At 72.1% G+C, this 47777-nt stretch carries 37 protein-coding genes (1 of these 37 only partly in view); 29 read left to right on the top strand and 8 right to left on the bottom strand.

Going from position 1 to position 47777, the window contains the following annotated elements:
- From IE244_RS37215 to IE244_RS37205, 3 genes are all read left to right on the top strand, one after another.
- Window positions 1–2745, top strand: a 2745-nt coding sequence (locus tag IE244_RS37215) for a serine hydrolase domain-containing protein (RefSeq protein WP_191877998.1), incomplete at its 5' end; no start/stop codon positions are given.
- A complete protein-coding gene (locus tag IE244_RS37210) occupies window positions 2745–4010 on the top strand; it encodes an MFS transporter (RefSeq protein ID WP_191877997.1) in 1266 nt (421 codons plus the stop codon). The genes IE244_RS37215 and IE244_RS37210, both read left to right, overlap by 1 nt.
- 404 nt (window positions 4011–4414) lie before the next feature.
- The gene (locus IE244_RS37205; protein WP_191877996.1) at window positions 4415–6322 is read left to right on the top strand and encodes an AfsR/SARP family transcriptional regulator; all 1908 of its coding nucleotides are present in this window, start codon (window positions 4415–4417) and stop codon (window positions 6320–6322) included.
- Here the strand turns inward: IE244_RS37205 and IE244_RS37200 are convergent.
- On the bottom strand, window positions 6284–6598 hold the full coding sequence (locus tag IE244_RS37200; protein WP_191877995.1) for a hypothetical protein: 315 nt from the start codon (window positions 6596–6598) through the stop codon (window positions 6284–6286). The two genes, IE244_RS37205 and IE244_RS37200, sit on opposite strands and share 39 nt — an antisense overlap.
- 262 nt (window positions 6599–6860) lie before the next feature.
- On the opposite strand from IE244_RS37200, the gene IE244_RS37195 reads away from it, so the two are divergent.
- The 18 genes from IE244_RS37195 to IE244_RS37110 all read left to right on the top strand — a co-directional run bounded on the left by IE244_RS37195 (window position 6861) and on the right by IE244_RS37110 (window position 31320).
- Window positions 6861–8123: a sensor histidine kinase gene (locus IE244_RS37195; protein ID WP_229854672.1), complete on the top strand. Its 1263-nt coding sequence runs from the start codon at window positions 6861–6863 to the stop codon at window positions 8121–8123.
- Complete coding sequence (locus IE244_RS37190) at window positions 8114–8758, top strand: response regulator transcription factor (protein WP_031171250.1); 645 nt, start codon at window positions 8114–8116, stop codon at window positions 8756–8758. Before IE244_RS37195 ends, IE244_RS37190 begins: the two co-directional genes overlap by 10 nt.
- A gap of 6 nt (window positions 8759–8764) precedes the next feature.
- Window positions 8765–9520: a DUF4097 family beta strand repeat-containing protein gene (locus tag IE244_RS37185; protein WP_191877994.1), complete on the top strand. Its 756-nt coding sequence runs from the start codon at window positions 8765–8767 to the stop codon at window positions 9518–9520.
- Window positions 9521–9825: 305 nt separating this feature from the next.
- Window positions 9826–14541: a non-ribosomal peptide synthetase gene (locus IE244_RS37180; RefSeq protein WP_191877993.1), complete on the top strand. Its 4716-nt coding sequence runs from the start codon at window positions 9826–9828 to the stop codon at window positions 14539–14541.
- Window positions 14542–14615: 74 nt separating this feature from the next.
- Complete coding sequence (locus tag IE244_RS37175; RefSeq protein WP_191877992.1) at window positions 14616–16169, top strand: amino acid adenylation domain-containing protein; 1554 nt, start codon at window positions 14616–14618, stop codon at window positions 16167–16169.
- Window positions 16170–16258: 89 nt separating this feature from the next.
- The gene (locus IE244_RS37170; RefSeq protein ID WP_191877991.1) at window positions 16259–17470 is read left to right on the top strand and encodes a cytochrome P450 family protein; all 1212 of its coding nucleotides are present in this window, start codon (window positions 16259–16261) and stop codon (window positions 17468–17470) included.
- Window positions 17471–17678: 208 nt separating this feature from the next.
- Window positions 17679–18506: a thioesterase II family protein gene (locus tag IE244_RS37165; protein ID WP_191877990.1), complete on the top strand. Its 828-nt coding sequence runs from the start codon at window positions 17679–17681 to the stop codon at window positions 18504–18506.
- Window positions 18503–19927, top strand: coding sequence for a condensation domain-containing protein (locus tag IE244_RS37160; protein WP_191877989.1), 1425 nt, complete (start codon window positions 18503–18505; stop codon window positions 19925–19927). Before IE244_RS37165 ends, IE244_RS37160 begins: the two co-directional genes overlap by 4 nt.
- A gap of 33 nt (window positions 19928–19960) precedes the next feature.
- Entirely contained in the window at window positions 19961–21745 is a 1785-nt protein-coding gene (locus tag IE244_RS37155; protein ID WP_191877988.1) for a fatty acyl-AMP ligase, read from the top strand.
- Complete coding sequence (locus tag IE244_RS37150; RefSeq protein WP_191877987.1) at window positions 21742–23514, top strand: acyl-CoA dehydrogenase family protein; 1773 nt, start codon at window positions 21742–21744, stop codon at window positions 23512–23514. The genes IE244_RS37155 and IE244_RS37150 overlap by 4 nt, the downstream gene beginning before the upstream one ends.
- Window positions 23511–25250: an acyl-CoA dehydrogenase family protein gene (locus IE244_RS37145; RefSeq protein WP_191877986.1), complete on the top strand. Its 1740-nt coding sequence runs from the start codon at window positions 23511–23513 to the stop codon at window positions 25248–25250. Before IE244_RS37150 ends, IE244_RS37145 begins: the two co-directional genes overlap by 4 nt.
- Before the next feature lie 48 nt (window positions 25251–25298).
- Entirely contained in the window at window positions 25299–25583 is a 285-nt protein-coding gene (locus IE244_RS37140) for an acyl carrier protein (protein ID WP_031171271.1), read from the top strand.
- A 56-nt stretch (window positions 25584–25639) separates the two neighbouring features.
- Complete coding sequence (locus IE244_RS37135; RefSeq protein ID WP_191877985.1) at window positions 25640–26641, top strand: beta-ketoacyl-ACP synthase III; 1002 nt, start codon at window positions 25640–25642, stop codon at window positions 26639–26641.
- Window positions 26642–26975: 334 nt separating this feature from the next.
- Complete coding sequence (locus tag IE244_RS37130) at window positions 26976–27722, top strand: DUF4097 family beta strand repeat-containing protein (protein WP_191877984.1); 747 nt, start codon at window positions 26976–26978, stop codon at window positions 27720–27722.
- A gap of 57 nt (window positions 27723–27779) precedes the next feature.
- The gene (locus tag IE244_RS37125; protein WP_191877983.1) at window positions 27780–28088 is read left to right on the top strand and encodes a hypothetical protein; all 309 of its coding nucleotides are present in this window, start codon (window positions 27780–27782) and stop codon (window positions 28086–28088) included.
- 100 nt (window positions 28089–28188) lie between these two features.
- On the top strand, window positions 28189–29706 hold the full coding sequence (locus IE244_RS37120; protein ID WP_191877982.1) for an aromatic amino acid ammonia-lyase: 1518 nt from the start codon (window positions 28189–28191) through the stop codon (window positions 29704–29706).
- Window positions 29703–30632 carry a MurR/RpiR family transcriptional regulator gene (locus IE244_RS37115; RefSeq protein WP_229854669.1) on the top strand — a complete coding sequence of 310 codons (930 nt, stop codon included), beginning with the start codon at window positions 29703–29705 and terminating at the stop codon, window positions 30630–30632. The genes IE244_RS37120 and IE244_RS37115 overlap by 4 nt, the downstream gene beginning before the upstream one ends.
- Before the next feature lie 103 nt (window positions 30633–30735).
- A complete protein-coding gene (locus tag IE244_RS37110) occupies window positions 30736–31320 on the top strand; it encodes a hypothetical protein (RefSeq protein ID WP_191877981.1) in 585 nt (194 codons plus the stop codon).
- Window positions 31321–31330: 10 nt separating this feature from the next.
- On the opposite strand, the gene IE244_RS37105 is transcribed toward IE244_RS37110, so the two are convergent.
- The 5 genes from IE244_RS37105 to IE244_RS37085 all read right to left on the bottom strand — a co-directional run bounded on the left by IE244_RS37105 (window position 31331) and on the right by IE244_RS37085 (window position 35011).
- The gene (locus IE244_RS37105) at window positions 31331–31705 is read right to left on the bottom strand and encodes a roadblock/LC7 domain-containing protein (RefSeq protein ID WP_191877980.1); all 375 of its coding nucleotides are present in this window, start codon (window positions 31703–31705) and stop codon (window positions 31331–31333) included.
- A 28-nt stretch (window positions 31706–31733) separates the two neighbouring features.
- On the bottom strand, window positions 31734–32225 hold the full coding sequence (locus IE244_RS37100; RefSeq protein WP_191877979.1) for a roadblock/LC7 domain-containing protein: 492 nt from the start codon (window positions 32223–32225) through the stop codon (window positions 31734–31736).
- A 31-nt stretch (window positions 32226–32256) separates the two neighbouring features.
- Window positions 32257–33069, bottom strand: a complete 813-nt coding sequence (locus IE244_RS37095; RefSeq protein ID WP_191877978.1) for a transcriptional regulator — start codon at window positions 33067–33069, stop codon at window positions 32257–32259.
- Window positions 33066–33449, bottom strand: a complete 384-nt coding sequence (locus IE244_RS37090; protein WP_031171288.1) for a hypothetical protein — start codon at window positions 33447–33449, stop codon at window positions 33066–33068. Before IE244_RS37090 ends, IE244_RS37095 begins: the two co-directional genes overlap by 4 nt.
- A 179-nt stretch (window positions 33450–33628) precedes the next feature.
- Window positions 33629–35011, bottom strand: coding sequence for a type III PLP-dependent enzyme domain-containing protein (locus IE244_RS37085; RefSeq protein WP_191877977.1), 1383 nt, complete (start codon window positions 35009–35011; stop codon window positions 33629–33631).
- A gap of 158 nt (window positions 35012–35169) precedes the next feature.
- Here IE244_RS37085 and hutU point away from each other — a divergent pair, with 158 nt between their 5' ends.
- The 4 genes from hutU to hutI all read left to right on the top strand — a co-directional run bounded on the left by hutU (window position 35170) and on the right by hutI (window position 40767).
- Window positions 35170–36834 (top strand): urocanate hydratase, encoded by a 1665-nt coding sequence (gene hutU, locus IE244_RS37080; RefSeq protein ID WP_031171293.1) that lies wholly within the window; start codon window positions 35170–35172, stop codon window positions 36832–36834.
- 191 nt (window positions 36835–37025) lie between these two features.
- A complete protein-coding gene (locus IE244_RS37075) occupies window positions 37026–38228 on the top strand; it encodes an allantoate amidohydrolase (protein WP_191877976.1) in 1203 nt (400 codons plus the stop codon).
- A complete protein-coding gene (locus tag IE244_RS37070; protein WP_191877975.1) occupies window positions 38225–39562 on the top strand; it encodes a formimidoylglutamate deiminase in 1338 nt (445 codons plus the stop codon). The genes IE244_RS37075 and IE244_RS37070 overlap by 4 nt, the downstream gene beginning before the upstream one ends.
- A 29-nt stretch (window positions 39563–39591) precedes the next feature.
- A complete protein-coding gene (hutI, locus tag IE244_RS37065; RefSeq protein WP_191877974.1) occupies window positions 39592–40767 on the top strand; it encodes an imidazolonepropionase in 1176 nt (391 codons plus the stop codon).
- Window positions 40768–40883: 116 nt separating this feature from the next.
- On the opposite strand, the gene IE244_RS37060 is transcribed toward hutI, so the two are convergent.
- Together IE244_RS37060 and IE244_RS37055 are read right to left on the bottom strand one after the other, a co-directional pair.
- Window positions 40884–42443: a ricin-type beta-trefoil lectin domain protein gene (locus tag IE244_RS37060; protein WP_191877973.1), complete on the bottom strand. Its 1560-nt coding sequence runs from the start codon at window positions 42441–42443 to the stop codon at window positions 40884–40886.
- 306 nt (window positions 42444–42749) lie between these two features.
- Window positions 42750–43646: an RNA polymerase sigma factor SigF gene (locus IE244_RS37055; protein WP_191878006.1), complete on the bottom strand. Its 897-nt coding sequence runs from the start codon at window positions 43644–43646 to the stop codon at window positions 42750–42752.
- A 246-nt stretch (window positions 43647–43892) separates the two neighbouring features.
- Between IE244_RS37055 and IE244_RS37050 the strand changes: the two genes are divergently transcribed.
- From IE244_RS37050 to IE244_RS43295, 4 genes are all read left to right on the top strand, one after another.
- Window positions 43893–44270 carry an STAS domain-containing protein gene (locus tag IE244_RS37050; protein WP_191877972.1) on the top strand — a complete coding sequence of 126 codons (378 nt, stop codon included), beginning with the start codon at window positions 43893–43895 and terminating at the stop codon, window positions 44268–44270.
- Between the two features lie 288 nt (window positions 44271–44558).
- Window positions 44559–45119 carry an ATP-binding protein gene (locus IE244_RS37045; protein WP_191877971.1) on the top strand — a complete coding sequence of 187 codons (561 nt, stop codon included), beginning with the start codon at window positions 44559–44561 and terminating at the stop codon, window positions 45117–45119.
- Window positions 45120–45527: 408 nt separating this feature from the next.
- Window positions 45528–46211, top strand: coding sequence for an LPXTG cell wall anchor domain-containing protein (locus IE244_RS37040; protein WP_191877970.1), 684 nt, complete (start codon window positions 45528–45530; stop codon window positions 46209–46211).
- 33 nt (window positions 46212–46244) lie between these two features.
- A protein-coding gene (locus IE244_RS43295) for a hypothetical protein (RefSeq protein ID WP_373305823.1) crosses the window boundary here: on the top strand, window positions 46245–47777 show its 5' portion. The gene runs 3 nt beyond the window's last position; only the first 1533 of its 1536 coding nucleotides appear in the window; its start codon is at window positions 46245–46247; its stop codon lies off the right edge, out of view.

The raw sequence follows: 47777 nt of genomic DNA, 5'->3' as shown, positions 1-47777 counted from the left end.
CCGCTGACCAACAGTGGCAAGGTCGACCACCGTGCGCTGCCCGCTCCCGAGGCGGAGATGTTCTCGGCGAGCCACTACGTGGCCCCGCGCACCCCGCTGGAGGAGCGGCTCGCCGCGATCTGGTCCGAGGTCCTGGGCGTGGAACGGGTCGGTGTCGAGGACAGCTTCTTCGACCTCGGCGGCGACTCCATCCGCGCGGTACGACTGCTGTCCGTTGCTCAGGAGGCCGGGGTTCCGCTGTCCATGTGGCTGGTGCTCCAGGCCCGGAGCCTCGGTGAACTGGCGCAGATGATCGAGTCGGACGAGGACCGCTTCCCGGTCGAGGAAGGGATGCCGCTGCTGCCGGGTCACCTCAAGTGGCTGGGCACCGACTCTTCGGGAGGCCGGACGGTCCGGCTGCCGTTGAGTGGGGCGGCTGATGCCGACGCTCTCGAACGGGCGCTGCGGGAAGTGGTGCAGCACCATGAGGCTCTCCGTCTCAGGTACAGCGGCCAGGGTCCCGGCGCGCGGGCCCAGTTGGCGGAGCTGCCGGACGAGGCGCTGGTTCGCGTACTCGACCTGGGTGGGGTGTCCGCCGACGACCGGCCGGCTGCGATGACCGAGGTGTTGGCCCAGGCGCGTGCCGCCCTCGACGCCGGGCAGGGCTCGGTGATCCGGGGAACACTGGTCCGGTTCGAGGAGGGGACGCCGGGCGAGCTGTGGCTCACGGCCCTCGACTCGGCACTCGACCCGCACTCGTGGTCCATCGTGCTCGGCGACCTGAACGTCGCCTACCGGCAGAGCGCCGAAGGGCGGCCGGTGACCCTGCCGGCGGTGGTCACACCCCTGCACGCATGGGCGCGGGAGATGGCGGAGCAGGCGTTCTCCGACGAGGTGCTGGATCAGGCCGGTGTGTGGCTGAACCGGCCCGATGCGACGGCCCTGCCCGTCGACCACGCGGGGGAGCACAACACGAACGTCACCGGCGGCAGCGTCACCGCGACCCTGTCGGCCGAACTGACCGGTGTGCTGCTGGACGACGCGCACCCCGAGCATCTGCTGCTGGGCACGCTGGCGCGGACACTGGCCCGCTGGGCCGGAGCGGAGCGCGTGGACATCGACGTCACCGTCGACCCGCGCCACGACCCGGACCGCGGTGAGGCCCTGGCCCGTACGGTCGGTCCGCTGACCGACAGCTTCCCGGTGTCGCTGCGTGTTCCGGGCGGCGGCGACGCCACGGCCGCTCTGCGGTCGGTGGCACGGCAGCTGCGCACCCTTCCGGAGCCGAGTCATGGATACGGGCTGCTCCGCCATCTGGCGCCCGACGCCGATGTGGCGGAGGAACTGGCCACGCTGCCCGCGCCGGAGGTCGGTTTCACCTTCGCTCCGCGGCAGGCGCCGGGCGGTGACGCGACGCTGGCGTTCGTCCCGGACCGGGTCGCACCGGTCGGTGCCGATGACGCGATGCGCGCGCATCTGCTGGAGGTCGAGGCATACCTCGTCGGGGACCAGCTCTATCTCCGGTGGACCCACAGCACGGCCGTGCACGATCCGCGGACCGTCCAGCGACTGGCCGACGAGCAGGTGGACGAGCTGAGCGCGGTGCTGCGGCAGGGTGCCGGTGCTGTCGGCAGGGGCGCCCGGCGCTCCGGGCCGGCGGCCTTCCAGGCGACCGTCGCCGAGGTGGAGAAGGTGATGGCCGAGCACGAGATCCCGGGCGTCAGCCTCGCTCTGCTCCAGGACGGGGCGGCCGCCGAGGTGAGGAGCTTCGGCCGGGTCGGTGCCGTGGATTCCGAGCCGGTCACCCCGGACACCGTGTTCGCCGCCGGTTCGATCAGCAAGCACGTGACGACGTTCACGGTCCTGCGGCTGGTGTCGGAGGGCAGGCTCGACCTCGACCGGGATCTCAACGAGTACCTGACGTCGTGGCAGGTTCCTTCCGAACCCGGGCACCCGGTCACGGCGAGGATGCTCCTGGCGAACCTCGGAGGGTTCGCCCAGCATCCGCCTCTCGCCGACGGGTATCACCGGTTCGATCCGGTGCCGACGCTGCTGGACGTGCTGAACGGGCGTCCTCCGGCCAAGACCCCGCCGGTCGCGATGGAGGAGACTCCCGGCAAGGTGTTCCGGAAGAGCCTGACCGGCTTCTCCGTGCTCCAGCAGGTCATGGTCGACCTGACGGGGGAGTCGTACCCCGATCTCACCCGCCGCTTGGTCTTCGAGCCGCTGGGCATGAACGACAGCAGCTTCGACCCGCGGTTCCCGGACACCGCCGGTCGCAGGTTCGCGCGTGGCCACGACGAGGTGGGCAGGCAGATGTCCGACGGCTACTACGTCAACCCGGAGGCAGCCGGCGGCGGTCTGTGGACGACGGCCGCCGACCTCGCCGGGTTCGCCGCCGAAGTGCGCCGTGGCTACCTGGGGCGGGAGGCGGGCCTGGTCGACACCGAGCTGGTGCGGCAGATGCTCACACCCCAGTCCGATCGTGCCTACGGCTGGAGCACCATCATCGACACCACCGGTGGCGACATGGAGTTCGGCCACGGCGGACAGGCGGCCGGCTACCAGGCGATGACCTGGATGCGCGCGCACTCCGGGCTCGGCCTGGTGATGCTGAGCAACTCGGTGAGCGGCCGTGAACTGGTCAAGCACCTCATCGCCACCGTGCTGTCCGGGCGGACCCGGATGGCCGGGGTCTGGCAGCGGGCCATGGACGAGGCCGCGCGGCGGGAGCAGGGCAACGCCGACGGATCGGGCCGGGACTGATGACGGAGCCCACGGCCGTGACCGAGCAGTCGGTCACGGCCGGCGGCAGCGTGCCGCCCCTGCGCAAGAACGCCGACTTCATCCGGCTGTGGGTGAGCTCCGGGATCTCGCGGCTCGGTACCTCGTTCACGATGGTGGCCTATCCGCTGCTGGCCCTGTGGCACACCGGCTCGGCGAGCGACACCGGACTGGTGACGTTCGCCGCCGCGCTGCCGAGCTTCCTGGTCCAGCTGCCGGCCGGTGCGCTGGTCGACCGTGTGGACCGCAGAAGGCTGATGCTCTGGTGTGACGTCGTCGGCCTCCTCGCGGTCGGCGGCGTCGCCGCGGCCGAGGCCGGGGGCTGGTTCTGGCTGCCGGGCCTGATGGTCGCGGCGTTCGTCCAGGCCGCGCTCGTGCTGGTGGGCCAGCTGGCCGAGCGCGCCATGGTCCGGCATGTGGTGGCCCCGGGACAACTGCCCGAGGCCATGGCGCAGAACGAGGTGCGCGGAGCCGCGATCGGACTGCTCGGCCAGCCGGGCAGCGGTCTGCTGTTCACGCTGGCGAGATGGCTGCCCTTCGCCGTCAACGCCGTCGCGAACGCCGTCGCCGTGCTGCTGCTCCTCCTGCTCAGACGGGGCTTCAAGCCACCGCACCCCGCCCCGCGGCAGCCTCTTCACGTCGACATCACGGAGGGCCTTCGCTGGCTGTGGCAGCGCAGGTACGCCAGACGTGTCACCGGTGTGTTCGCGGGGAGCAACCTGGTGTTCCAGGTGCTCCTGCTGGCCGTGATGGTGACGATCCGCAAGGGCGGGCACTCTCCCACCGTCGTCGGCGTCGTGCTCGGCGCGGGCGGGGTGGGCGGGGTGCTGGGCGCGCTCCACGCGCCCTGGGCCACCCGCAGGCTGACTTTCCACCGCTCGATGGTGGTCGGTTTCGCGCTGTGGACGATGCTCATACCGCTGGCCGTGGCCACGAGTGATCCGGTGGCCCTTGCCTGCATCTTGGCCGGAATTTCCTATGTGGCGAGCCTGTTCAACGTCATTGGTGCGGTGTACCAAATGCGGATCACTCCGGATGAGCTGCAGGGACGGGTCAGCGGTGCGAGCAGCTTTCTCTTGTCCGGCGCGAATGCGGTGGGGGCGGTGGCCGGCGGGTACGTGATCGAGTGCTTCGGTGTCACCGCGACCAGTATCGTCGTCGGTGCTTTCGTCCTGTTCCTGACTGTATTGGTGGCCGTAACGCTGACTCCCGCCGAGGGTGCGGCGGATGAAGCAGGTCGCACATAGCAAGGTGAGCGGCCGTTTTTGGTCGTCTTCCGTCCGAGGCCCTGTCCGATTTCCAGCGCATAGGCTCACAGAACCCACATGGATGCCATCTGCATGGAGTGGTAGCATGAAGCTGACCTGGTTAATCCCGGATAACGGGTGCGTCAGGGCAAGGGAAGGAAACGGGGAGGAAAGAGAAGGGAAAGGATTGGAGAGCACCGCTTAAATTATCGGCACGCTCCGACTCGACCCTGCCCTCACCCCCTGCATTGCGCTGCAGAAGCGCTTGGGCTCGGGGGCTCCTTCTCGCGTGGTATTTTCGCTTTGGTATCGATCACGGTGGCTTGTCCCTTTTGGGACGCAGTGTGGCCAGCACTGCGCTTTTACGTGAGATACGCGATATCTACAGCATAGACGGGGGAAGTATGGATTTCCAGCTGCTTGGTTCCGTTGGAGTCAAGAGGGGCGGAAAGCCAATAGAATTATCCGGAGCCAAGGAGAACACCTTGCTGGCGGCTCTGCTGCTGGCTCGGGGAAAAGTGGTCTCGGACGAGCGTCTCATCTCACTTCTGTGGGGATGGAACCCGCCCAAGACCGTGAATGCGCAGATCTACACCTATATATCTCGGCTGCGCAAGAGGCTGGGCGCGGAGGTGGAGTTCATCCGCCGCCAGCCTGGCTACCTGCTGGACGTCCGCGATGCCCGCGTCGACGTGGCCGAGTTCGACCGCCTGGGGCGCTGCGGCGGGACCGCCTTGGAAGAGGGGCGCCACATGGAGGCGGCCCAGACCCTGCGCGAGGCCCTCGCACTGTGGAGCGGCGGCGCGCTGGCCAATGTCACACCCCAGCTGGCGCAGGCGTACGTGCCGCAGCTGGAGGAGGCCTGGGCCACCGTACTGGAGCAGCGCATAGAGGCTGACCTGGCCCTCGGCATGCACCAGGAACTCATCGCGGAACTCACCGGCCTCGTCGCCGCATACCCGGTACGGGAACGGCTGCGGGCCCATCTCATGACCGCGCTGTACCGGTGCGGTCGGCAGGCCGATGCGCTGCACGTCTACTACGAGGGCCGCCAGGTGCTCTCCGACGAGCTGGGGATCGATCCCTCGTCGACGCTCACGGACGCGTACCAGGCGGTGCTCAACGGCGACCTCGACGCGTCGCCGCAACGCGAGGCCGACGTACAGCCGGTCGTCCGCACGGGGGCGCCGGTCAGTCTCCCGCCGGCCCTTCCGGACTTCGTCGGCAGGAAGGAACTGCTGAAAAACCTCTGCGGTCTTCTGCGGCCGGCGGACGACCGTATCGGGCACGCCCCGTCGCGTCGCTTCCTGGTGGTCGGCATGGGCGGAGTCGGCAAGACGGCACTCGCCCTGCAGGCCGCCCACGACATGCGCGAGGCCTTCCCGGACGGGCAGATATACGTCAATCTCTGCGATGCGGACGGCGAGCCCAAGGAGACCAAGGAAATCCTGGTCGCCCTCCTGCGGGCGCTCGGTGAACGGCCGGATGCGTGCCGGGAGAGCCAGGACGACCTGGTGCGGCTGTTCCGTGCCGCCACCTTCGGCAAGCGGGTCCTCGTCTTCCTCGACAACGCTGTCGGCGATCTGCAGCTGGAGCCGCTTCTGCCCAACACGGCGGAACCCACCGTGCTCATCACCGGGCGCACCCGAATAGCCAGTGTCGCCGAGGCGAACACCCTCGTGGTGAATCCCATGGACGATGTCGATGCATTCCTGCTGCTCTCGAAGGTGGCGGGCGACAGGCGGATAAGCGGCACCTCGGGCGAGACAGAGAAAATCATCGCCCATTGCGCCGGTCTGCCCCTGGCCCTGCGGATCGTGGGAACCCGCCTCGCGGCCAGGCCGCAATGGTCCGCATCCCGGCTCGTGGCCCGGCTGAGCAATCCCCGCACCACGCTCGACGAGTTGCATGTGGGGGATCTCGATGTACGGCGGAGTCTGTATCTGTCCGTGAACCGACTGCCGTCGGAAATCCGCGACTTCCTGTGCCATCTGGCGCCCACGGGACGAGGAGCGGTCTCTCCCGAGGAGATCGCGGCCAGATTGCGGATGCCGGTGGAAAGCGCCGAGCGGATGATGGAGGCCCTGGTCGACGTGGGGCTTCTCAACGTCACGGGCGTGGACCACAAGGAGCGACTGCTCTACCGGCTCCACGATCTGCTGTATCTCTTGGCGGCCGAGATAGTCGAGGAGACTCCCGCGGCGTTACACCTGACCCCGCTGCCGCGGTCGTGGAGCCGCGCCGTCACCATGCTGGCGGCCAGCCCGGTGCGACTACCGAGGCTTGGACAGCCGAGCGGCGTGTGTCAGTGACACACAGATCACCGCGGTCGCGCACCACACGACCGCGACGGCCAAGGGGCTGTACCACGTAAGGATCAGGGAGATGACAGTGGCGGCGACTACCGTGGTCGTCAAGGGCAGGACGGGGACGCGCTGATGCTGCCGCATCCGTTCCTCAAGGAGCTCGTCGAGGATCTCACCGATGCGGTCGTCGATGGTGTCGCCGTAGCGGACGAGGAACTGGTCGACCTCGTGCTCGTCGAGTCCTGCCGACTGGCTGCCCACGGTCAGTTGTCGCTCTGTCATACCTCCACTGTGCCGCTCCGAACGCCCGCGGTCGGCCACGTGAACCCACGAGCCCTTGGGCGGGTTATCCCTACCCCTCATCCGTCGGATCTCCTCGCTGACCTGCCCGCATCGGCTCGGCTACGGTCCTGTCGACGGAACGGCGTGAGACAGGTGGACACCTCCTCCAGCTCTCACGGAACGAGAGTCGGGCGATGAGTTGACCGGAAACACTGCTCAGAAGGTTCAGGACGGCGACGGTGCCGGCACCGGGACGCCGGATGTGACGGTGCCCCGTAACCCGTTACGGGCACTGGCGTCGTCGGCTCTGTGGCGTGTCTGCGCCCACCTGGCCTTGGACGGCGTCATGGCCATGGCCGGCCTGGCCGTGCTCACGGTCCTGGGGACGGGGCTGTGCGCGGTGCCCTTCGGACTGGTGGGGCTGCCCGTCACCGTGGCCGCCGGGTGGGCCCTCTACCAGCTCGCGGCCCTGGAACGCATGCGCTTCGCCATCACCTGCGGGGCGAGGATCTCCGAACCGCCGCAACCGCCGTGGTCGTGGCGGTCGTTGGCGTCCGTCACCGGGCTTCTGCGCAGCCGTTGCACCTGGCGGCTGGTCACCTACTTCACCCTGCTGATCGGGGTGTCGACGGTGACCACCGTGGGTGTGGCGCTGGTCTGGGCGGTGCCGCTGATGCTGGTGCTGCTGCCGGCCTACTACCAGCTCCTGCCCCGAGGGCAGGTGCAGATCGGGCCGTGGGTGCTGGCCGGCCTGCCGTCGATGCTGCTGGTAGCGGGCCTGGCGCTGCTCTTCGGCGCGGTGCTCTCGCCGTTGCTGGTCAGGCCCCTCATGGCCCTCGACAGCTTCCTCGGGCGCACCCTCCTGTCGCGGCCCGCGGGCATGGAACTGCGGCAGCGCGTCCAGGACCTGACCGCGAGCCGGGCCCGGGTCGTCGACGCGGCCGAGGCGGAACGCCGACGCATCGAACGTGACCTCCACGACGGCGCGCAACAACGACTGGTGGCCATGTCCATGACGCTGGGCCGGGCCAGTTCCCGGCTCAGGAAGTCGGGGGACGAGGTGACCGGCAAGCTGGTGGAGGACGTCCGCCGCGAGACGCTGTACACCATCACGGAACTGCGGAACCTGGCGCGCGGCCTGCACCCGCCGGTGCTCACCGACCGGGGTCTGGAAGCGGCGCTCTCCGCCGTCATCGCCCTGGCGCCCGTACCCGTGCGACTCGATGTCGACGCCGAACCGCGGCCCTCGGCCACCGTCGAGGCCGTCGCGTACTTCACGGTGACGGAGGCGCTGACCAACGTGGCCAAGCACGCCGGGGCCAGCCGTGCCTGGGTGGAGATCAAACGGGAGGGTGACCTGCTCACCATGACGATCGGCGACGACGGGCGGGGCGGAGCGGATCCCGCCCGCGGCAGCGGCCTTTCCGGCCTGGAGGGCCGGATCTCAGGAGTGGACGGCCGGCTGCGCGTCGACAGCCCCGTCGGTGGACCGACCGTGATCGAGGTGGAGATTCCATGCGGGTAGTGATCGCCGAGGATTCCGCGCTGCTGCGCGAGGGAATCGTCCTGCTTCTTGAGGAGGAGGACATCGATGTGGTTGCCGCGGTCGGTGACGGCGAAGCGCTGTTGCGTGCCGTGGCCGAGCACGAGCCCGACGTCTGTGTGGTGGACGTCCGTATGCCGCCCACGTTCATCGACGAGGGACTGCGGGCGGCGCTCGTGATCCGCAGCCGGTGGCCCGACGTCGGTGTGCTGGTGCTGTCGCAGTACGTGGAGGAGCGGTACGCCTTCGACCTGATCGACAGCAACGACAACGGCATCGGCTATCTGCTCAAGGACAGGGTGTCCGACGCCGCCGAATTCGTGGCCGCGTTGCAGCGCATCAACGACGGTGACACCGTGCTGGATCCCGAAGTGGTCAAGCAGTTGCTGGCGCGCAGCCGGAAAAGGGATCCCCTGGCGTCACTGACGCCCCGTGAGCGGGAGGTCCTCAACGCGATGGCGCAGGGCCGCTCGAACGCCGGCATCGCGACCGAACTGGTCATCGGTGCCGCTGCGGTGGAAAAGTACATCCGCAGCATCTTCACCAAATTCGGCTTGCAGCCCGAAGCGGGGGACCACCGCCGGGTACTCGCTGTTCTACGCTATCTGGGAGCTTGACAAAGTATGGCATCGAAAAAGCGCCGTGGAATCATTTACGGTGGTCTCGCCGTTCTCGTCGCGGTCATTGCTCTCGCCGGCTGGGGTACCGTCGAACTGCTGCGTCCGAACCACCCCTACACCCACTCCTGGCAGGCCGACGCGAGCGGCCGGAAACTGCTGGAGGTGCACACCGACGGTATGGGCGTCTCCCTGAGCCCCGGCGATTCGTCGCACCTTGAGGTCAAGGCCACCGGAGGGTACGACGACAGCGCCCCCCAGGTCTCGGTGAAGCAGTCCGGGCAGGGCCTGTCCGTCGTCGGCACGTGCCCCGGCGGCGGTTGCTCGGTGCAGCTCCACATCAAGCTGCCGGCGGACCTGGCCGTCAAGGCGGACACCGGTGGCCCGGCGATCTCCGCCAGCGATCTGAAGGGGCGGCTCGATCTGCGCACGGGCAGCGGCGCCATCGACGTGGACAACGCGTCCGGTCCCCTGAACCTGCACACCGGTGACGGCGCGGTGACCCTGGCCGACAGCCGTTCCGCGCGCGCCAGCGTGACCACCGGCGCGGGCGCGGTCGACGCCGGCTTCGTGAGCGCTCCGACCGACGTGAACATCGCGACCGGCGACGGGGCCGTCGACCTGCGCGTGCCGCACGGCTCCCGCTACTACATCGACGCCACGAGTTCCGACTCCACACCCGACGTCCAGCTCCCGGTCGACCGGAACGCCCCGCACCAGATCACGGTCAAGACCCACAGCGGAGGAATCCAGGTGCACTGAGGGGCACCGCGCCGCCGCTCCTTTCCCCCGCCCACCGCGCCGATGCCCGGGAGAATCCGAATCTCCCGGGCATCGGCGTATTGCTTTACCGGCGGGTGCCCACTCGTATAGGGCCGATATAGAGCACCCGCACACACTGACGATGCGGCAGCGGAGAATCACCGACGCCTGTGCGGACATGCCTCGTTTGAACCTCCGCCGGCCATGAGGCCGACGGTTCGGTGTGCTGAGCCGCGGACTGCCGCTCCGTTGTCGGGCTGATCCCCGAGTGCACTGTCCCTACGTTGTTGACCTCAGGAGCCGTTGTGACCCGGCATACGCTTCCGCACCGCGTCGTCGCGCAGCATGCGACGCAATCCCCGACCGCCATTGCCGCCGTAGCGGACGGTCGTCACATCAGCTATGGGGAATTCGAGACGGAAGCCCGCCGAATGGCCTGTTTCCTCAGGCGCCACGGGGCTGGACCGGGCAGGGCGGTGGGTGTGCGGCTGACGTCCGCCGCCGACCTGATCGTGGCCCTCCTCGGCGTCTGGAAGACGGGAGCCGCGTTCGTCCTCCTGCCGGGCTCCCTCCCCGGCGAGCGGCTCGCGTCGATCACGCGCGATGCGGGGATCAGCCTTCTGCTGAGCGTGAGCACGAGCGCCCCCGACCCGGAGAGCGGCGTCGAGGTGCTGTGCCTGGACATGTTGCGGGAGGAGATCGCGTCGTGTCCGGACGAGGCGGGGGACCAGGCGAACCACGCCGCCGATCCCGCGTTCATCAGCTACGGAGCGAGCGATTCCGGTCTGGTGGTCGACTGGGGGACCCTGGCCGCGTACGCCCCCGCGCTGGCGGGGCAGCACGACCTGTCCCCGTCCGACCGGGTCGTCTTCGGGGCCCCCCTCGACGAGGCCACCGTCTACGGCGCGCTGCTGGCAACCCTGGTGAACGGCGCCACGGCGGTCTTCCCGGCACTCGGCGACGCACCGGCCGCCGCGGCGCTGCCGACGGCGGTGGCGGAGTTCCAGGGCACGGTACTGGCCGTCCCCCACCCCCTGCTCGCCGGTCTGGCGGAACTGTCCGGCTGGCCGCAGTGCCCCACCCTGCGCCTGGTGCGCTCCGACGCACCGGATCTGGACCCCGGCACGGACGCGGAGACGTACCGACGGCTCTCCGCCGTGACCACGGCGAGCCTGGCGATCAGTTACGGCCAGGCCGTGTGCGGACTCCCGGTCACCCTGCTCGACGGAGAGCCCGGACACGGCGCCGAGGCACCGCTGCTGGGAGCTCCGCTCGACGGGACGCGGGTCGCCGTGCTCGACGAGTTCGGCGAGCCCCTGCCCTCGGGCCTGCCCGGCGAACTGCATGTCGCCGTGTCCGGCGCGTGGGCGGGCCGGTCGGGCGCGACCGCCGAGCGTTTCCTGCCCGACCCCGACGGCGAGCCGGGAAGCCGGATGCTGCGCACCGGCGCCCTCGTCCGCTGGCGCAACGACGGGACGCTGGAGCACCTCGGCCGCGCCGAGGACGACGCCGACCCGATGTGGGACGAGGAGCCCCTGCTGCTGCTCGACTCCGAACGCCCGCCCTACGTGGCGCCGCGCACCCCCGAGGAGCGCGCCGTGGCCGAGGTGTGGGCGGAGCTCCTCGACCTCGACGACATCGGCGCCACGGACGACTTCTTCCAGCTCGGCGGCTACTCCCTGCTGCTGGCCAAGCTGTCCGAACAGCTCCGGCTGACCACCGGCAAGGACGTGGCCCTCGCGGACCTCTACCAGGCCGTCACGGTGGAGCAGCAGGCCGAGCTGGTGCGGACCGCGGGGACGGCCCGCGCGCTGATCGAGACCGTCGCCCGTGACGAGGCACTCCCGCTGTCCTTCGGGCAACGACGGGTGTGGCTGCTGAGCACCATGAACCCGGACAGCGCGGAGTGGATCGTCCCCCTGTTCCTGCGCCTGCCCGGTGACATCGCCCCGGACACGGTGCGCCGGGCCCTGGAGGCGCTCTCGGCCCGCCACGAGTCCCTGCGCACCCGCTACATCAGCCGCGCCGGCGAGCCCCTGCAGATCATCGAGCCGGCCGGCCCCGTCGACCTGCGGGTGATCGACGGCCCGACGAACCTGGAGCGGCTGGTCCGCGAGGAGTTCGAGGCCGGCTTCGACCTCGCCTCGGGCACGCTGTGGCGAGCGCTGCTGGCCCGCCGCGCCGACCAGGACGGCAACGCCGGTCAGGAACAGCTGCTGTTCCTCACGGTCCACCACATCGCCTGCGACGGCTGGTCCGCCACCGTGCTGGAACGGGAGTTCCGGGAGATCTGCGCGGCCTACCACGCGGGCCGGGAACCGGAACTGGACGCCCCGGGTGTCCAGTACGCGGACTACGCGGTGTGGCAGCGCAAGTCCAGGGACAAGGACAGCCTGACCGAGGACCTCGCGTTCTGGCGCGAGGAGCTGCGCGGCGCGGTCCCCGCGGAGCTGCCGACGGACCGTCCGCGCCCGGCGGAGCGCGACCCGCGCGGCGCACTGGTGCCCGTCAGGATCCCCGCGCCGCTGGCGGAACAGGTGATCGGCCTCGGCCGACGGCACGAGGCCAGCCCCTTCATGACGCTGCTGACCGCGTTCTCGGCGCTGCTGGCCAGGTACAGCGGGCAGTGGGACGTGAGCATCGGCGTCCCGGTCGCGGGCCGCACCCTGCCGGAGACCGAGCCGGTCGTCGGGTTCTTCATCAACTCCCTGGTGCTGCGCTGCCCGCTGGATCCCGGGCTGAGCTTCTCCGACGCCCTGGACCAGGTGCGGGAGACCAGCCTGGCGGCCTTCGCGCATCAGGAGGTGCCCTTCGAGCACCTGGTCGAGGAGCTGCGCCCGGAGCGGGACCTGTCCAGGACGCCGCTCTACCAGGTCGCGTTCAACTTCAACGACGTCCAGGTCTCCGGGGGCATGCCCGGGGACGGCGACTTCGATCTGCTGCTGGGCAACCGTCAGGTCTCCAAGACCGATCTGACCCTGTATCTGCGTACCGAGAACGACGGCGCGCTGACCGGCGTCGTCGAGTACGCGACAGCCCTGTTCGAGCGCGGCACCGTCGAACGCTTCGCGAGCCACTTCGTCCAGCTGCTCACGGCCGCCGTGGCGGCTCCCGCCTCCCGGCTGTCCACGCTGGACATCCTGCCGGCCGAGGAGCGGGGCGAAGGCACCGGCCGCTGGAACGACACCCGTACCGAGTGGGACACCAGCTCGGCCCTCGACGTGATCGAGGCCCAGGTCGCCAAGACCCCGGAGGCCCTCGCCCTGGTGGCCGGTCAGCGCCGGATCAGCTACCGGGAGATGGACCGCGCGGCCAACCGCATCGCCCACCGGCTGCGTTCCCTCGGGGCCGGCCCCGACACCCTGGTGGGCGTGTGCCTGCACCGGGGACCGGAGCTCATCGAGTCCCTGCTCGGGGTGTGGAAGGCGGGCGCGGCGTACGTACCGATCGATCCCGCCAACCCGTCCGAGCGGCTGAACCACGTGCTGGCCGACAGCGGGGCGTCGATCCTGGTGAGCTCCTCCGGGCTGACCGAGCTGACGCGGTCGTTCCCGGGCGCCCGGCTGACGGTCGACCAGGAGACGGAGTGGCTCGCCGAGGGCGCCGACACACCGCCGTCGAGGTCCCACGACCCCGAGCGGCTGGCCTACGTGATCTACACCTCGGGCTCCACCGGCAAGCCCAAGGGCGTCATGGTCACCCAGCACGGGCTCACCAACCACCTGCGCTGGGCGGCCCGCGACCTGGTCGTCGGCGAGGGCGGGGCACCGCTGTTCTCGTCCATCGCCTTCGACCTGCCGGCGACCAACGTGTACGCGCCGCTGATGGCAGGCCAGCCGGTGCACCTGCTGTCCGACCTCGACGACCTGACCGGCCTGGGGCAGGCGCTCGCGGCCTCGGGGCCGTACAGCTTCATCAAGCTCACCCCGGGGCACCTCGACCTCCTGAGCCACCAGCTCAGCCCGGAGCAGGCCGCGGGCCTGGCCAACGTGGTGCTGGTCGCGGGCGAGGCGCTGCCCGCCAAGCTCGCCAACGACTGGCTGGAGCTGCTGGGCCCAGGCCGTCTGATCAACGAGTACGGGCCCACCGAGACGTCGATCGGCACCACCATCCACCCGGTCCAGGGGGAGCAGACCACCACGGTTCCGCTGGGCTCACCGCTGCCGAACATGACGACCCACGTCCTGGACGACACCGGGCGTCCCGTGCCCGGTGGCGTGATCGGCGAGCTGTACATCGGCGGTGACGGCCTGGCCCGGGGCTACCTCGACCGTCCCGCGCTGACGGCCGAGCGGTTCGTCCCGAACCCCTTCGGCGGCCCGGGGACGCGGCTGTACCGCACCGGCGACCTGGTGCGCCGCCTGCCCGACGGCGCCATCGCCTTCCTGGGCCGCGTCGACGACCAGGTCAAGATCCGCGGCTACCGCATCGAACTCGGCGAGATCGAGGCGGCCCTCACCGACCAGCCGGGCGTCGACCGTGCGGCCGTGGTCGTCCAGGAGACGCAGGAGGGCGAGAAGTCGCTGGTCGCCTACCTGGTGGGCGCCGCGGACCGGCAGCTCGACGCCGACGCGGTCCGCGAGCGGGTCGCCGAGGTGCTGCCCGCCTACATGGTGCCCTCCGCGGTCGCCGTCCTCGACGCCCTTCCGCTGACCCCGAACGGCAAGCTCGACCGCAAGGCCCTGCCCTCGGTGGACCGCTCCGCCGACCGCTACGAGGCCCCCGCCACACCGGTCGAGGAGCACATCGCGGAGATCTGGTCGGACATCCTCGGCCGGGAGCGGATCAGCGTGCAGGAGAGCTTCTTCGAGATCGGCGGGCACTCCATCCTCGCGATCAGGATGACCTCGACCCTGCAGGACGAGTTCGGCATCGACCTCTCCCTGCGGACCGTCTTCGAACACCCCACCGTCCGGTCCCTCGCCGCCGCCGTCGAGGACCACATCAGGGCCGAGATCGAGCAGATGTCCGAAGACGAGCTGCGGGAGTACGACGCGCGGACCACGCACCGCCCTGAATGAGCGCCGTATCGAGGCTCACGGACGCCTCGCCGTCTTGCCACGATCCGGACCCGCAGGGGCCTGAAAGGGAAACCATGAACGCACTGGAGCGCGACGCCGCGACGCCGCCCGCCGGGCTGCTGACCGACCTGATCGAAGCACGGGCGGCCGCCGCGCCCGAGGCCGTCGCGGTGATCGCCGACGGCCGGGCGAGCACCTACCGGGAACTCGACCACCGGGCGAACCGGATCGCCCGCCGGCTGATCCAGCTGGGCGCCGCGGCGGACGTCCCGATCGGGGTGTGCCTGCCGCGCGGACGGGATCTCCTGCCCGCTCTCCTCGGCGTGTGGAAGGCGGGTGCGGCGTATCTGCCGCTCGACACCGCACTCCCCGTCCAGCGGCTGGAGTACATGCTCGCGGACAGCGGCGCGCCCGTGGTCATCTGCTCCTCCCGGTCGTCCGAGCGGATTCCGCCCGGATACCGCGGGGCCGTCCTCGCGCTCGACGACGACGGGGCGGACGTCGAGGCGCAGCCGCCCGTCGCCCCGGACCGGCACACCGATCCGGAGCAGCTGGCCTACCTCATGTACACCTCGGGCTCGACCGGGACCCCCAAGGGCGTCATGGTCAGGCAGCGGGCGCTGGTCAACCTGGTCTCCTCCATCCTCGACGACGCCGGGGCGGGCCACGGCGGCACCTGGCTCGCGAGCACGTCGGTCTCCTTCGACATCTCGGGCGTGGAGATGTACGCGCCGCTGGCGTCCGGTGGCCGGGTGGTGCTGGCGTCCGACGCCGAGGCCAAGGACCCCACGGCCCTGCTGCGGCTGATGGACGCGCACGGCGTCACCGATGTGCAGGCCACCCCTTCGGGCTGGCGGCTGCTGCTGGCCTGCGGCTTCGACCGGCCGGCGGTGCGCGTCCTGGTCGGGGGCGAGGCGCTGCCGGCGAAGCTGGCCGCGGAACTCCGCCGCCGGGCCGCGAAGGTGACCAATGTCTACGGGCCGACCGAGACGACCATCTGGTCGATGTTCTGGGGGGTCCCCGAGGAACCGGACCGGGTTCTCCTCGGCCGGCCCCTCGCGCGTACCCAGGCGTATGTGCTGGATCCCACGGGACGGCCGGTTCCCGACGACGGGACCGGCGAACTGTATCTCGGCGGTGAAGGGCTGGCCCGGGGCTACGCCAACCGCCCCGGCCTCACCGCGGAACGGTTCGTGCCCAACCCCTTCGGAGCGCCCGGAACACGTCTGTATCGAACCGGTGATCTGGTACGGCAGGCTTCCGGTTACACGATAGAATTCATGAGCCGGATCGATGATCAAGTGAAGATCCGGGGCTATCGCATCGAGCTTGGAGAAATCCAGGCACGGCTGATCGAACATTCCGATGTCCGTGATGCCGTCGTCACCGTTCGCTCGTCAGAGGACGGTGACAAGCGTCTCGTCGCGTATCTGGTCCCCACACCAGGTCGCCGGCCCGATGTGGCAGACATTCGAGCGCATCTCGCTGCCACCCTTCCCGATTACATGATTCCCCCCACGTTCATGGCGATCGGCCGAATCCCGTTGAACACCAGCGGAAAGACCGATTACCGCGCGCTGCCGGATCCCGGGCGAAGGGCCCGTCGCCCGGCGGGGACCGGCCGGTAGGCCGTGCCGCCGTAGCCCGGCCCGAGGACCGGGCTACGGCGACTCCTCACCGCACGCACGTCGGGGGCGTCCGACCGCTGAGGAGCCACATGCACACCGGTCAGGTTCCTGAACTGACCTCCGCCGCCCCCCACTTCTTCACCGACCCCTACACCGCGTACCGCGCGCTCAGTGCCGAAGGCCCTGTCCAGCGGGTACGCATGCCCGACGGGCAGCCGGTCTGGCTCGTCCTCACCTACGACGCCGTCCGCACCGCGCTCGCCGATCCCCGGCTGCGCAACGACAGCCGGCACTCGGCCTCCTACCAGGACGACCAGGACTCCGCCGTCGGCCGCAACATGCTCAAGGCGGACCCCCCGGACCACACCCGGCTCCGGTCCCTCGTCGCCCGCCAGTTCACCGCCCGGCGCGTCAACCAGCTGCGCGCGCGTATCGAGCAGATCTCCGGTGAACTCATCGACACCATGGCCGAGTCGAGCGGCGCCGACCTCGTCGGCGCCTACGCCATCCCCCTGCCGATCACCGCCATCTGCGAACTCCTCGGCGTGCCCGCCGTGGACCGCGAGGCGTTCCTCGGCTGGTCCAACAAGCTCGTGGACGTCGCCGACCCACAGGCCGCCGCCGTCGCGGCCACCGCGACGGCCGCGATGACCGACTACCTCACCGGCCTCATCGAGGAGAAGCGGCACCGCCCCCTGGCGGACGACGCCGACCTGCTGCACGTCCTCGCCCACGCCCAGGACGAGGACAGCGACCGCCTGTCGCCGGACGAACTCCTCGGCATGTCCTTCCTGCTGCTCGTGGCCGGACACGAGACGACCGTCAACCTCATCTCCAGCGCCGTCCACCTGCTGCTGCGCGACCCCGCCCAACTCGCCGCCCTGCGCGCGGACCCGGGGCTGCTGCAGAACACGGTCGAGGAGACACTGCGCTACGAACCCCCGATCCAGGTCGCCGCCTACCGCTACACCGCCGAGGCCATGACCCTGGCGGACATCTCGATCCCGCAGGGGGAACGCGTGGTGCTGTCGCTGGCCTCCGCCAACCGCGACCCCTCACGATTCACCGACCCCGACCGGTTCGACATCCACCGCGACATCACCGAGAACCGCGCCCAACTCGCCTTCAGCCACGGCATCCACCACTGCCTCGGAGCACAGCTCGCCCGGCTCGAAGCCACCGTGGCGCTGACCGATCTGCTCCAGCGCTTCCCCCGCCTCGCCCTGGACGACACCGCCGCCGCTCCCGAGTGGCGGCCCAGTCTGCTCCGCGGCCTGCGCAGGCTCCCCCTCCGCTGGTAGCGCTCACGGCACCCACGCAGTGAGGCGAGGCGATCCGCAGCGTCAGCGAACGACTGCGGATCGCCTGGCCGTTCCGGTACGCGGGCTACGGAAGCGGTGATCGGCAGCGCCTTCCCCGGAATTCCATATAGCCGGTGTATAGGCGCTCCTTGCACGGTGGACCCGCGCACTGACCACGTTCATATATCGGCTGTCCTGGAGGAGACCGGTGACCCGTACGGGCGGCAAATGGTTCCAAAAACACGGCACGAGCGCTGATCCCGATCTGCGCCTGGTGTGTTTCCCGCACGCCGGAGGGGTGCCGAGTTTCTTCAACAGCTGGCCGCGCCATCTGCGGTCCGGAATGGAACTCCTGGCGGTGTGTTATCCCGGCCGGCAGGCCCGCTTCGGCGAGCCGTACGCGGAAAGCCTGGAGGACCTGGCCGACCAGATAGCCGACGCGCTCCGCCCCTACGACGACAAGCCGCTGGCCCTGTTCGGACACAGCATGGGCGCGGCGGTGGCCTACGAGGTCGCGCTCCGGCTCGACGAGAAGTACGGCGTGCAGCCGGTCCGGCTGTTCCTGTCCGGGCAGTCGGCGCCGCATCGCGCCGAGCGGTCGAACCTGCACCTCGAGGACGACGCGACCCTGATCGCGGAGGTGAAGCAGCTCGGCCTGTCGACCGCCGACGCCATGGAGCACCCCGAACTGCTGGAGATCGCGCTCCCCACGCTGCGGGCGGACTTCCGCCTCGTCGAGACCTACGACCCGCCGTTGACGAAGATCAAGAGCCCCATCGTGGCCTACGTCGGCGACCAGGACCCCGACTGCCCGCCCGACGCGGTGTGCGCCTGGTCGGACCTGACCACCGGGACCTTCGAGTTCCGCGGCTTCCCCGGCGGGCACTTCTACCTGGAGGGGTACGAGTTCGACCTGCTGCTGCACATCGTCGGGCACCTCAAGGACGACCTCCGCCTGGCGGGAGCCGTGCGGGCGGCCGGCACCAGGCAGCCGGTGCCGTCCGCCTCCGCCCCGCGCACCGGCGGCACCCGATGAGCGTCACCCACCCGCTCTCCCACGCCCAGCAGGCCCAGTGGTTCCTCCACGCACTGGCGCCCGGCAGCGGCGCGTACAACACCGGTATCGCGGTCCGCGTCCGCTCGGCCGTCGACGTCCGGGCGCTGCGCGAGGCGGTGACGGCGATCGGCCCCCGGCACGGGATGCTCCGCTCGCGCTACGCCGAGGCCGACGGCCGGCCGGTACGCGTGGAGTCGGCCACCAGCCCGGTCCGCCTGGTCGAGCGCGCCTGCGCCGGTGCCGACGACGAGGAGCTGCGCGCCGCCGTCCGCGCCGAGCTCAACGCCCCCTTCCCGCTCCGCGACGACGTACCGTTCCGGTTCGTCCTGCTGACCAGGAGCCCCGAGGACGCGGTGCTCCTGGTGGCCGGACACCACATCTCCACCGACGCCGTGTCGAACACGCTGCTGCTGCGCGACCTCCTTGAGGCCTACGAGGAGCTCAGCACCGGAGCCGACGCGCCGTCGCTGCCGCCCACCGCGGACTACGGCGATCACGTCGACAAGGAAGCGCGGGTGCTCGACTCGGCCCGCGGCAGGGCCATGGAGGAGTACTGGAGCGGTGTGAGCGTCGGCTCGACGCCCGCCGGCCTGCCCACCGACCACCCCAGGCCGACGGCCCAGTCCTTCACGGGGGACACCCTGCGGGAGACCGTGCCCCCGGAACTCGCCGACGCGCTGCGCACCTTCGCCCTGCGGTCGGGAGTCACGTCGTACGCCGTCCTGCTCGGCGTGTTCCAGAGCGTGCTCTACCGCCACACCCGGCAGGGCGACTTCGCCCTCGGCGTGCCGACCACCACACGGCTGAGCAGCAGGATGCGCGACGTGGTCGGCAACTTCATGAACACCGTCGTCCTGCGGGCCCGGTTCGGCGCGGCCACCACGTTCAACGACGCGGTGCGCGCGACCGACGAGCAGCTCAAGCTGAGCATGGACGCGGTCCGGTATCCGTTCTCGCTGCTCGCCCGCGCGTCGGGTGCCTCGCGTACCGCCGGCCGGTCCCCGATGTACCAGATCACCTTCAACATGCTGGCGACGGCCCGCTTCGACGCCCAGCTGCGGCCCGTGCTGGACACGACGCGCCCCGACCTCGTGACCCGGCACGCCGGGTTGCTCCTGAGCCCGTACCACCTGCCCCAGCAGGAGGGGCAGGTCGACCTGGCCGTCGACGTCCTCCAGGGCGAGGACACGCTGGCCGTCGACTTCCGCTACGACAGCCGGCTCTATGAGCGGGCGACCGTGGAGCGGCTGGCCCAGCACTTCCTGCGGGCCCTGGACATCGCCACCCGGACCCCGGACCTGCGCGTCGCCGCGGCCCGGCTCTGGGACCGCGCCGATGTCCGGCGCCCTCCCACTCGCGGTGGCGCACCCCGCGACAAGCAACCCTCCGCTCTGCTCTGAGCACTGTCACGTTAGGAAGAAGGGACCGCGGCTATGCGCGAGAACCTGGTGGAACGGCTTCTGCAGCACGCACGCACGGTGCCGGACAAGGACGCCGTCGTCTTCGTGCGGATGCACGGGGCCGAGCCGATGCCGGAAAGGGTGACCTACGCGGAGCTGGACCGCGACGCGCGCGCCATCGCCGAATGGCTGCGCGGCCGCTGCTCGGCGGGCGACCGGGCACTGCTGCTGTACCCCAACGGCCTCGACTTCGTCCGGGCCTTCGTGGGCTGTCTGTACGCCGGGGTCATCGCCATCCCCGCGCCGGTGCCGGACAACAACGGCCGGCGCGGGTCGCGCACCTCCGCCATCGCGGACAACGCCCAGGTACGCCTCGTACTCACCGACTCCGGGCACCTGGAGTCGGTGACCGAGGCCGTCCAGCAGTCGGGGCTGGAGGACGTCCCGTGCGTCGCCACCGACGCCACCGACTTCGGTGACGGCGCGAACGGCACCGTGCTGTCACCCGATGACGACACCGTGGCCTTCCTGCAGTACACCTCGGGTTCGACCAGCGACCCGAAGGGCGTCATCGTCCCGCACCGTTCGCTCACCGCCAACCTCCGCTTCATCGCGGACTCCTTCGGGCTGGACCACGAGGACACGGTCTCGTGCAGCTGGCTGCCGCTCTACCACGACATGGGCCTCATCGGCATGCTGCTGACGCCGCTGCTCATCGGCGGCACCGCCGTGCTGATGGCGCCCGGCGACTTCCTGCGGCGCCCGCACGCCTGGCTCCGGCTGTTCCAGGACCACCGCGGGACGTTCACCGCGGCCCCGAACTTCGCCTACGACATGTGCGTGCGGCGGGTGTCCCAGCAGCAGCTCGCCCAGCTGGACCTGTCCACGCTGCAGGCGGCCGTCAACGGCGCGGAGCCGGTCATCGCCGCCACCGTGGACCGCTTCAACAAGTACTTCGCCCCCGCGGGACTCCGCCCCGATGCCGTCAAGCCCAGCTACGGCATGGCCGAGGCCACCCTGCTGGTCACCGGTACCCCGCACGGCCGCGGTCAGCTCATCACCCGGGTCGACGGCGCGGAACTGGAGCAGAACCGCTTCGTGGCGCAGTCCGAGGACGGCGACGGCCCGCTCATGGTGAGCAGCGGCCCCGTGGACCGGCTCGACGTGCGCATCGTGGACCCGGCCACCCGCGCGTCCCAGCCCGACGGCCGGATCGGCGAGGTGTGGCTGCGGGGCGAGAGCCTCGCGATCGGATACTGGAACAACGAGGCGGAGACCGAGCGGGCCTTCAACGCCGGGACCAGCGACGGGGAGCAGGGCTTCCTGCGCACCGGAGACCTCGGCGTGCTGAGCGGCGGCGAGCTGTACATCACCGGCCGCAGCAAGGACGTCATCATCATCCACGGCCGCAACCTCTACCCGCACGACATCGAGCGCGAGACGTCCCAGCTGCACTCCGCGCTCCACGGCCTGCAGGGCAGCGCCTGTGTGGTGCCCGTCGGTCAGGAGGAGGAGATCGTGGTGATGCACGAACTCAGCCCCGTGGAGAGCTCCGGACTCGACCTGGCCGACCTGGCCCGCGGCATCCGGGAGGAACTCGCCGCGACGTTCAGGGTGCGGCTGCCCAGCGTGGTGCTGCTGCGCCCCGGGCACGTCCGCAGGACCACCAGCGGCAAGGTGCAGCGGGCCCTGATGCGTGAGCTCTTCATGACCGGCGGCCTCAAATCCGTCCACGAGGAACTCAGCGCCGAGGTCAGCCGCCGTTACCGGGCGGGCGACGCGGACGGCGCCACCGCCGCGCCGGGTGACGCGGCATGAGGCACTCCGCGTACCGCGTCGCGGAGGAGTTCGACCACCTGCTGGGCGACCCCCGCGACGCGGGCCGGCTGTTCTCCCACGCGCGCTCCCTCGTGCTGGACGAGCGTGAGGAGTTCCCGCTGGAGATCTGCCGGGAGCTGGATCTGCTCGGGCTCCCCGCGCACTACGTGCCCGTCGCCCACGGCGGAGCGATGCGTGCCTTCGAGGACACCCTGCAGATCATGCGGGGCATCGCCCGCCGCGACCTCACGGTCGCCATCGCGCACGGCAAGACGTTCCTCGGCGCCGCTTCGGTGTGGGTCGCCGGGGATCCCCGGCAGAGCCGGGACCTGGGCGCCGAGGTGCTCCGGGGCACCCCCGTGTCCTGGGGCCTGACCGAGCGGGAGCACGGGAGCGATCTGCTCGCGGGGGAGGTATGCGCGGAGCGCACCGCCGACGGATACCGCGTGACCGGTGAGAAGTGGCTGATCAACAACGCCACCCGGGGCGACCTGGTCTGCGTACTGGCCCGCACCGCACCCGAGGGCGGTTCGCGCGGGTTCAGCGTCCTCATGATCGACAAACGCGGGCTGGGGCCGGGCAGTTTCCGCACCCTCCCGGCGGCCCGGCTGCACGGCATCCGGGGCGCGGACATCAGCGGTGTGGCGTTCACCGGGGCCGAGGTCGGCCGGTCCGCACTGATCGGCGCCGAAGGCGACGGTCTGGAGATCGTGCTGAAGAGCCTCCAGCTCACCCGCATCCTGTGCGCGGCACTCTCGCTCGGTGCGCTCGACCAGGCCCTGGACATGGCGACGGGATACGCGCTCGCCCGGCACAACCACGGCACGCCCCTGGTCGGACTGCCGCAGTCGCGGCGCCTGCTCGCCCGGTCGTACGCCGACCTGCTGACCGCCGAGGCCCTGACGGTGTTCGCGGCCCGGGCCCTGCACACCCTGCCCGGCGAGCTGTCGACCGTCTCGGCGGTGACCAAGTTCCTGGTCCCGACCCTGGCGGAACAGGCACTCGGCAGGCTGTCCAGGCTGGTGGGAACGCGGTCACTGCTGCTCGGGGACACCTTCGAGCACGGCCGTTTCCAGAAGGTACTGCGCGATCACCGGATCGTCGGCATCTTCGACGGCAGTTCGGTGATCAACCTGAACTCCCTGGTCAACCAGTTCCCGCTGCTGGCACGCGCGCACCGGCGCGGCGAGGTGGACGAGGCGGGGCTGCACGCCGCCGCCGGCCTGGCCGACCGCCTGCCCGAGCTGGACCCGGGGCGTCTGGAACTGCTGCCCCGCCGGGGCAGCAGCGTTCTGCACGCCGTGCCGGCCGCCGTGGCGGAGCTCCGCTCCCTCGCCGCCGCCGGAGAGGTCCCCGCCTCGCTGGCGCGGCGCGCCGTGGAGCTGGCCGAGGTGGTGGACGAGGTGATCGAGCAGATCGGCCGGCACAAGCCGGTCCCGGTGGCGGCGCCCGCCCGCAGTTTCGGGCTGGCCGAGAACTACGCGCGGTGCTTCGCCGCGGCGGCCGCCCTGCAGCTGTGGCTGCGCAACCGGTCCGCCGTCGACTCCGCGGCCACCCACGGGCTGTGGGAGTCGGGCCTGTGGCTGGAGTGCACCCTGACCACACTGCTGCGCCGGCTCCGCCCGACCCGGACCGAACACCTCGTCGCAGGCGGCGGCGAGGACCCGGAAGCGGTCGTCGACCAGCTGGTGGAGCCGCTCCTCGCCCAGCACGCGGCGGGACAACTGCCGTCACTACTGCCCTACTCACGGCTGGGGGCGCTCGTATGACCGTCATCGACCCATCGCCTCGGCAGGCCGAACGCCTCGGCCCGCTCGACGAGCTCGACACCCCGGAGCCGCTGGAAGCACTCTTCGGCGACCCCGCCGACCCCGGCAACCCGGTGGGCCACCAGGCCTTCGTCGACGCCGACGAACGCGGGGACTTCCTGCCCGCCGGCCGCAAGACGCTGGAATCCTTCGGGATCGGCGCGGAGTTCGTGCCGCGGGCGCTGGGCGGGCGCCTCGGCCAGGCCGACGACCTCGCCCGCGTGCTGCGCACGGTGTTCCGCCATGACGGCGCGCTGGCCCTGGGCCTCGGTGCCATCAACCTCATCGCCTCCTCCACCGTCTGGGCGGCCGGCGACGCCGGGCAGCGGCGCTGGCTGGCGTCCGTGCTGCTGGACAACCACCCGACCGCCGGTGCCATCACCGAGCTCGCCCACGGCGACGACCTCTCCAGGACCCGGTTGCGGGCGACGGAGCGGGAGGGCGGCGTGGTGCTCGACGGCCGCAAGGAAGTGATCAACAACGTCGCCCGGGCGCATGCCGTCACCGTCCTCGCGAGGACCAGCGAGGAACCGGGCAGCCGCAGCCACACGCTGTTCCTGGTCGACCCGGCCGCCGTGCCGCGCGAACGCATGCGTTTCCTGCCGAGGTACCGCACCTCCGGGATGCGCGGGACCCACCTGGGCGGGGTCGAGTTCCTGGACTGCCCGCTGCCCGCCTCGGCCGCGGTCGGCGGGTACGGCGACGCCATGGAGACCATCCTGCGCTGCTTCCAGGTCACCAAGTCCGTGGCCAGCGGAGCGGCCCTCGGCATGGTGGACACCATGCTGCGGACCGTGGTCGACTTCGGCACACAGCGCAGGCTCTACGGCCGGTCCGTGACCGAACTGCCCTACGTCGAGGCCGAACTGGCCGACGTCTTCACCGATCTGCTCATCTGCGACGCCATGACGACCACGGCGTGCCGGGCGCTGCATGTGCTGCCCCGGCAGACCAGCGTGTACGCGGCGGCCACCAAGTACCTGGTCCCCGAGATCGAACAGCACGCGGCCGACCGGCTCGCGCTGGTGCTCGGCGCCCGCTCCTTCCTGCGCGAAGGTCCGCACGCCGCGTTCCAGAAGCACTTCAGGGACCTCCCCGTCGCGGCCCTTGCGCACTCGGGGGCCACGGTGTGCCTGGCCACGATCATCCCGCAGCTGCCCCGGCTCGCGCGCCGCAGCTGGTTCACCTCGTCCGCGCCGGAACCGGCCCTGTTCCAGCTCGGCCGGCCCCTGCCGGACCTGGACTTCGGGCAGCTGGAGGCGAACGCGGGCCCCGACGACCAGATCGTCGCGACCCTGCTGGACGTCGGGCAGGACCGGGTCACCGACCCGACGCTGCGCACCCTGTGCGGGCGGCTCGTCGACGAGCTGCGCATCCTGCGGGACGGCTGGCGCGCACTCGCTCCGCGCAATCGCACGCCCTTCGCCGGCCCGGTCGGCTTCGAACTCGCCGAGCGGTACGCCGTCGTCCTCGCGGCCTCCGCCTGCCTGGGCGTGTGGTGGCACAACCAGGACCACCCCAACCCGTTCATGCGGGACACGGCCTGGGTCGTCAGCGCCCTGGACCGGCTGACGGTCCGGCTCGGCCACGAGCCGCTGCCACAGGCCCAATCCGCCACCCGGCAGGTCTTCGCCGAACTGCTCAGCCGGCACGCCGAACACCGGGCCTTCGACCTGATCGGCCGCCGCCTCCACTGAGCCGTCCCGGCCCCACCCGAACAAGCCCTACGAAAGGAACCACACGCGATGGCAACCTCCGCTCCTGCCCCCGGAACCAGGATCGTCGACCGGGAAGAGATCCGGAGCAAGCTGCTGAGCCTGGTGGCCTCCTACCTGGAGCAGCCGGTCACCGACATCCAGTCGGACGTCAAACTCGTGGAATACGGACTCGACTCGATCTTCGCGCTGACCCTGTGCGGCGACGTGGAGGACGAGTACGGCATCGAGGTCAAGTCCACCCTCGCGTGGGACCACCCCACGGTCGACGCGATCACGGACCACCTCTACGACACGCTCACCGCCGAGGCCTGACCGCCGGGCCCCTCCGAGCCGAAGTTCTCGCACCCGCTCTCCGGACGGAACGTATCGTGACCAAGAGCCTCACCACATCGTCGTCGCACTTCGAGCCCGCGCTCCTGGGGGTCGGTTCCTACCGGCCGCGTCGTGTCGTCGACAACGACGAAATATGCCGGCACATCGACTCGTCGGACGAATGGATCCGCTCGCGGACCGGAATCGTCAGCAGGCGGTGGGCGGGCGCCGACGAGTCGCTCGCCGACATGGGCGAACTCGCCGCGGAGAAGGCGCTCGCCGCGGCAGGAGTCCTGCCGGAGGACGTCGACTGCGTGATCGTCGCGACGTTCACGCACCTGCAGCAGACCCCGGCCGTGGCCGCGGTGATCGCGCACCGCATCGGGGCCGTCGCGGCCGCCGCGTTCGACGTCTCCGCGGGATGCGCCGGCTTCGTGCACGGCCTGGCCCTGGCCGCGGACACGGTCCGCAGCAGGGGGCGGCACGTCCTGGTCATCGGAGCCGAGCGGATGACGGACCTGCTCGACCTGGAGGACAGGTCGACCGCCTTCATCTTCGGTGACGGCGCCGGCGCGGTCGTCCTCGGCCCGGCGGCCAAGCCGGGCGTGGGCCCGGTGGTGTGGGGCGCCGACGGCTCGCAGGCCGACGCCATCGCGCAGACCGTGCCCTGGGACGCGGTGCGCGACTCGCCCGGCCAGAGATGGCCGGCGCTGCGGCAGGACGGCCAGAAGGTGTTCCGGTGGGCCGTCTACGAGATGGCGAAGGTCGCCCAGCGGGCACTGGACGCCGCGGGACTTCAGGCAGGTGACCTGGACGCCTTCATCCCGCACCAGGCCAATGTGCGCATCATCGACGGCCTGGCGAAAGGCATCCGGCTGCCGGACCACGTGGTGATCGCCCGGGACATCGTCACCACGGGCAACACCTCGGGAGCCTCGGTTCCGCTGGCCATGGACGCGCTCCTGGGCGCCGGCGAGGTCCGCTCGGGAGGGCTGGCCCTGCTCCTGGGATACGGAGCGGGCCTGTCCTACGCCGCGACAGTGGTCGAACTGCCCTAGGCCCTGTCCCGGCCCGCCCTCTCACCGTCTCTTCAGGGAGCGAGCCCCGATCCCCCGAGGCTGCGGCCGTGGCGCACGGCCGCAGCCTGGGGCGCCGCCTCCTGGAGAGACGCTGAGAGGGCGGGCCGGGCCGGTACACCCGGCGCATGGGTGGGTTATCCCTACCGTCACCTCGTGGGCTGCCCCGCTACCCCGCCCGGCCGCCGACTGGCTAGCGTTCAGGCAGATCGTTTTTGGACCCCGACCGGGAAGTTGACCGATTCCCCGCGCCGTTGGTGAGGACGGGGAAAGGGGGCTCCCCTCCTTTCAGACGAGGAGTTCTGAAATCAACACGTTGACTCGCGCTTCCCGGCGGTCCGTCGGAATCGCCCTGACCGCGCTTTCGACCGCCGTCGTCCTCGCCGGGTGCAATCCCACGACGGCACTCCACCGCACCAGCTACTCGCAGACGAGCCAGCTCTCCGTCCAGCCCGGCATGGCGCTGAAGGTCGACACCCCGGGTATCGGGGTGACCCTGAGCGCGGGCGACGACTCGCACGTGCGGGTCTCCGCCACCGGCGACTACTCCGATGCGCGCCCCCAGCTGTCGACGTCGAAGTCGGGCGACACCGCCGTCGTGAACGCCGGTTGCTCCGGCTCGTGCGATCTCCAACTGCACATCACACTCCCCGCCTCCATGAGCGCCCACGTGCAGAGCGGGAATTCCGAGATCGTCGCGGAGGGCCTCGCCGGCAGTCTCGACCTGCGCACCGGGGACGGCGCCATCACCGTCAAGCACCCGACCGGGCCACTGTCCCTGCACAGCGGGAACGGGCAGATCACCCTGTCCGACGCCGCGTCGCAGCGGGCCGGCCTCTCCACGACCGACGGGGCGGTCGACGCGGCCTTCACCACCGCTCCGGCCAACGTGAACATCGCCACCAAGGACGGCGCGGTCGACCTCGCCGTGCCCTCGGGGGCCGGCTACAGCGTCCTCGCCCACAGCACCGGTTCCACCCCGGAGGTGGACGTGCCGAACAGCCGTGGCGCGTCCCACGCGCTCACGGTCTCCACGGCCAGCGGCGGCGTCCACATTCACTGAGGCGAGAACACGGTGCCACGGAAACCACGCCCCTTCCCCTGCGAGAGGAAAACGGATATGCCTCGGATTGCCCAGGTGTGCGTCACGGTGCTCCTGGCCGGTGCCGCCTGCACGGCCCTTTCCCCGGTGTCCACCGCCGCGACCGGCCCCGCGCCGGCCGCCGTGAGCACGAACAGCACCGCCGCCTCGACCCCGCCGGCCGGCTACGTCTACCAGGCCGCCTGGATCACCACGCCGGAATACTGCGAGTCCCGGGGCAAGGAGGGGATTACCGAGGGCCGCTGGACCGCCTATCTGTGCCGCGAGGAGTACCGCGGAGGGACGGACATTCCCCTTCTTTACCAGGTGCTGTACGTGAAGAAGTGACAGTGGCCCCCCTTGCCTGACTGTATAAGGTCATGCAGAGTTCTTGTTGTCTGAATAGACGGCAGGATCGAATGTCTGGGGCGAGGGGAGTTCGGGCGTGATGTCGTCTCGCATCGTGCACGCACCGTGTTCCGTGCCGTCCCCGCGATCCGCGACCATCGTCCTGGACGGGTCCGCACTCGGCGTCGAGGACGTCGTACGCCTCGCCGACGGGGACGCGCACCCGGTCCCCGAGGCCGGCGCCCTGCGGCGCGCGGAGCGGTCCTGGACCACCGCCCGGCGGATCGCCGCCACCGGACGGGTCTACGGCCGCTCCACCGGCGTCGGCGCCAACCGCAACGAGGACGTGCCCACCGAGGCAGCCGCCGGACACGGCCTGCGCCTGCTGCGCAGCCACGCGGGCGCCATCGGCGAGCGGCTCCCGGCCCGCCAGGTGCGCGCGATGCTCGCCGTCCGCACCAACCAGCTGCTGGCCGGCGGCGCGGGCCTCAGGCCCGGCGTGATCACCGCCCTGTGCGAGTCCCTGGAGACAGGCGCGTATCCCGTCGTCAACGAGTTCGGCTCGGTCGGCACCGGCGACATCGCCGCCCTGGCCCAGGTCGGGCTCGCGCTCGCCGGGGAACACCCCTGGCACGGCCGGGGCGCCCCCGCGCCGCAGCCCCTCGACAACAACGACGCCCTCGCCCTGATCAGCAGCAACGCTCTCACCCTCGGCCAGTCCGCGCTCGCCCTGCACGAACTGCGCGGCCTCGTCGGCGCCACCCAGGTCGTCGCGGCACTGTCCCTGCTCGCCGTCGACGGCTCCCACGAGGCCTACGCCGCCCCCGTGCACGCCGCCCGCCCGCACCGCGGCAGCACCGAGGTGGCCCGGCGGATGCGGGAGCTGCTCGGCGCCGCCGACCGGCCGGCCCCGCCGCTCGGCCGCATCCAGGACCCGTACGGCCTGCGCTGCCTGCCCCAGATCCACGGCCCCGCGCACGACGCGGCCGACGCCCTGGAGCAGGTCCTGACCGTGGAGATCAACGCGGCGGCCGAGAACCCGCTCATCGCCCCCGAGGACCTCGCCGCCTACCACCACGGCGGCTTCTACCAGGCCCAACTCGCCCTCGCCCTGGACCACTTCCGGCTCGCGCTCACCCAGGTGGCCCGGCTGTCCACGTCCCGCCTGTCCACGCTCAACGAGCCCGCCTACACGCGGCTGCGCCCCTTCCTCGCCGACCACGAGCCGGCCTCCTCCGGCGTGATGATCCTTGAGTACGCGGCCGGAGCGGCCCTCGGCGATCTGCGGGCCTTCTCCGCCCCCGCCTCGCTCGGCCACGCTGTACTCTCCCGGGGCGTCGAGGAACAGGCGAGCTTCGCCTCGCTCGCCGCGCGGCAGACCCTGCGCGCGTGCGGTGCGTACCGTCTGGTGGTCGGCTGCGAACTCGTCGCCGCCACCCGTGCGCTGCGCCAGCGGGACCTCAGCCCCGACCCCGGGCTGCCGGTCGGCCGGGCGTTCGCGCTCGCCGAGACCGTCCTCGACGCCGACCCGGCCGACCGGCCGCTCACGGACGACGTGACGGCGGCGGCAGCACTGCTCGACCGGTTCACGGACATCTGGAGGGGAAGCGCGTCATGAGCGTGGACAGGAGTACCGCTGCGGGGGCCGGGGGAGGCGGCGCGTCCCGTGCGGCGTCCGGCGGGCACCCCGGTGCGGCCTCCGGCGGGCCGACCGACACCCCCGCGAACCGGCTGCAGGCGCTCTTCGAGGGACACCGGCTCACGCCGACCCAGCGCCGGATCGCGCACAGCATGGTGCGGCGGGCCGCCGACGTGCCCTTCCTGTCCAGCGTCGAGCTGGCCGAGCTGGCCGGGGTCAGCCAGCCGTCGGTCACCCGGTTCGCCGTCGCCCTCGGCTTCGACGGCTATCCGGCGCTGCGCAAGCACCTGCGCGAGGTCGTCCCCGCGGAACCGGCCGCCGAGGCGGGTGCCTTCAACGAGTACCAGCAGGCCGTCGAGGCCGAGATCGAGAACCTGAGGCACCTCGCCGAACTGCTCGCCGACCCGCGCCCGGTGCAGCGGGCCGGCCGGATCCTGGCCGCCTCCCGCCCGCTGCCGGTGCTCGGCCTGCGCGCCGCGGCCTCCCAGGCGTACGGCTTCGCCTACTTCGCCGCCAAGGTCCACCCGGACGTCCGGCTGCTCAACGAGGGCGGCACGATGGTCCAGGACCGGATCGACGCGGCCGTCCGCGCGGGCGCCTCGGCGCTGCTGTGCTTCGCGCTGCCCCGGCATCCCCGCGAGGTCGTCGACACCCTCGCCTACGCCAAGGACGTCGGCCTGACCACCGTCACGGTCGCCGACTCCGCGTTCGCTCCGGTCGCCAGGTACTCCGACCTGCTGCTGCCCGCCGCGGTCGGCACCGGGCTCGCCTTCGACACCGCGTGCGCGCCGATGCTGCTCGGACGGGTGCTGCTGGAGGCGGTCTGCGACGACCTGCCGCAGGCACAGGCCCGGCTGGAGGAGTTCGACGCGAAGGCGGCGGCCCGGGGTCTGTTCGTGGAGTGAGTGGCCGTCCCTCGCGTGTGCTCTCAGACTCGTCTCACGTTCTGCCACTAGCGTCGCTCACGAGACACAGGCGCTTTGCGGACACGTGACACGGGAGGCCGACGTGGCGCGCGGAGGACAGGGACTGGCCCGGGTGGCCGTCGTCGTACGGGCGGGGGCCGCCCCGCTGTGGTGGTCCGGCGTGTGCGCCGCCGGGATCGGTGTGCTGCCGCCGGGAGCGACCGGGCGCCGGATCGGGGTGCTCGCCGGGGCCGCGCTGTTCCTCGTGAGCGCGGCCGCCATGGCGCTCGTACGACGCGGGCGGTACCGCGCCCTCGCCCGCGGCGCGGCCCGCGCGGGCAAGTACGACGTGCTGCAGGACCGTGCGGTGACCATGCGCAACTGGCGCCGGGGGCACCGCTGGTGGCTGCTGTCGGCCTTCGCCGTCGCGCTCGGTTCCTCCTTCGCCGTGCCGGCGGCCGGCGGCATGCTGCTGGCCGGACTCGGCGCCGGGCTGCGCCTCAAGGCCGCCTGGATCGGCCGGCGGGAGCGGGCCGGGGAGACGCTGCTGTGGGTGCGCGTCGACTGGCTCGACCGGCGCGGCGGAGGCCCCGCGGGCAAGCCCGTCAAGGGCCTGCGCGGTACGGGCGTCGCGGCCGGCGACGCGGCCCCGGGCGGGGCCCGCCGCCGTACCGCGGCGCTGGTGTAGGCCTGTTCGCTCAGACCTCCAGTTCCTCCTCGATCTTCCTCAGCTGGTGCCGGGCCATCGCCAGGTTGGCCCGGGCGGAGTCCAGGACCAGGTAGAGGAACAGGCCGTTGCCGCCGCGGCTCCTGAGCAGGCGGATCAGGTGGTACTGGTCCGAGAGCGTGATCAGGACGTCCTCGATCTCGCCCTTGAGGCCCAGCATCTCCATCGTGCGCATCTTGGCGCGGATCACGTCGGTGTTGCCCGCCGCGGCCACGTTCAGGTCGAAGCTCTTGCTGCTGCCCATCGTGCCCAGCGCCATCCCGCTGGTGTAGTCGACGAGTGCGACGCCGGTGGCGCCCTCGATGGAGGTGAGGGCTTCCTTCAGGGCGGTCTCGGTGTTGGCCATGGTGGTCCTTTCGAACGGTCGGGTTGTCTCAGTTGTCGGTCGCGGTGTGTGCCTCGGCGGCCGTGGTGCGGGGCGTGCGGGTGGTGCGGGTGCGTGCGGGTGCGGTCCGGGTGGGGCGGCGGGCGGTCCGGGCGGCGGCTTCGGCGGCGTCGAGCAGCTCCCCGATGCGGGCGCCGGCCCGGCGGCCCTCCAGATGCAGCCGCCCGACGTTGACCCGGCCCTCGGCGAGCAGGGTCAGCACGGCGGTGCGGCCGGCGGCGTAGGTGGAGATGTAGCCGCGCTCACCGCGCACCAGCAGCTCCCGGAAGCCGCCGTGCCCGGTGGCGTCGCTGACCCGTACGGCGACGCCGAGCGCGGCGGCGGTGAGCGCCGAGAGGCCCTCGGGGTCGACGCCGGGGGTGTCGTGGGCGACGACGAGACCGTCGACGCCGGCCGCGAGCGCCCCGGTGAGCTGCGGCACCCGGGCGCGCAGCCGGTGCAGCTCGTCCAGGACCGTTTGCAGGTCCTCCTCGGACACCATCAGCTCTCTCCTCTCGGCGGGGCGGTGCCGTTCAAAGCGCCTCCAGTGCATCCCTGAGCCTCTTCAACAGCGCGATGTCGGGGTCGGTGACCGGGGGTGGGGGCGGTGGGGCGGGTTCGGGGACGACGGGTGGCAGGGGCGCGACATGGCCGGCCGCCGCGAGCCGGCGCACGTCGACCAGGGTGTGAAAGGCCTGCCGGCCCAGGTTCCGGGCGATCCCGGTGGCCGTGCGGATGCCGTCCACGCGGTCCAGGACCGCCCGTTGCCGGGGTGTGACGGGTGCGGTGCCGGCCGGTCCGACGGCCGGGTCCGCACGGATCAGCGGGGCGCTGTCGGCGGCCGGGTCGGGCCACAGCCGGTGCAGCATCAGACGGCGGCGCAGCGTCTCGCGTTCCAGCGCGACGACCGGGACCGAGGGCAACGGGCCGACGCGGGGCGCGTTGTCGTAGCGGAAGCGTCCCGGGGTGCTGCTCGGGGCCAGCGCGAAGTACCCGGCGTCGTACAGCGCGTCCAGATGGCACAGTTCCAGCGCGCCGGCGGGCAACACCCCGGACTCCAGGAGGAGTTCGGCGGCCTGCAGCGGGCCGGCCGTCGCGGTGGCGGCCCGCTGCCAGGCGGTGGCGGCGAGGGTGCCGTGGGCCGTGAGGAGCACGTCGAGGCCGGGGGCGAGCGGGCTCTCGGCGTGCACCACGCGGCCCTCGGCGAGGTACAGGGTGCCGTGCTCGCGGACCAGGACGCCGGTGGCCCGCTCCTCGGCGAGCCGGGTCAGCATCGGCGACAGCGCTCGTGGGGCCGCCTTGTCCCGCACCGGCAGGGGCGGCGGAGGTATCTGCACCACGGTCATCCCAGCACCAGCCGGTCCGCCATCTCGCCGAGCCGGATCCGGGCGAGCGCCAGATTGCCGTCCTCGCGGCCGAGCCACAGGTGCAGGAACACGCTGCTGTCGAAGGACGTGTCCACGAACCGCAGCAGGTGATAGCTGTCGCGGTTGCTGACGATCACGTCCTCGACCGGCGGGTGTCCGTCCCCCTGGGCCGCGAAGGCTCCGTGCTCGGCGGCCATCCGGGCGAGTTCGGCGGCCTCGGCGGCGGTCGTCTCGTGATCGCCACCGGGCGCCTCCCCGACCGTGCCGAGGGCCAGTCCGCTCGTCCAGTCCACCAGCGCCGCGCCCCGGGCACCCGGTAACCGCATCGCTTCCAGCAGGCACTCGTCGATTCCGGGCACCGTGGGCTCCCCTCCCGCCTGGGACTCCGGCTGAGTGACAGCGACACTACGCACGGTGCGCGCGGAAGGGCGAGCCTTTGGCATTTTCCGGTGGAACATGCGTCCGGGGTACTAGTGTGGGTCAACTGACGTCTGTGCCGGACGAGTTGATCCATTTGTTCGAGGGTGCAGGGGGTGCGTCAACGGCTCCCGGGGGCGCCGAGGGTGGTGAGCGCGGACGCATGCGCCCCGCCGGACTCGGCCACCACCTCGGCGACGGTCTGCGGCTCCCGTACGGTGGCGAAGGCGACCCCGCCCGAACCGTCCGGTGCGAAGCCGTGGATGCCGGGCCGGGCCAGGGAGTTGTAGGCGTAGTGGTGGGCGAAGTAGTACGCGCCCGTGTCCAGCGCCGCCGCGTAGTCGCCCTGCTCCAGCAGGGGCAGCGCGCGGCCCTCGGCCAGCAGGTCGCCGGAGAAGCAGGCCGGCCCGGCCACGTCCTGCACCACCTCGGGACCCGGCTTCGGCCGCCCCTTGGGGTCGTACGCGGCGATCCTGAGCGGCCACGCCCCCGGCGCGTACACCGTCCGCGTCGCCACCTGCACACCCGCGTGCGTCACCGCGATCCGCCGCCCGCCCGCGCTCTTGGCGTACTCCACCCGGGCCACCACCGTCCCGTGCTTGGCCAGCAGTGACCGCCCGAACTCGGTCACCAGCCCGTACCGCCCGTCGAACAGTCCCGGCACCCGCTCGGCCAGCAGTCGGGCGTACTCCGCGTACGACGGTGCCGTCGTCTCGGCCGCGAAGTTCACCGGCAGTCCGCCGCCGATGTCGAGCGTGTCGACCTGCCGCCGCCCCGCCCGCGCGTTGATCTCCTCCGCCAGCGCGTACGCCTCCGCCGCACCCCGTACCAGCAGGCCCAGCGGGATGCCCTGCGAGCCGGTGTGCGCGTGCAGCCGGGTCAGCCACGGCCGGTCCAGGTACGCCCGGACGACCCACTCGCGCGCCCCCTCGTCGCGCAGCGCCACCCCGAACTTCGAGGTCTCCGTCGCCGTCGAGGTCGCCCCGATCGCGCCGCCGCCGATCTGCGGGTTGACCCGGATGCCGAGGGGGGAGCGGGTGGGCGCGGACCGGATCAGGGCGTCCAGGCGGTCCAGTTCCTGCGGGTTGTCGGCGTTGACGGCGACGCCCAGCGTCAGCGCCTCACGCAGCTCGGCCGGGGTCTTGGCGGGCGAGTCCAGCACGGTCAGGGCGGGCGGCACCCCGGCCGCGCGGGCCAGCGCCAGCTCGCCCGGGCTCGCCACCTCCGCGCCGATCCCGGCCTCGTGCAGCAGGCGCAGCACCGGCACCAGCGGGGTCGCCTTCACCGCGAAGGCGTGCAGCACCGGCGTCCCCGGCGGCAGGACCGCGTCGAACGCCGACCGCAGCGCCGCCGCGGACTCCCGGATCCCGGTGACGTCCAGCAGCCCCACCACGGCGGCGTCCGGCCCCAGCAGGCCCTGCTCGACTGCGGCGCGCACCGCCTGGTCCCGCCGGGCGGCGCGCTCCTGTGCCTCGGCGGCCTCCGTCTCGATGTCCTGCGCCACGGCCTCTCTCCTCGTGTCCCCTCGTGTTCCTTGGTGCCCCGCTCGGATGCATCCAGCCAAACACCGATGGCGCGCGGACGCGTGCGCCCCGATGTATTGACTAGTTCTATTCAGGCGGTCAGGATGTGAATAGACGTAGTAACAGGAGGAGGCAGACGATGTCGGGACCCCGCCCCGTACGAGCACCGCGCGGCACGGAACTCAGCGCCCTGGGATGGCAGCAGGAAGCCGCTCTGCGCATGCTGCAGAACAACCTCGACCCCGAGGTCGCCGAGCATCCCGACAAGCTCGTCGTCTACGGCGGCACCGGCAAGGCCGCCCGTGACTGGCGCTCCTTCGACGCGATGGTCCGCACGCTGCGGACCCTCAAGCAGGACGAGACCATGCTGGTCCAGTCCGGCCGCCCGGTCGGCGTGATGCAGACCCACGAGTGGGCCCCGCGCGTCCTGATCGCCAACTCCAACCTCGTCGGCGACTGGGCCAACTGGGAGGAGTTCCGCCGTCTGGAGGCCCTCGGCCTGACCATGTACGGCCAGATGACCGCCGGCTCCTGGATCTACATCGGCACCCAGGGCATCCTCCAGGGCACCTACGAGACCTTCGCCGCCGTCGCCGCGAAGAAGTTCAACGGCACCCTCGCCGGCACCATCACCCTCACCGCCGGCCTCGGCGGCATGGGCGGCGCCCAGCCGCTCGCCGTGACCATGAACGACGGCGTCGCGATCTGTATCGACTGCGACCCGCGCGCCATCGAGCGCCGCATCGAGCACCGGTACCTCGATGTGAAGGCCGACAGCCTGGACCACGCCCTCCAGCTGGCGGTGGAGGCCCGCGACCAGCGCAAGCCGCTGTCCATCGGTGTGCTCGGCAACGCGGCCGAGCTGGTCCCGCAGCTGCTCGCGATGAACGCCCCCATCGACATCGTCACCGACCAGACCTCCGCCCACGACCCGCTGGCCTACCTGCCGGTCGGCGTGGCCTTCGAGGACATGGCCGACGCCGCCGCGAAGGACCCGGCCGGCTTCACCACGCGGGCGCGGGAGTCCATGGCCAGGCACGTCGAGGCCATGGTCGGCTTCATGGACGCCGGCGCCGAGGTCTTCGACTACGGCAACTCCATCCGCGGCGAGGCCCAGCTGGCGGGCTACGACCGGGCGTTCGCCTTCCCCGGCTTCGTCCCCGCGTACATCCGCCCGCTCTTCTGCGAGGGCAAGGGCCCGTTCCGCTGGGCGGCACTGTCCGGCGACCCCGCCGACATCGCCAAGACCGACAAGGCGATCCTGGAGCTGTTCCCGGAGAACGAGTCCCTGGCCCGCTGGATCAAGATGGCCGGCGAGCGCGTCCACTTCCAGGGCCTGCCCGCGCGCATCTGCTGGCTCGGCTACGGCGAGCGCGACAAGGCCGGCGAGCGCTTCAACGACATGGTGGCCTCCGGCGAGCTGGCGGCTCCGCTGGCGATCGGCCGGGACCACCTGGACTGCGGGTCGGTGGCCTCGCCGTACCGCGAGACCGAGGCCATGCTCGACGGGTCCGACGCGATCGCCGACTGGCCGCTGCTGAACGCGATGGTCAACGTCGCGTCGGGTGCCTCCTGGGTGTCCCTCCACCACGGTGGCGGCGTGGGCATGGGGCGGTCCATCCACGCCGGGCAGGTCACCGTGGCCGACGGGACGAAGCTGGGTGGCGAGAAGATCCGGCGCGTGCTCACCAACGACCCCGGTATGGGTGTCATCCGGCACGTGGACGCGGGGTACGACATCGCGGAGTCGGTCGCGGCCGAGCGCGGGGTCCGGGTGCCGATGCGTGAGGGTGACGAGGCGTGAGCCAGGATCCAGGCGGGCACAGCGGCAACTCTCCGGTGGGGGCTGAGGTCCCGGCGCCGGGTGCGGGTTCGGCTGTGCCCACCCTCCCCCACTCTCAACTTCGTTCGAGCGGGGGGACCCCCATCGCCCCGCGGAACGACTGCCCACAGCCGGTGCGGGGTGGGGGACACCGTGGTGCCTCCTTCCAGGAGATGTGGCGCGAGTTGCTCCCCGTCGGCCGGCACCCCGACTCCGGGGGTTACCGGCGCTTCGCCTGGACCGGGGCCGACGCCGACTGCCGGGCCTGGTTCCGGCAGCAGGCCGAGGACCGCGGGCTGGCGTACGAGGTCGACCGCAACGGGAACCAGTGGGCCTGGCTCGGCGACCCCGCCGCAGGCGACGCCGTCGTCACCGGGTCGCATCTGGACTCGGTGCCGGACGGGGGCGCCTTCGACGGACCCCTCGGGGTCGTGTCCTCCTTCGCCGCGCTGGACGAGCTGCGCGGCCGGGGCGTGCGGTTCGGCAAGCCCCTGGCCATCGTCAACTTCGGCGACGAGGAAGGGGCTCGCTTCGGGCTCGCCTGTGTCGGCTCGCGGCTCACCGCGGGGCAGCTGAGCGTCGAGCAGGCCCATCGGCTCACCGACGGCGACGGGATCACCCTGCCGCAGGCCATGGAGGCCGCCGGGTACGACCCCGAGGGCATCGGGGCCGACCCCGAGCGGCTGGCCCGGATCGGCGCCTTCGTCGAGCTGCACGTCGAACAGGGCCGCGCGCTGGACCTGTCCGGCGACCGGGTCGGCGTCGCCAGCGCCATCTGGCCGCACGGCCGCTGGCGGTTCGACTTCCGGGGCGAGGCCAACCACGCCGGTACCACCCGGCTGGTCGACCGCCGCGACCCGATGCTGTCCTACGCCGAGACCGTGCTCGCCGCCCGCCGCGAGGCCGCACTCGCCGGTGCCGTCGCCACCTTCGGGAAGATCACGGTGGAACCGAACGGCGTCAACGCGATCCCCTCGCTGGTGCGCGGCTGGCTCGACTCCCGCGCCGCCGACCAGGAGACCCTGGACACGGTGGTCGGGGGCGTGGAGAAGGCCGCACGCGAGTACGCCGACGCCCACGGCATCGACCTGGACGTCGTCCGGGAGTCCTTCACGCCGGTCGTGGAGTTCGATCACGCGCTGCGCGACGAACTCGGCCGCATCCTCGGCAAGGACACCGGTCTGAAGGCGCCCGTCCTCGGCACCGGGGCCGGACACGACGCCGGAATCCTCTCCGGCAGCATTCCTACCGCCATGCTGTTCGTGCGCAACCCCACCGGAGTCTCGCACTCCCCGGCCGAGTTCGCCGCCGAGGACGACTGCGTGGCCGGGGTGCACGCGCTCGCCGACGTACTGGAAGGGCTGGCCTGCAGGTGACCAAGGGGACCTACTGGTTGGAGCACGCCTGGCTCGGCGACCGGGTCGAGCCGGGGGTGGTGGTGGAGGTCGGGGACGGGCGGATCGGCGCGGTCCGCACCGGGGCGCCCACCCCGCCGCCCGGTGCCGAGGTGCTGCGCGGGCTCACCCTGCCCGGGCTCGCCAACGCCCACAGCCACGCCTTCCACCGGGCGCTGCGCGGCACCGTCCAGGTCGGCAGCGGCACCTTCTGGACCTGGCGCGAGGTGATGTACTCCGTCGCCGACCACCTCACCCCGGACACCTACCACGCCCTGGCGCGCGCGGTGTACGCCGAGATGGCCCTCGCCGGCATCACCTGTGTCGGCGAGTTCCACTACGTGCACCACGCGCGCGGCGGCACCCCCTACGCCGACCCCAACGCCATGGGCGAGGCGCTGATCGACGCCGCCGCCGAGGCCGGCATCCGGATCACCCTCCTCGACACCTGCTACCTCTCGTCCGGCTTCGGTGAGCCGCCCGACCCCCACCAGCTGCGCTTCTCCGACGGCAGCGCGGAGGCCTGGGCGGACCGCTGTGCAGTTCTCAAGGAACGGGATCACGCACGGATCGGGGCGGCGATCCACTCCGTACGGGCCGTGCCCGCCGGCCAGCTGGCGACCGTCGCCGGGTGGGCCGAACAGCGGCGGGCCCCGCTGCATGTGCACCTGTCGGAGCAGACCGCCGAGAACGACGCCTGCCTCGCCGCGCACGGCTGCACGCCCACCCGGCTGCTGGCCGACCACGGCGTCCTCGGCGCGCGCACCACCGGGGTGCACAACACCCACCTCACCGACGAGGACATCGCCCTGCTCGGCGGCTCCGGCACCGGCACCTGCATGTGCCCGACGACCGAGCGCGACCTGGCCGACGGCATCGGCCCGGCCGTCGCCCTGCAGCGGGCCGGCTCACCGCTCTCCCTCGGCTCCGACAGCCACGCCGTCATCGACCTGCTCGAAGAGGCGCGCGCGATGGAGCTGAACGAGCGGCTGCGCACCCGCACCCGGGGGCACTGGACGGCCGCCGCCCTGCTGCGGGCCGCCACCGCCGACGGTCACGCCGCCCTCGGCTGGGACGAGGCCGGCACCCTCGAACCCGGCGCCCTCGCCGACTTCACCACCCTCGCCCTCGACTCGGTCAGGACGGCCGGGCCGCTGCCCAGGCTGGGCGCCGAGACGGCCGTATTCGCGGCGGGCGCGGCGGACGTACGGCACACGGTCGTGGGTGGCCGGCACGTCGTACGCGACGGCGCGCACACGCTCGTACCGGACGTGCCGCAGGCGCTGGCCGCCGCTGTCGAAGCCCTGCGGGGCTGAGGAACGCCGACCCCCACAAGGACGACACCATGAGCAGCAGCACCGTCATCACCAACATCGCCACGCTGGTCACCAACGACCCCTCCCTCGGCGACGGATCCCCCCTCGGTCTGGTCCAGGACGCGGCCGTCGTCATCGACGGCGACCGTGTCGCGTGGGCCGGTGAATCCAGCAAAGCACCCGCCACTGACAACCGGGTCGACGCCGGCGGCCGGGCGGTACTGCCGGGCTTCGTGGACTCCCACTCTCACCTGGTCTTCGCCGGCGACCGCACGCAGGAGTTCAACGCCCGCATGTCCGGCCGCTCCTACACGGCGGGCGGCATCCGCACCACGGTCGCCGCCACCCGCGCCGCGACGGACGCGGAACTGGAGGCGAACCTCACCCGTTACCTCGACGAGGCCCTCCGCCAGGGCACCACCACCTTCGAGACCAAGTCGGGCTACGGCCTCACCGTCGAGGACGAGGCCCGCGCACTGCGCATCGCGGCGCGGCACACCGACGAGGTGACCTACCTCGGCGCCCACATCGTCTCCCCGGACCACTCCGACGACCCGGCGGCCTATGTCGCCCTGGTCACCGGCGAGATGCTGGACGCCTGCGCGCCGCACGCCCGCTGGATCGACGTGTTCTGCGAGAAGGGCGCCTTCGACGGCGACCAGGCCCGCGCGATCCTCACGGCGGGCCGGGCGAAGGGCCTGCATCCCCGTATCCACGCCAACCAGCTCTCCTACGGCCCCGGCGTCCAGCTGGCCGTCGAGCTGGACGCGGCCAGCGCCGACCACTGCACCCACCTCACCGACGCGGACGTCGACGCCCTGGCGAACGGCGACACGGTCGCCACCCTCCTCCCGGGCGCCGAGTTCTCCACCCGTGCCGAGTGGCCGGACGCCCGCCGCCTGCTGGACGCGGGAGTCACCGTCGCCCTGTCCACGGACTGCAACCCGGGCTCGTCCTTCACCTCGTCCGTGCCCTTCTGCATCGCCCTGGCCGTCCGCGACATGCGGATGACCCCGGACGAGGCGGTCTGGTCGGCCACGGCGGGCGGCGCGGCGGCCCTGCGACGCACCGACATCGGCCGCCTCAGCCCCGGTGCCTACGCCGACCTCACCCTCCTCGACGCCCCCAGCCACGTCCACCTCGCCTACCGCCCGGGCGTGCCCCTGGTCAGCGGCGTGTGGCGGCGCGGCGCGCGGGTGGTGTGAGCGGCGCGGGTGGTGTGAGGGGCGTCCCGCCGTCCACCTGGCATCCGCCGTCCACCCCGGCCGGGTCCACCCCGGCCGGGTCCACCCCGGCCCGCCACCGCGGGCCGTCGCGGCGTTCATCTCGCCCCGGCCCGCCACCGCTGGTCGCCGCGGTCGTCCAGCGGTTCCAGGGCCACCCCGTACCGGCCCTCCGGCGTGACCGCCGTCTCGATGGCGATGTCCGGGCGGATCGTGCCGTCGGGGTCGATGGTGAAGCGCAGGTTGTCACCGTTGTCGCTGTAGACGGCGTCGCACTCCCAGATGCCGACGCCCCGGTCCACCGAGCCCCGGCTGTCCAGGCAGAAGCGGTCGTCGGCGCCCGAGCGGAGCACCCCCAGGTAGGTGTCGAAGCGCCAGCGCTGGGTGTCGGCGGAGGAGCAGGGGGCCGTGACGACGTCGTTGCCCTCGGACAGGTCGCCGTCGCGGATGTCCAGGCAGCGGCCCCTCGCCAGGTTCACCACCTGGGCGAAGGAGGCGCCGGGCGGTGTGAAGGAGGGCGTCGGCCGGGGAGTGGCGCGATGCCGGGGCGGCGGGGGCGTGACCGTCGGGCGCGGTGAACTCGGCGTGGAGGAAGGGGACTTCGAGGGGGACCCGGTGGGAGTGGGTGAGGGGGACGGGGACGGGGTCACGGACACCGTCGCGGTGACCGTGACCGGGGGAGGCGTGGGTGTCGCGGCCGCCGGCTGCTGGTCGTCGGTGTGCGCCGGGGTGAGCAGGAACACCAGCAGCGGGGTCAGGGCCACCCCCAGGGCCGCCGAGGCCAGCAGGACGCGGCGCCGGGGCGGCCAGGCCGCCCGTGCGGCGGGGGGACCGGGTACGGCCGGCGGGTCCTCGGCGCGTATGTAGGCCGTTCCGTTCCACGGCAGCAGCCCCTCCGCCAGGGTCTGCCGGGGCGCGTCCCGCAGGGCCCGCAGATCCTCGAACGCGGCCGTGCAGTGCGGGCAGCGGGCCATGTGGGCGTCCAGGTCGGCGCTGTAGCGCGGGCCGTCCGGCCGTACCGCCTCCTCGATCAGCCGGCGGAAGTCGGCGCAGCTGGGGTCGTCGGAGGCGGCGAGGCGCTCCCGGAGGCAGGCCTGGGCCAGGGCCTTGAGGGCCTGCGGGGTGCCGTAGGTCACGTCCGCGCGGCTCAGGCCGAGCAGTGCGGCGGTCCGTTCCTGCGGCTCCCGCTCCAGCACGCCGTACCAGAGCAGCCCCTGGGTGCGGGACGGCAGTGACTGGAACGCGGGCAGCAGGGCAGGGGTGGGGCCGTCGGGCAGGCCGGAGGCGTTCAGGACCAGCAGCAGTCCCGGGTCGAGGCCGGTGGCGCGCTCGTCGCGCGCCCAGGCGGCCGCCAGCGCGGCGGTCAGCAGCAGGAGCCGGTGGCGCAGCGGTACGGCCGGCTCGGCCCCCCGGGCCGTCTCGCGGGCCGCCGTGGTGACGGCCTCGGCCGCCAGCCGGCGGGCGGACGGCTCGCTCGCGGCACACAGCCGGGCGTAGGCGAGGGCCGCCGGCTGGTGCCGACGGCGCAGTTCCTGCAGGGCGGGGTACGCCGTCGCCGTGGCCGAGCGCAGCAGTGCGGTCAGCCGGGCGTCCGGTACGTCCTCGTACGCGCCGCCCGTCTCGGTTCCGCCCGCCCCGGCCCCGTCCCCCTGAGCCATCGTCCAGCCTCCTCGCACCACCGGGCGCCCGCGTCGTTGCGGTCCCGGCCCGGCATACCAGCCGGTTTGGGGGGCCATAGTGGTCGAGGGGGGCGGCCGGGGAAAGAGGTTTCCGCGGGTAACCGCATAACGGTTGGGACGTCAGGGCCAGTTGACCGAACCGCCGGCGGGAATGTGGGCATGGCCGCGCGGATCGCGGATACCCGCGGCACTCGGAGGGGTGGGTCCGGAGAACGCACGCGGAAGCGGCCCGGCACCGACGGCCGGGCCGCTAGCGGAGGTGTCACCGCGGCAGGGGTCCGCGTGTCACTCGTCGAGCGTCAGCCCCTTGCGCAGCCGTACCAGCGTCCGCGACAGCAGCCGGGAGACGTGCATCTGGGAGATGCCGAGCTCCTCGCCGATCTCCGACTGGGTCATGTTCGCCACGAAACGCAGGGAGAGGATCTTCCGGTCCCGGGGCGGGAGTCCGGCGATCAGCGGCTTGAGGGACTCGATGTACTCGATGCCCTCAAGGCCGTGGTCCTCGTACCCGATGCGGTCCGCGAGCGCGCCCTCCGTCTCGTCCTCCTCGGGCTGGGCGTCCAGCGAGGAGGCGGTGTAGGCGTTCGAGGCGGCCATGCCCTCGACGACCTGGTCGTTGGAGATGCCGAGCTGCTCGGCCAGTTCCGCGACCGTCGGCGCGCGGTCCAGTCGCTGGGCCAGCTCGTCCCCGGCCTTGGCCAGGTCCAGGCGCAGCTCCTGCAGCCTGCGCGGCACGCGCACGGACCACGAGGTGTCGCGGAAGAAACGCTTGATCTCGCCGATGATGGTCGGCATCGCGAAGGTCGGGAACTCGACACCGCGGGTGAGCTCGAAGCGGTCGATCGCCTTGATCAGGCCGATGGTGCCGACCTGGATGATGTCCTCCATCGGTTCGCTGCGGGAGCGGAAGCGGGAGGCGGCGAACTTGACGAGCGCGAGGTTCAGCTCGACCAGGGTGTTGCGGACGTACGAGTACTCGTGCGTCCCTTCCTCCAGCGACTCCAGGCGCTCGAAGAGGGTCTTGGACAGGGCCCGCGCGTCGACCGGGCCGATCTCGTCGTACGGGGGGATCTCCGGGAGTCCCTCGAAGGTGTCGAGGGCGTCGATGGGATGATCCAGTTGTTCCGGTGGGGGTGTCGACGTCGCGACCGGGGTATGCGATGCGTCGAGCCGGGGTGACATGGTGTCCTCCATCGTTCTCGGCATATGGCTGCCGAAGCCGGTGCGTGCACTGCGGTGTGCGGCGCCTCCAAAGCCGGCGTGTAGGGGTAGGTGTCCCTACTAGCCCTACCCGCTTCACCGAGACGAGCGCAAGTGCGTTCTGTTCAGGTATGTCCGGTTCTGTGAAATTCTTCGGGTGCCGGAGTGCGCATGGAAGGCGTAATGTTCGAGAGCAGTCAGCGTCCACGACCTCAGGAGAGAGACGGCATGGACCACGGGACGGTCGGCAGCGCACAGTCGGGCCGGCTTCTGGTGGAGGTGCGGGAAGAGGGCTCCAGCGCCGTTGTGACACCGGCGGGTGAGCTCGATCACCACACCGCCGATCTTTTGCGTGAGCCCCTCGACGACCTCCTGGACAAGGGCTTCTCGCGCCTCGTCGTGGACTGCTCGCGACTGGAGTTCTGTGACTCCACGGGCCTGAACGTGCTGCTCGGCGCCCGGCTGAAGGCGGAGGCCGCCGGCGGCGGGGTCCATCTGGCCGGGATGCAGCCGGTGGTCGCCCGTGTGTTCGAGATCACTGGGGCCGAGGCGGTCTTCACCGTCCACGACTCCGTGGAGGCGGCCCTGGCCGACGGCGCCGGCTGAGCCCGCCGCCCCTCTCTCTGCCCCGACCCCCGGGCGTTGCGTTCGTCACGCCGAAGACAGGGGTGTCGTGCCGGATCGGCCGGGCAGGAGAGGGCAGGAGAAGCGGGACAGACCCTGACGAACGCCGGCCCGGGACCGCACCGGGGCCGGTGAAACGACTGGACGGGACGTACGTGCCACGGACGGGTGAACAGGCACCCTGCGGGGACGGCGTACGGACCGGCCGGCACGGACCGGGTGCCGGCCATTTTGAATCGTGAACCGGTGAATCGGTGAGGTGAAGCGCTGATGAGCACCACCCGGCCTTACTCGCCGGGCGAGCGCGGCCCGGAGCCCAGCGGCGCTTCCGGGGCGTCCGAGGGGGGTGCGCCGACCGCAGGCGTACCCACGGGGGCAGCCGCGCCGTCCGGATCTGCCGGCGGCACTCAGGGCAGCGGCGGGCCCCAGGTCCGCAGACTAGGCCTGCGCGGCGAGAGCGGGGTCGTCCCGCTCGCCCGCGACTTCGCCCGCCAGGCGCTGTACGCGTGGGGCTGGCTGCCGGCCGCCGGCGCCGACCAGCGGGCCGCCGCCGAGGACGTGCTGCTGGTCGTCTCCGAACTGGTCACCAACGCCTGCCTGCACGCCGAGGGGCCCGACGAACTGCTCCTGGCCTGCGACAACAAGGTGATCCGGGTGGAGGTCTCGGACCAGGGCAGCGGTCAGCCGGCCCCCCGCACCCCGCACCGCGCCGGCCGCCCCGGCGGCCACGGCATGTTCATCGTGCAGCGGCTGTGCCTGGACTGGGGCGTCGTCCGCGCGGCCGGCCGGCCGGGCAAGACGGTGTGGGCGGAGCTGGGCGCACCGGCCTAGGTCTTCCGCCCGGTGCCGGTGGAAATCCGGTTTCCGCCGACCGCGGCACTTCCGGCCCTGGGCGCAACGCGCTGACGGAGACGAGGGGCCCGGGCTCCGCGAGCCGAGAGAGCCGCCGGCAGCTGGGAAGGCGGCCTCGCACCCCGGGTGAATCCCCTCCCGAGTGCGGGGAGGAACGGGCCGCCGCGCCACGGCCGCTCCCATGCCCCGAGGTGCTGCGCCGCTGGGGGTTGCCGGAGGTGCTGCGCGGGGCGTGACGCCCCGGCCCACCCTCCACGCCGGCCCCGCGTCACACACGCCGGATCGCCACAACTCCGGCGTGTGATGCGTCTTCCCTCCTCATGGTGCCGGGCGTACCTTGACGGCCGAATCTGATGTGCCGTCAGGAACGAATGAGGTGGACCGACCGTGTCGTACCCGAAGCGAACCGCCGCGCTCGCGTCCGCCGCCGCCCTGGCCGGCTCGGTGGTGCTGCTGGCCGCGCCCGCGGCCCACGCCGACGTCGTCGACGTCAACTACCGCTGCCAGACGCCGATCGGTGTCAAGAGCGCCGTCTCGCCGATCGACATGACGGGCGTCAGGAGCGGCAGCGGCTACAAGATCACCATGTCCTGGCAGAAGGGTGTCTCCTCCAGCCCGGTCGAGCTGGGCAAGGGCGCGATGACCCCGAGCGCCACCGTCAGGCTGGGCGGCGCCGACACCGGCACGCTCGCCGTCAGCGGGCCCGCCAACGCGGCGGCGATCCCCGCCAACACCCCCATCAAGATCAGCGACCTGAGCGGCACGTACACGCCGAGGAAGAGCGGCAAGGTCACCTTCACACCGGGCACGCTCGTCATCAAGGCGCTCGGCACGACGACGACCTGCACCCCGGCCAACAGCCCCGGGCCGGGGCTGACACTGCAGGTGACCGCGCCCGGCGGCTCCTCCTCGTCGTCCTCTTCCGGCGGTTCCCCCTCCGGCGGACAGCTCCCGCAGACCGGCCCCGACGACTCCGCGATCGCCCTCGGCACCCTCGGCGGCACGGTACTCCTCGCCGGTACGGCGGGCGCCCTCTGGCTGACCCGACGGGGACAGACGGCACACCGCTGACCCGACGCACCCCAGGTCCCGCTGGAGCCGCCCATGCCGTCCGCCGCCCCCGCACCGATCCGCCGCCGGCGCCCGCGCCGCGCCGCCCTGCCCGCCGCCCTCTGCCTGTGCGCCGCGCTGGGTGCGGCGCCCCGTGCCCAGGCCGCCACGGGTTGGTCCGTCGCGCCCGCCGGCGGTGGCCGCCCGTCCTTCTACGCCGAGGGCACACCCGGGACGGTCCTGCAGGACACGGTGTCCGTCACCAACCCCGGGCGGGCGCCGGTCGTCGTACGGCTGTCCGGCACCGGCCTGCGGACCGTCTTCGCCGAGCAGGGCGGCACCGCGATACGCGTCCCGGCCCGCACCCGCGCCGAGGTGCCCTTCACCGTCACCGTGCCGGCCGGTGCGGCGCCCGGCGACCGCTCCGGCGCCGTCGTCGCGCGGGACGCACGGGGGCGTACGGCGACCGTCCCGGTCCGGCTGCGCGTCGGCGGACCCACGCTCGCCGCGCTGACCGTCGAACACCTCGACGTGCACGCCGACCGCATCACGTACGAGCTGGTCAACCGCGGTACGACCGTCCTCGTACCGAGGCTCGCGGTGCGTGCGGACGGCATCCTCGGCCGGGTCCTGGACCGCGCGCCCCGCACGCTCCCCGTCCGCCTGCGCCCCGGCGCGCGTCTGAAGCTCAGCGAGTCCTGGCCCGACCGTCCCGCGCTGGACGCCGTCCACGTCTGCCTGACGGTCACGGCCCCGGGCGGAGCCCGCGGCACGGCGACGGCCTCGGCCCGGTTCGTGCCCTGGCCGGCCGTGGCGGGGACGGGAGCCCCGCTGCTCGCGACGGCGGCCGCGCTGACCACCGCCCGCCTCCGCCGCCGCCGCCCACGACCCGACGACCCGCCCCCCGAAGGCACGGGGCAAGGCGCCCCACCGCCCGGCGCCCAGGCCTCTGACGCCCCGTCGGCTGATGCCTGGGCGTCCGCCACGCGCCCGCCCGACACTCCGGCCCCCGGCGGTGTGCCACCCGGTGTTCCGGCGTCCGGCACGTGCCCGCCCCACACTCTGACCGCCGACGGTGCGTGGTCTGGTGTGCCGGCGTCTGGGGCTCGCTTGTCCGGTGCCCGGGAGTCCGGCACGTGCCTGCCTGACGCCCCGGCCCCCGACGGTTCGTCGGCTGGTGCCCCGGCGTCCGGCGCCCCAGTCCCCGGCGGTTCGTCGGCTGGTGTTCCGCCGTCCGGCGCGTGCCTGTCCAACACTTCGGCCCCTGGCGGCCCGTCGGCTGGTGCCCTGCCGCCCGGTGCGCGCCTGTCCGGCCCACCGGCAACCGACGGTGCTCTCCCCGGTGTTCCGGCGTCCTGTGTCCGCCTGTCCGACCCACTGGCCCCCGGCGATGTGTCACCCGGTGTTCCAGCGCCCGGCGCCTGCCTTTCCGACCCCCGGGCCCCCGGCGGTCCGTCGGCTGGTGTCTCGGGGCCCCGTGACGTGGGGGGTGGGGGGCCGGGGTCCGGTGGACCGGGGGGTGGGCGGGGTGTGGGGCCGGGCGGAGCCCGGGACTGCGACGGTGAGCTGACGGAAGGCGCGGTGAAG

Origin of the sequence: Streptomyces filipinensis, assembly GCF_014649495.1 — a bacterium.
GTDB lineage: Bacteria > Actinomycetota > Actinomycetes > Streptomycetales > Streptomycetaceae > Streptomyces > Streptomyces filipinensis.
The sequence above is the reverse complement of the archived record's forward strand: the minus strand, read 5'-3'. Positions and strand labels throughout refer to the sequence as shown.

Bases quoted from the DNA above. Each gene is read 5' to 3' on its own strand.
- IE244_RS37055 (WP_191878006.1), bottom strand. From the start codon at position 43,646: ATGTCACCCCGGCTCGACGCATCGCATACCCCGGTCGCGACGTCGACA.
- hutI (WP_191877974.1), top strand. From the start codon at position 39,592: ATGAGCAGCAGCACCGTCATCACCAACATCGCCACGCTGGTCACCAAC.
- IE244_RS37140 (WP_031171271.1), top strand. From the start codon at position 25,299: ATGGCAACCTCCGCTCCTGCCCCCGGAACCAGGATCGTCGACCGGGAA.
- IE244_RS37190 (WP_031171250.1), top strand. From the start codon at position 8,114: ATGCGGGTAGTGATCGCCGAGGATTCCGCGCTGCTGCGCGAGGGAATC.
- IE244_RS37050 (WP_191877972.1), top strand. From the start codon at position 43,893: ATGGACCACGGGACGGTCGGCAGCGCACAGTCGGGCCGGCTTCTGGTG.
- IE244_RS37145 (WP_191877986.1), top strand. From the start codon at position 23,511: ATGACCGTCATCGACCCATCGCCTCGGCAGGCCGAACGCCTCGGCCCG.
- IE244_RS37075 (WP_191877976.1), top strand. From the start codon at position 37,026: ATGTGGCGCGAGTTGCTCCCCGTCGGCCGGCACCCCGACTCCGGGGGT.
- IE244_RS37200 (WP_191877995.1), bottom strand. From the start codon at position 6,598: ATGACAGAGCGACAACTGACCGTGGGCAGCCAGTCGGCAGGACTCGAC.
- IE244_RS37115 (WP_229854669.1), top strand. From the start codon at position 29,703: ATGAGCGTGGACAGGAGTACCGCTGCGGGGGCCGGGGGAGGCGGCGCG.
- IE244_RS37205 (WP_191877996.1), top strand. From the start codon at position 4,415: ATGGATTTCCAGCTGCTTGGTTCCGTTGGAGTCAAGAGGGGCGGAAAG.
- IE244_RS37185 (WP_191877994.1), top strand. From the start codon at position 8,765: ATGGCATCGAAAAAGCGCCGTGGAATCATTTACGGTGGTCTCGCCGTT.
- IE244_RS37105 (WP_191877980.1), bottom strand. From the start codon at position 31,705: ATGGCCAACACCGAGACCGCCCTGAAGGAAGCCCTCACCTCCATCGAG.
- IE244_RS37095 (WP_191877978.1), bottom strand. From the start codon at position 33,069: ATGACCGTGGTGCAGATACCTCCGCCGCCCCTGCCGGTGCGGGACAAG.
- IE244_RS37150 (WP_191877987.1), top strand. From the start codon at position 21,742: ATGAGGCACTCCGCGTACCGCGTCGCGGAGGAGTTCGACCACCTGCTG.
- IE244_RS37060 (WP_191877973.1), bottom strand. From the start codon at position 42,443: ATGGCTCAGGGGGACGGGGCCGGGGCGGGCGGAACCGAGACGGGCGGC.
- IE244_RS37170 (WP_191877991.1), top strand. From the start codon at position 16,259: ATGCACACCGGTCAGGTTCCTGAACTGACCTCCGCCGCCCCCCACTTC.
- IE244_RS37155 (WP_191877988.1), top strand. From the start codon at position 19,961: ATGCGCGAGAACCTGGTGGAACGGCTTCTGCAGCACGCACGCACGGTG.
- IE244_RS37175 (WP_191877992.1), top strand. From the start codon at position 14,616: ATGAACGCACTGGAGCGCGACGCCGCGACGCCGCCCGCCGGGCTGCTG.
- IE244_RS37120 (WP_191877982.1), top strand. From the start codon at position 28,189: ATGTCGTCTCGCATCGTGCACGCACCGTGTTCCGTGCCGTCCCCGCGA.
- IE244_RS37125 (WP_191877983.1), top strand. From the start codon at position 27,780: ATGCCTCGGATTGCCCAGGTGTGCGTCACGGTGCTCCTGGCCGGTGCC.
- hutU (WP_031171293.1), top strand. From the start codon at position 35,170: ATGTCGGGACCCCGCCCCGTACGAGCACCGCGCGGCACGGAACTCAGC.
- IE244_RS37100 (WP_191877979.1), bottom strand. From the start codon at position 32,225: ATGGTGTCCGAGGAGGACCTGCAAACGGTCCTGGACGAGCTGCACCGG.
- IE244_RS37045 (WP_191877971.1), top strand. From the start codon at position 44,559: ATGAGCACCACCCGGCCTTACTCGCCGGGCGAGCGCGGCCCGGAGCCC.
- IE244_RS37210 (WP_191877997.1), top strand. From the start codon at position 2,745: ATGACGGAGCCCACGGCCGTGACCGAGCAGTCGGTCACGGCCGGCGGC.
- IE244_RS37160 (WP_191877989.1), top strand. From the start codon at position 18,503: ATGAGCGTCACCCACCCGCTCTCCCACGCCCAGCAGGCCCAGTGGTTC.